The sequence below is a fragment of the Roseibium sp. R5 genome (genome assembly GCF_055755305.1).
In genome coordinates this window covers 3,073,713-3,130,332 of sequence record NZ_CM146910.1, presented here as the reverse complement: position 1 = coordinate 3,130,332, position 56,620 = coordinate 3,073,713, and the positions used below count along the sequence as shown (strand labels likewise).

59 protein-coding genes, 4 tRNA genes and 2 pseudogenes (2 of these 65 only partly in view) are annotated in these 56,620 nt (G+C 56.7%); 8 read left to right on the top strand and 57 right to left on the bottom strand.

The window, feature by feature from the left end; translation table 11 throughout:
- A protein-coding gene (gene crcB / locus AC0J4F_RS14690; RefSeq protein ID WP_133946875.1) for a fluoride efflux transporter CrcB crosses the window boundary here: on the bottom strand, positions 1-314 show its 5' portion. 70 nt of this gene lie to the left of the window's left edge; the window shows 314 of its 384 coding nt (coding positions 1-314); it begins with the start codon at positions 312-314; its stop codon lies off the left edge, out of view.
- Positions 315-438: 124 nt separating this feature from the next.
- A complete protein-coding gene (locus AC0J4F_RS14685; protein WP_473023844.1) occupies positions 439-2,829 on the bottom strand; it encodes a patatin-like protein in 2,391 nt (796 codons plus the stop codon).
- 440 nt (positions 2,830-3,269) lie between these two features.
- Between AC0J4F_RS14685 and AC0J4F_RS14680 the strand changes: the two are divergent.
- A pseudogene (locus AC0J4F_RS14680) lies at positions 3,270-4,124 on the top strand (adenylate/guanylate cyclase domain-containing protein); the annotation flags it as partial.
- 43 nt (positions 4,125-4,167) lie between these two features.
- Here the strand turns inward: AC0J4F_RS14680 and AC0J4F_RS14675 are convergent.
- The 35 genes from AC0J4F_RS14675 to AC0J4F_RS14505 all read right to left on the bottom strand — a co-directional run bounded on the left by AC0J4F_RS14675 (position 4,168) and on the right by AC0J4F_RS14505 (position 28,859).
- On the bottom strand, positions 4,168-5,472 hold the full coding sequence (locus AC0J4F_RS14675) for a replication-associated recombination protein A (protein WP_473023843.1): 1,305 nt from the start codon (positions 5,470-5,472) through the stop codon (positions 4,168-4,170).
- Positions 5,473-5,485: 13 nt separating this feature from the next.
- Positions 5,486-6,943 carry a DegQ family serine endoprotease gene (locus tag AC0J4F_RS14670; protein WP_473023842.1) on the bottom strand — a complete coding sequence of 486 codons (1,458 nt, stop codon included), beginning with the start codon at positions 6,941-6,943 and terminating at the stop codon, positions 5,486-5,488.
- 132 nt (positions 6,944-7,075) lie between these two features.
- Positions 7,076-9,256, bottom strand: a complete 2,181-nt coding sequence (locus tag AC0J4F_RS14665; protein WP_473023841.1) for a methyl-accepting chemotaxis protein — start codon at positions 9,254-9,256, stop codon at positions 7,076-7,078.
- A 168-nt stretch (positions 9,257-9,424) separates the two neighbouring features.
- Complete coding sequence (gene rplQ, locus AC0J4F_RS14660) at positions 9,425-9,850, bottom strand: 50S ribosomal protein L17 (RefSeq protein WP_133946870.1); 426 nt, start codon at positions 9,848-9,850, stop codon at positions 9,425-9,427.
- Between the two features lie 82 nt (positions 9,851-9,932).
- Positions 9,933-10,955 carry a DNA-directed RNA polymerase subunit alpha gene (locus AC0J4F_RS14655; RefSeq protein WP_008190287.1) on the bottom strand — a complete coding sequence of 341 codons (1,023 nt, stop codon included), beginning with the start codon at positions 10,953-10,955 and terminating at the stop codon, positions 9,933-9,935.
- A 92-nt stretch (positions 10,956-11,047) separates the two neighbouring features.
- Entirely contained in the window at positions 11,048-11,437 is a 390-nt protein-coding gene (gene rpsK, locus AC0J4F_RS14650; protein WP_006936427.1) for a 30S ribosomal protein S11, read from the bottom strand.
- Between the two features lie 70 nt (positions 11,438-11,507).
- Positions 11,508-11,876, bottom strand: a complete 369-nt coding sequence (gene rpsM, locus AC0J4F_RS14645) for a 30S ribosomal protein S13 (protein ID WP_133946869.1) — start codon at positions 11,874-11,876, stop codon at positions 11,508-11,510.
- Positions 11,877-12,056: 180 nt separating this feature from the next.
- Positions 12,057-12,653 (bottom strand): adenylate kinase, encoded by a 597-nt coding sequence (locus tag AC0J4F_RS14640; protein ID WP_473023840.1) that lies wholly within the window; start codon positions 12,651-12,653, stop codon positions 12,057-12,059.
- Positions 12,650-13,981 carry a preprotein translocase subunit SecY gene (gene secY, locus AC0J4F_RS14635; protein WP_008193531.1) on the bottom strand — a complete coding sequence of 444 codons (1,332 nt, stop codon included), beginning with the start codon at positions 13,979-13,981 and terminating at the stop codon, positions 12,650-12,652. The genes AC0J4F_RS14640 and secY overlap by 4 nt, the downstream gene beginning before the upstream one ends.
- Positions 13,982-14,030: 49 nt before the next feature.
- Positions 14,031-14,498 (bottom strand): 50S ribosomal protein L15, encoded by a 468-nt coding sequence (gene rplO, locus AC0J4F_RS14630; RefSeq protein WP_008192103.1) that lies wholly within the window; start codon positions 14,496-14,498, stop codon positions 14,031-14,033.
- A gap of 22 nt (positions 14,499-14,520) precedes the next feature.
- A complete protein-coding gene (gene rpmD / locus AC0J4F_RS14625; RefSeq protein ID WP_133946866.1) occupies positions 14,521-14,715 on the bottom strand; it encodes a 50S ribosomal protein L30 in 195 nt (64 codons plus the stop codon).
- Between the two features lie 41 nt (positions 14,716-14,756).
- Positions 14,757-15,323, bottom strand: coding sequence for a 30S ribosomal protein S5 (rpsE, locus tag AC0J4F_RS14620; protein ID WP_008195825.1), 567 nt, complete (start codon positions 15,321-15,323; stop codon positions 14,757-14,759).
- A 41-nt stretch (positions 15,324-15,364) separates the two neighbouring features.
- Entirely contained in the window at positions 15,365-15,727 is a 363-nt protein-coding gene (gene rplR, locus AC0J4F_RS14615) for a 50S ribosomal protein L18 (protein WP_133946865.1), read from the bottom strand.
- Positions 15,728-15,739: 12 nt separating this feature from the next.
- Entirely contained in the window at positions 15,740-16,273 is a 534-nt protein-coding gene (gene rplF, locus AC0J4F_RS14610) for a 50S ribosomal protein L6 (RefSeq protein ID WP_055671481.1), read from the bottom strand.
- Between the two features lie 41 nt (positions 16,274-16,314).
- Positions 16,315-16,713, bottom strand: a complete 399-nt coding sequence (gene rpsH / locus AC0J4F_RS14605) for a 30S ribosomal protein S8 (protein ID WP_133946864.1) — start codon at positions 16,711-16,713, stop codon at positions 16,315-16,317.
- Between the two features lie 12 nt (positions 16,714-16,725).
- Positions 16,726-17,031 carry a 30S ribosomal protein S14 gene (rpsN, locus tag AC0J4F_RS14600; RefSeq protein ID WP_008189926.1) on the bottom strand — a complete coding sequence of 102 codons (306 nt, stop codon included), beginning with the start codon at positions 17,029-17,031 and terminating at the stop codon, positions 16,726-16,728.
- Positions 17,032-17,052: 21 nt separating this feature from the next.
- Positions 17,053-17,610, bottom strand: coding sequence for a 50S ribosomal protein L5 (gene rplE / locus AC0J4F_RS14595; RefSeq protein WP_133946863.1), 558 nt, complete (start codon positions 17,608-17,610; stop codon positions 17,053-17,055).
- The gene (rplX, locus tag AC0J4F_RS14590; protein WP_473023839.1) at positions 17,603-17,920 is read right to left on the bottom strand and encodes a 50S ribosomal protein L24; all 318 of its coding nucleotides are present in this window, start codon (positions 17,918-17,920) and stop codon (positions 17,603-17,605) included. Before rplX ends, rplE begins: the two co-directional genes overlap by 8 nt.
- Positions 17,920-18,288, bottom strand: a complete 369-nt coding sequence (rplN, locus tag AC0J4F_RS14585) for a 50S ribosomal protein L14 (protein ID WP_008191626.1) — start codon at positions 18,286-18,288, stop codon at positions 17,920-17,922. Before rplN ends, rplX begins: the two co-directional genes overlap by 1 nt.
- Positions 18,289-18,358: 70 nt before the next feature.
- Complete coding sequence (rpsQ, locus tag AC0J4F_RS14580; RefSeq protein WP_008195414.1) at positions 18,359-18,592, bottom strand: 30S ribosomal protein S17; 234 nt, start codon at positions 18,590-18,592, stop codon at positions 18,359-18,361.
- Between the two features lie 12 nt (positions 18,593-18,604).
- Positions 18,605-18,805, bottom strand: a complete 201-nt coding sequence (gene rpmC, locus AC0J4F_RS14575) for a 50S ribosomal protein L29 (RefSeq protein WP_133946861.1) — start codon at positions 18,803-18,805, stop codon at positions 18,605-18,607.
- A 21-nt stretch (positions 18,806-18,826) separates the two neighbouring features.
- Positions 18,827-19,240, bottom strand: a complete 414-nt coding sequence (rplP, locus tag AC0J4F_RS14570; protein WP_133946860.1) for a 50S ribosomal protein L16 — start codon at positions 19,238-19,240, stop codon at positions 18,827-18,829.
- A gap of 47 nt (positions 19,241-19,287) precedes the next feature.
- Positions 19,288-20,016: a 30S ribosomal protein S3 gene (gene rpsC, locus AC0J4F_RS14565; RefSeq protein ID WP_040450745.1), complete on the bottom strand. Its 729-nt coding sequence runs from the start codon at positions 20,014-20,016 to the stop codon at positions 19,288-19,290.
- On the bottom strand, positions 20,016-20,396 hold the full coding sequence (gene rplV / locus AC0J4F_RS14560; RefSeq protein WP_008197234.1) for a 50S ribosomal protein L22: 381 nt from the start codon (positions 20,394-20,396) through the stop codon (positions 20,016-20,018). Before rplV ends, rpsC begins: the two co-directional genes overlap by 1 nt.
- Before the next feature lie 2 nt (positions 20,397-20,398).
- Complete coding sequence (rpsS, locus tag AC0J4F_RS14555) at positions 20,399-20,677, bottom strand: 30S ribosomal protein S19 (protein ID WP_133946859.1); 279 nt, start codon at positions 20,675-20,677, stop codon at positions 20,399-20,401.
- A gap of 11 nt (positions 20,678-20,688) precedes the next feature.
- Positions 20,689-21,522: a 50S ribosomal protein L2 gene (gene rplB, locus AC0J4F_RS14550; protein ID WP_133946858.1), complete on the bottom strand. Its 834-nt coding sequence runs from the start codon at positions 21,520-21,522 to the stop codon at positions 20,689-20,691.
- Positions 21,523-21,540: 18 nt separating this feature from the next.
- Complete coding sequence (locus AC0J4F_RS14545; protein ID WP_008196252.1) at positions 21,541-21,834, bottom strand: 50S ribosomal protein L23; 294 nt, start codon at positions 21,832-21,834, stop codon at positions 21,541-21,543.
- Entirely contained in the window at positions 21,831-22,451 is a 621-nt protein-coding gene (gene rplD / locus AC0J4F_RS14540; protein ID WP_133946857.1) for a 50S ribosomal protein L4, read from the bottom strand. Before rplD ends, AC0J4F_RS14545 begins: the two co-directional genes overlap by 4 nt.
- Positions 22,451-23,161, bottom strand: coding sequence for a 50S ribosomal protein L3 (gene rplC / locus AC0J4F_RS14535; RefSeq protein ID WP_133946856.1), 711 nt, complete (start codon positions 23,159-23,161; stop codon positions 22,451-22,453). The genes rplD and rplC overlap by 1 nt, the downstream gene beginning before the upstream one ends.
- A gap of 23 nt (positions 23,162-23,184) precedes the next feature.
- Positions 23,185-23,493 (bottom strand): 30S ribosomal protein S10, encoded by a 309-nt coding sequence (rpsJ, locus tag AC0J4F_RS14530; protein WP_006936455.1) that lies wholly within the window; start codon positions 23,491-23,493, stop codon positions 23,185-23,187.
- 76 nt (positions 23,494-23,569) lie between these two features.
- Positions 23,570-24,760: an elongation factor Tu gene (gene tuf, locus AC0J4F_RS14525; protein WP_133946844.1), complete on the bottom strand. Its 1,191-nt coding sequence runs from the start codon at positions 24,758-24,760 to the stop codon at positions 23,570-23,572.
- A 47-nt stretch (positions 24,761-24,807) separates the two neighbouring features.
- On the bottom strand, positions 24,808-26,883 hold the full coding sequence (fusA, locus tag AC0J4F_RS14520; protein ID WP_133946855.1) for an elongation factor G: 2,076 nt from the start codon (positions 26,881-26,883) through the stop codon (positions 24,808-24,810).
- 24 nt (positions 26,884-26,907) lie between these two features.
- Positions 26,908-27,378 (bottom strand): 30S ribosomal protein S7, encoded by a 471-nt coding sequence (gene rpsG / locus AC0J4F_RS14515; protein WP_133946854.1) that lies wholly within the window; start codon positions 27,376-27,378, stop codon positions 26,908-26,910.
- A gap of 12 nt (positions 27,379-27,390) precedes the next feature.
- A complete protein-coding gene (gene rpsL, locus AC0J4F_RS14510) occupies positions 27,391-27,762 on the bottom strand; it encodes a 30S ribosomal protein S12 (RefSeq protein ID WP_006936459.1) in 372 nt (123 codons plus the stop codon).
- A 587-nt stretch (positions 27,763-28,349) separates the two neighbouring features.
- Positions 28,350-28,859: a lactoylglutathione lyase family protein gene (locus AC0J4F_RS14505; protein WP_473023838.1), complete on the bottom strand. Its 510-nt coding sequence runs from the start codon at positions 28,857-28,859 to the stop codon at positions 28,350-28,352.
- A gap of 46 nt (positions 28,860-28,905) precedes the next feature.
- On the opposite strand from AC0J4F_RS14505, the gene AC0J4F_RS14500 reads away from it, so the two are divergent.
- Positions 28,906-29,862 (top strand): LysR family transcriptional regulator, encoded by a 957-nt coding sequence (locus tag AC0J4F_RS14500; protein WP_473023837.1) that lies wholly within the window; start codon positions 28,906-28,908, stop codon positions 29,860-29,862.
- Positions 29,863-29,944: 82 nt separating this feature from the next.
- On the opposite strand, the gene AC0J4F_RS14495 is transcribed toward AC0J4F_RS14500, so the two are convergent.
- The 14 genes from AC0J4F_RS14495 to AC0J4F_RS14430 form a co-directional block, all read right to left on the bottom strand.
- Positions 29,945-31,627: a methyl-accepting chemotaxis protein gene (locus AC0J4F_RS14495; RefSeq protein WP_473023836.1), complete on the bottom strand. Its 1,683-nt coding sequence runs from the start codon at positions 31,625-31,627 to the stop codon at positions 29,945-29,947.
- A gap of 186 nt (positions 31,628-31,813) precedes the next feature.
- Entirely contained in the window at positions 31,814-32,107 is a 294-nt protein-coding gene (locus tag AC0J4F_RS14490) for a transcriptional regulator (RefSeq protein ID WP_209173845.1), read from the bottom strand.
- Between the two features lie 80 nt (positions 32,108-32,187).
- Entirely contained in the window at positions 32,188-36,387 is a 4,200-nt protein-coding gene (rpoC, locus tag AC0J4F_RS14485; protein ID WP_473023835.1) for a DNA-directed RNA polymerase subunit beta', read from the bottom strand.
- Between the two features lie 90 nt (positions 36,388-36,477).
- Entirely contained in the window at positions 36,478-40,617 is a 4,140-nt protein-coding gene (gene rpoB / locus AC0J4F_RS14480) for a DNA-directed RNA polymerase subunit beta (RefSeq protein ID WP_473023834.1), read from the bottom strand.
- A gap of 278 nt (positions 40,618-40,895) precedes the next feature.
- Positions 40,896-41,273: a 50S ribosomal protein L7/L12 gene (rplL, locus tag AC0J4F_RS14475; protein ID WP_133946849.1), complete on the bottom strand. Its 378-nt coding sequence runs from the start codon at positions 41,271-41,273 to the stop codon at positions 40,896-40,898.
- A 60-nt stretch (positions 41,274-41,333) separates the two neighbouring features.
- Entirely contained in the window at positions 41,334-41,852 is a 519-nt protein-coding gene (gene rplJ, locus AC0J4F_RS14470) for a 50S ribosomal protein L10 (RefSeq protein WP_133946848.1), read from the bottom strand.
- Between the two features lie 320 nt (positions 41,853-42,172).
- Positions 42,173-42,871, bottom strand: coding sequence for a 50S ribosomal protein L1 (rplA, locus tag AC0J4F_RS14465; protein WP_133946847.1), 699 nt, complete (start codon positions 42,869-42,871; stop codon positions 42,173-42,175).
- Positions 42,872-42,875: 4 nt separating this feature from the next.
- A complete protein-coding gene (gene rplK, locus AC0J4F_RS14460) occupies positions 42,876-43,304 on the bottom strand; it encodes a 50S ribosomal protein L11 (protein ID WP_473023833.1) in 429 nt (142 codons plus the stop codon).
- A gap of 161 nt (positions 43,305-43,465) precedes the next feature.
- On the bottom strand, positions 43,466-43,996 hold the full coding sequence (gene nusG, locus AC0J4F_RS14455) for a transcription termination/antitermination protein NusG (protein ID WP_133946845.1): 531 nt from the start codon (positions 43,994-43,996) through the stop codon (positions 43,466-43,468).
- 50 nt (positions 43,997-44,046) lie between these two features.
- Positions 44,047-44,244 carry a preprotein translocase subunit SecE gene (secE, locus tag AC0J4F_RS14450; RefSeq protein WP_040450750.1) on the bottom strand — a complete coding sequence of 66 codons (198 nt, stop codon included), beginning with the start codon at positions 44,242-44,244 and terminating at the stop codon, positions 44,047-44,049.
- Between the two features lie 104 nt (positions 44,245-44,348).
- A tRNA-Trp gene (locus AC0J4F_RS14445) sits at positions 44,349-44,424 on the bottom strand.
- Positions 44,425-44,533: 109 nt separating this feature from the next.
- Positions 44,534-45,724, bottom strand: coding sequence for an elongation factor Tu (tuf, locus tag AC0J4F_RS14440; protein WP_133946844.1), 1,191 nt, complete (start codon positions 45,722-45,724; stop codon positions 44,534-44,536).
- A gap of 165 nt (positions 45,725-45,889) precedes the next feature.
- A tRNA-Gly gene (locus AC0J4F_RS14435) sits at positions 45,890-45,963 on the bottom strand.
- Positions 45,964-45,983: 20 nt separating this feature from the next.
- A tRNA-Tyr gene (locus AC0J4F_RS14430) sits at positions 45,984-46,068 on the bottom strand.
- 495 nt (positions 46,069-46,563) lie between these two features.
- Between AC0J4F_RS14430 and AC0J4F_RS14425 the strand changes: the two are divergent.
- The 5 genes and pseudogenes from AC0J4F_RS14425 to AC0J4F_RS14405 all read left to right on the top strand — a co-directional run.
- Positions 46,564-46,653 (top strand): annotated as a pseudogene (locus AC0J4F_RS14425) (thioredoxin domain-containing protein); the annotation flags it as partial.
- A gap of 27 nt (positions 46,654-46,680) precedes the next feature.
- Positions 46,681-47,112 (top strand): glutathione binding-like protein, encoded by a 432-nt coding sequence (locus AC0J4F_RS14420; protein ID WP_473023832.1) that lies wholly within the window; start codon positions 46,681-46,683, stop codon positions 47,110-47,112.
- A gap of 89 nt (positions 47,113-47,201) precedes the next feature.
- Complete coding sequence (locus AC0J4F_RS14415; RefSeq protein ID WP_473023831.1) at positions 47,202-47,705, top strand: MarR family winged helix-turn-helix transcriptional regulator; 504 nt, start codon at positions 47,202-47,204, stop codon at positions 47,703-47,705.
- Positions 47,706-47,746: 41 nt separating this feature from the next.
- The gene (locus AC0J4F_RS14410; RefSeq protein ID WP_473023830.1) at positions 47,747-48,271 is read left to right on the top strand and encodes a PaaI family thioesterase; all 525 of its coding nucleotides are present in this window, start codon (positions 47,747-47,749) and stop codon (positions 48,269-48,271) included.
- 20 nt (positions 48,272-48,291) lie between these two features.
- Positions 48,292-49,119: a TrmH family RNA methyltransferase gene (locus tag AC0J4F_RS14405; protein WP_473023829.1), complete on the top strand. Its 828-nt coding sequence runs from the start codon at positions 48,292-48,294 to the stop codon at positions 49,117-49,119.
- On the opposite strand, the gene hmuQ is transcribed toward AC0J4F_RS14405, so the two are convergent.
- Positions 49,116-49,430 carry a heme-degrading protein HmuQ gene (gene hmuQ / locus AC0J4F_RS14400; protein WP_473023828.1) on the bottom strand — a complete coding sequence of 105 codons (315 nt, stop codon included), beginning with the start codon at positions 49,428-49,430 and terminating at the stop codon, positions 49,116-49,118. The two genes, AC0J4F_RS14405 and hmuQ, sit on opposite strands and share 4 nt — an antisense overlap.
- 436 nt (positions 49,431-49,866) lie before the next feature.
- Here hmuQ and AC0J4F_RS14395 point away from each other — a divergent pair.
- A tRNA-Thr gene (locus AC0J4F_RS14395) sits at positions 49,867-49,942 on the top strand.
- 397 nt (positions 49,943-50,339) lie between these two features.
- Here AC0J4F_RS14395 and AC0J4F_RS14390 read toward each other — a convergent pair.
- The 5 genes in view from AC0J4F_RS14390 to AC0J4F_RS14370 are tightly spaced (at most 39 nt apart) and all read right to left on the bottom strand, a layout consistent with a single transcriptional unit that may run on beyond the window.
- On the bottom strand, positions 50,340-50,912 hold the full coding sequence (locus AC0J4F_RS14390) for a sarcosine oxidase subunit gamma (RefSeq protein WP_473023827.1): 573 nt from the start codon (positions 50,910-50,912) through the stop codon (positions 50,340-50,342).
- Entirely contained in the window at positions 50,905-53,856 is a 2,952-nt protein-coding gene (locus AC0J4F_RS14385; RefSeq protein WP_473023826.1) for a sarcosine oxidase subunit alpha family protein, read from the bottom strand. Before AC0J4F_RS14385 ends, AC0J4F_RS14390 begins: the two co-directional genes overlap by 8 nt.
- Entirely contained in the window at positions 53,853-54,149 is a 297-nt protein-coding gene (locus AC0J4F_RS14380) for a sarcosine oxidase subunit delta (RefSeq protein ID WP_473023825.1), read from the bottom strand. Before AC0J4F_RS14380 ends, AC0J4F_RS14385 begins: the two co-directional genes overlap by 4 nt.
- Positions 54,150-54,159: 10 nt before the next feature.
- Positions 54,160-55,431, bottom strand: a complete 1,272-nt coding sequence (locus tag AC0J4F_RS14375) for a sarcosine oxidase subunit beta family protein (RefSeq protein ID WP_473023824.1) — start codon at positions 55,429-55,431, stop codon at positions 54,160-54,162.
- Positions 55,432-55,470: 39 nt separating this feature from the next.
- Positions 55,471-56,620: the 3' portion of an amidase gene (locus AC0J4F_RS14370; protein ID WP_473023823.1), read on the bottom strand. The gene runs 257 nt beyond the window's last position; 1,150 of the gene's 1,407 nt are visible here — the last part of the coding sequence; the start codon falls outside the window, past its right edge; it ends in the stop codon at positions 55,471-55,473.

Here is a 56,620-nt window from a genome sequence, read left to right as displayed (position 1 = left end):
ACCACATAGATCAAGGCCAGCATTGTGTCGCCCCGCTCCCACAGGACCGACGTATCGAGAGAAAAAGCGGAAAAGGTCGTAAAGCCGCCGAGAAGACCTGTTGCAAGGAAATATCGCAGTGGTTGCAGGTGTGCGGCCTCATGCTTGACCAACCAGCCAACAAAGAGCCCCATGGCCAGCGAACCGATCACATTCACCGCTAACGTGCCAACCGGAAATCCGGGGCCAAACAACCGGAGGGTTGCCATCGACACGAGGTGCCTTCCGCCAGCGCCAATACCGCCACCGATCATAACCAGTAGGAGATGATACAAACCAATCCGTCCTATTCCGTTATCTGCTTTCAGTCTTTGCCGGACCGGCCCCTTAAATCAACCATGACGTCTGGTTTCTTGCACACCAAAAGGCCGTTGTAGTTCACAGGCGGCGGGAGTTGCGTCACACATTCTCCGCGACATGGGCAAAGTCAGGGTAGATAGACCGGACCAATGCATCCACGCGATCGAGTTCTTCGGGAATGTTCGCCAATTTTTCCCGTTCCTCGTCCAATATGGCCAGAAAGACCCGCGCGCGCGCCTGGTTCAACTGGTGCTGAAGCAACGTGGTTTCGCCGACAGCTGAGAGAATGACGCTGACCAGCCGGTCGGCAGCGTTGAGCCGGCCCCATAGATAGTCATGCTCGCGCCAGGACCTGTTGAAGAACGCACCAAACATGTTGAGCTGTTTTCCCTTGAGCTCAAACCCGTCGGTGTAGAGGCTTTCGGCATCCTTCGGACTGATCCGGTCAACAAGGATCTCCGTGACTTCCGAAAAGTCGTTCCGCTGCAGGACCGGGAATGTGATCAGGTCATAAAAGCCGAAGCCGATATAGGCTTGGAGAAGTGCCCGATGCCGGTCCTTGTCCAGCGCCCCTCCTGCTGCCTCGGCAAAGAGTTCGTCCTGCAACCGATCCAGATCAGCCAGCCCCATCATGCCGCTCAGCTGGTCTATCAATTGTTCTAGCGATTGAGCACAAGACGTGGAAGCGGGATCTTGCGCACAGAGCTCGTGGGCCGATTGCACAAATTGCCCTCCGTAGAACCGCTCCTGCCAACGCCACGACAAATGATCAACCTGCTCGTATAGAAGGCCCTTCAGCCGGTCCAGGGCGGCGGTATCTGGCGCCGGTAGTTTGGAAGAACGATCGTAGTTGTAGAACTCGTTTAGCTTGCGAATAACAAACCGCAGGCGGCGGATCCGATAGTCGACGTCCAGCCCTTTCAGAAGTGCAATCACCGCCGGGTCGCTTCTGCCAAGCTCATCCGGACGATCAGATGGCAAGCTCAGAAAGTGATTGTAGAATTGGTTGAGCAGCCGTTCTTCCTGGCGAGTCCCATTCTGGTTTTTATCGAAGGCTGTTACCAAGGTGGCAAGCCGTTCCGCCAGTGCATGCAGTTTCAAGGACTGATAGTTCAGAAAGGCAAATCCGGCCTGTTCAAAAGCCTTGACCGTCGCCTGTTTCCGGCAACGCGACACGACATCGGGCGTGATGGCCCGCCAGCTTGGCAAGATCCCGGACACGGCCTGCTCCACGATCGGGTTGGCGGTGTCGATCAATTTCGCCAGCCACCGGCTGCGACGGTTGTTTTGCTCCAGTTCCTTCAGATCATCCCCGATCGGCTCATTGCGAGGGATGTGGGCTAGCGATGCCAAAATAACCCGGAAAAAGCCGGGCAGTTCAGTGACACCCCTCTCCTCGGCCGCGTATTCAAGCGGGGTTGGATCGACATACAATAACCGCCGCGACACCTCTCTTGCCGCAGGGCGGTCCTTGATGACATCGATCACTGGCGCGAAAGGCTTGTTCATCACCACACTGCCGTCCACAAAACAGTGACGCGAGGTCGTGTCATCATCGAGATGAAGTGCCCGGGACAAGAACCGGTCGCGATTGGCCCAGCGTTCCTTGCGGCGGGTGAGAACACGATCCATCTCAGCAATCGTTGCCGGGGGAAAGGCACCGGGAAACGACGACGTGGCACGAGCCGCGAACACCAATTCCGGAATACTTTTTTCGTCGAATTGGCTGTCAATGAAATGGTTCGACCGGTGCGAGGCATGGAAATGCAGAATGCGCCGGTGATCCCACTCCTCCACATAGTCCGGATCATCCAGCAAAATGCGCCGTTTGATACCGTTGTAATCGGTGATCGTCACAAAGAGATCGAGGGTTTGCCCCCTCGGAATCAAGGTTCGTTCCGCTGGCCGTTTGATCTCCATCTTCTGGCTTGCATCGAGCATCCATCCGATGAACCGTTCCCCGGAAAACGGCGGTGAAAACCATCGTGACTGCATGAACTGGCGCAGCTTTTCACGTGTTTCAGGATCTTCAACCCGCCGGGAAAGCCGCGCAGAGACCAACCGGTCCAGCATCGGTGACACCGACATCTTGAAGTATCGGGACAGGCCGTTCTGGGGCCGAGCAAGGCGTGTCACATCCGCATTTTTCAGCCACATCTCACTGTGACTGTCCAGCGGCAGGTCGTGGGCGATTGCGCGCGCCAGCATGATCCCGTTGACACCACCCGCAGACGCCCCGGCAATCGCGTCGACGACAACGCGAATGTCCGCCTTGGGCGACAAGAGATTGAGTAGGTCTTCATAGGCAGCCTGGGACGGCGCCATATGCTGCGCACTGTCCGGCTTGTCGCCGTTTTTGGTTTTCCGGTCTGCGCGATAAGACGACGCCCGCACCAAATTCAGAATTTCACGGCTCACACCATGCATGTAGATGGCAAGGGACACCCCGCCATACAAAACAAGCGCAAGTCTGAGCTCGACTTCCTTCATGGGATTGATTCGGTCCTTCTATCCAAATGCTACCGCAGATCGGCGCCCGTATCATTCATGTTGGCATTCGCCCCGCCCCTCGAAAGAATCTATCAGGCGTTTCTTATTCAAACCTGTTCACAGATGGTTTTTCGGAGCTGGCGTACCGCTTTCCCCTTAGAATCTCGTGCAAATTGATCTGCAGCGTTTTAGATTGCTGACAGGCAAGGCCAATGGCGCCACCAGCCATTCAACCGCGGCGAACCGCCGGTGTGGATCAAGCGTTTATGGAAGATACGAAAAGCATCAAATCGGAGGACCGCGCCAAAGCGCCCAAGAGGACGCGGGCGAAATCCGGTTCGGAATTGCAAAAGCTCCGCAAGGACAATGCTGCCCTTCGGGCAGAGCTGGACGATCTGACCCTGCTTTATGAAGCAACGATTGAGCACAGTGAGGCGATCGAGGACCAGCTTGCTGGCCAGACCGCCAAGCTCGAAGTGCTCTCCGGCAAGCTTTCTAAATACCTCTCTCCGCAGGTCTACAAGTCGATTTTCGAAGGGCGGCAAGAAGTCAAAATCGCCTCGACACGCAAGAAGCTGACTGTTTTCTTTTCTGATATCGCTGAATTCACAGAGACCGCCGACCGGCTGGAATCGGAAGAACTAACAGCTCTTCTCAATCACTATCTGACAGAGATGTCGAACATCGCACTCAAACACGGCGCGACTATCGACAAATATGTTGGCGATGCGATCCTGATCTTCTTCGGGGACCCGGAGACAAAAGGCGTGCGCGAAGATGCCCTCGCCTGTGTTCGGATGGCGATTGAGATGCAAATCCGCATGAGCGAATTGCAGGCGGATTGGCGCAAGGCTGGCATTTCCAAACCGCTGAAATGCCGGATGGGCATCCACACGGACTACTGTACCGTTGGCAACTTCGGCAGTGAGGACCGTCTCGACTACACAATCATCGGCCGGGGTGTGAACATTGCTTCCCGCCTCGAGAGCTTGGCGGCACCCGGGGCGATCACGATTTCCTTTGAAACCTACTCACAGGTCAAAGACCACATCGTCTGCCGGGAAACCGGCGATGCCACCGTCAAGGGGATCGCCTATCCGATCACAACCTTTGAAGTGCTGCGCGAAGAAATGCAGGAAGATTTTCAGTCGGCGGACAAGCTCATGGACATGTCAAAACAGCTTGAGGATCTTGCTTTCGAACTGCCGTCGGAAATTGGCAGCAAAGAGCGTGAAAGCCTTGTGTCTTCGTTGAAAAATGCCTTGGCGCGCCTCAACGAGGCGGATGACAAATAGATCCGCTAGATCAACAGGCGTTTTCATCAAAACGACCGATGCTCTAGCTGGGTTCCTTGCGCAGCTTGTCCCAGTACTCCAGGCGCTTCCGCAGATCCCGTTCAAAACCGCGTTGCGGCGGATCGTAATAAGTCTTGCGGCCCATATCCTCCGGGAAATAATCCTGACCGGAAAAGCCGTCTGGCGCGTCGTGGTCGTATTGATAGCCGTCGCCATAACCTTCCTGCTTCATCAGCTTGGTCGGCGCATTCAAGATATGCTTGGGCGGCAGCAGTGACCCGCTGGTCTTGGCATCCCGCATCGCAGCCTTGTAAGCGGTGTATGCTCCGTTGGATTTTGGCGCAGTCGCCAGATAGATCACGCACTGCGCAAGCGCGAGCTCACCTTCCGGCGAGCCAAGCATCTGGTAGGCATCCCGGGCGGCATTGGCCTGAACCAGCGCATTGGGATCCGCAAGGCCGATATCTTCAACCGCCATCCGGATCAGCCGCCGGGCGAGATACATCGGATCTTCGCCGCCATCCAGCATCCGGCAAAACCAATAAAGCGACGCGTCCGGATCGGATCCGCGCACCGATTTGTGCAGCGCTGAGATGAGATTGTAATGGCCATCTGCGCTCTTGTCGTAAATCGGGGCCCGGCGCTGCACGATTTCCTGGAGGCGTTCGGCGTCAAACACCTCATCTTCGGCAGACGCCCGCCAGACATCTTCTGCCAGCGTGAGCGCCGAGCGTCCATCACCATCCGCCATGCGGATGAGGACCCCACGCGCTTCGTCATCGAGCGGCAGCTTGCGCTCTTCCACCTCCTCAGCCCGTGCCAGAAGCTGTTCGATCGCTTCCTTGTTGAGCGATTGAAACGTCATCACATGAGAGCGCGACAGGAGCGCTGCATTGAGCTCAAAAGACGGGTTTTCCGTGGTCGCTCCAACAAGCGTGATCGTTCCGTCTTCCATCACGGGCAGAAAACTGTCCTGCTGAGCTCTGTTGAAGCGGTGGATCTCATCGACGAACAAGAGAGTTGCCCGCCCGCCCATGCGTCGGGCACGGGCGGCTTCAAACACTTTCTTGAGATCGGCAACACCTGAAAAAATGGCCGAGATCTGCTCGAATGCGAGATCAGTCTCGTTGGCAAGCAGGCGTGCAATCGTTGTTTTTCCGGTGCCCGGAGGTCCCCAGAATATCAGGGAACCGAGCGTCCGGGTTTTCAGCATCCGGGACAGCGTCCCCTCAGGTCCCAGCAAGTGGTCCTGCCCGACAACGTCTTCCAACCGTGCAGGACGCATGCGATCTGCCAGCGGACGCGGTGAAGACGCAGCCAAACCAGAAGCTTCGAACAGATCACTCACGTACTTTGCCTGACTATCTCAGAACAATTTGGGACACTTTGCCGTCCCGTTCGATATCAAGACGCCAGATACGCGGAGGTGTCTTCGTGATCGTCTCCAGCATGCGTGTGCTGTCGATCGACTGGTTGTTGATCGCGCGGACGATATCGCCCGGGCGCAGGCCAACACGATCTGCCTGACCACCTCTGCGCACCTCTGCAATGATCACGCCTTCCGGCAGCCCGTCGAGCCCAAGTTCCTGAGCAACGGCGGGTGATAGGTTCATCACAGTCGCCCCTTCAAATGGTGAAAACTCCAGCAGTTCGCGAGTGTCTCGAGGAACGGTCTCCGGGGCCGGTTGCAAGCTGATGGATACGGTCTCCTCCCGGCCGGAACGCAGCACCGTGAACTCGGCACGTTCTCCGATCATCTTGGTCGCAAAGCGATAGCCGAATGCATTCGGGTCAATCACTTCCTTGCCGTCGATCGCGACAACCAGATCACTTACACGCAGATCTGCTTCATGGGCCGGGGAGCCGTCAAAGACAGCGGTCACCAATACCCCTTTTGGCCGGTCGAGAGACAAGGCTTCTGCAATCTCGGCACTGACCAGCTGGACAGTTGCTCCGAGCCAGGGTCGCTGAACCTTGCCACCCTGGTCTGCTGCGCGGGCAACATAGCGCGCCATATGCGCTGGAATCGCAAAACCGATGCCGTTCGACCCGCCAGAGCGCGAGAAAATCGCGGTATTGATCCCGACCAGCTTGCCCGTCATGTCAATCAGTGCGCCGCCGGAATTGCCCGGGTTGATCGCTGCATCGGTTTGAATGAAAAACTGGTAGTCCGTCACACCGACCTGCGTTCGCGCAAGCGCGGAGACGATCCCTTGCGTCACAGTCTGGCCAACTCCGAACGGATTGCCGATCGCTAGAACGATGTCCCCGACTTCCAGCAAGTCCGCATCCGCGAATTCGACATGCTCAAAAGGGCCGCCTTCACGGATTTTCAACACCGCCAAATCCGTCTGCTCGTCCATCAGAACAATGTCCGCATCAAATTCACGCCGGTCATTCAGCGCAACCCGGACTTCATCGGCGCCTTTGATCACGTGATGGTTGGTGATCACCGTTCCATCCGCTGAAATAATCACACCGGAGCCGAGGGAGGATTCAACCCGTTCACGCGGTTGGCCAAACCCGCCGTTCGGTTGGCCGAAAAAGCGCCGGAAAAACGGATCGTCAAAGAACGGTGACAGCTGCTGGCGCTGAACCACCTTGCGGCTTGCATAAACGTTCACAACGGCGGGAGCGACTTTCTTCACCAGGGGCGCAAAGGACAGCTTGATTTGCGCCGCACTGTCCGGAACCAGACGCAGGTCTGAAGGCGTCGGCTGTTGCGCCTGTGCCGCTGCTGATCCAATCCAGAACAATGCCAACAGACCTGCGGTAATGGCTTTCGTGCCGGACCTAGCCCGCGTTCCCAACAGACCCATGAACACTTCCCTTTTGCCGATTCTTAAATCTTCAAGATGCTTACACGGCAGATAGGGAAAAATGGAGGCAAATACAAAAAGAAAAGCCGCGGACCCTGCCCGCGGCTTTTCAACTTGTCATGAGTTCTGAGATCAGGCGGAGCGCACTTGATGCAGGAACTTGCGCACTTCTTCATCGAGATGCTCGGCCTGGCTGGCCATGGCAACAGCTTCTTCGGAGAAGGATGTTGCCGCGCCGTTGGTCTGTTCGGACAGGGACGACACGTTCTGGACATCCTGAGAAACCTGAGATGTGCCGCCGGCAGCACGCTGGGTGTTTTCGGCAATGCCTTGGGTCGCGTAGCTCTGCTCGGTGACAGCTGCAGCAACTTCGCTGACGGATTGCGTGATTTCATCGATGGTCTTCTGGATGTCACCGATCGCACCGACCGCGTCATCCGTCGCACCGCGGATCGCATCAATCTGCTGCTGGATCTCGCCGGTTGCCTTACCGGTTTGAGCTGCAAGGTCCTTTACCTCGGAAGCAACAACCGCAAAGCCCTTACCGGCTTCCCCTGCCCGCGCCGCTTCGATCGTGGCGTTGAGGGCAAGAAGGTTGGTCTGGTCTGCAATGTCGCTGATGAGCGTGACAACTTCACCGATCCGGTTGGCCGCTTCTGCGAGCGACTTCACGGTGTGGTTGGTTGTCTGTGCCCGGCGGGTCGCATCTGCTGCAACGCTGGAAGACCGCTCGATCAGGGTCGAGATTTCCTGAATGGAGCTGGACAGCTGATCGGACGCTGCTGCAATGGATTCCACTTCAGACAGGGTCTCTTTCGACATCTCGGCTGCTTTGGACGACGTCTCGCCAGCGCTTTCTGTCATTTGGCGCATGTTGTTGGCAGATTCGCGCAAGGACGCTGCGGACTGGGCCACCTTGTCGACCACCGTACCGACGGTCGATTCAAAGTCGCCAGCAAGGCTTGCCAGCATTTCCTGCCGTTGCGCGGCCTGACGTTCTGCTGTTTCGGCCTGGTCTGCAGCGCGCTGCTCGTTTTCTTCGGCTGCATTCTGACGGATCTGAAGAACCGCCCGGCCGATATCGCCGATCTCGTCCTTGCGGCGAGCCGCAGTGATTTCAGCGTTGAGATCACCTTCCGCGATTGCATTCAGCGCGCCGACCAGTGTCGTCAGCGGCTTGGTGATGTTGCGGGAGAAGAAGATCGCAACAACAGCTGCAATGGCGATTGCGATCAACGACCAGGTGACCATGGAGTTCCGCATGGCTGTGACGCTGGCAAAGGTCTCTTCAACGGTCTTTTCAGCAACAACCGCCCACTGGCGTCCCTGGAAGGTCAAAGGCTTTGCGACCATCAAACGATCAACACCATCGGGTCCGGCTTCGATACCGGCTTTTTCAACACCGTTGAGCGCAGACGCAACAACATCCCCGCTGTTCATCTCATTGAGAGCTGTCGCACTATCTGAAAGTGGCTTGTTGGAAAGTGTGTAGCCTTCGGCGTTGACGACAAAAGCTTGGCCCGTCATGCCGAGATCGGCGCGTGAGGAAACCACGTTATCGAGCACCCCGGCATCGATCCGGATGGCAACCACGCCACCGAAGGAGATATCGCCGAAGGTATTTACGAAGACCGGAGCCGCCACAAACATGGACGCGGAGTTGCCACCCGGCGCGTAGACTTCGAAGTTGCTGACCGCGACCTGGCCAGCTTCAACTTCCTTGGCCATTTCGAAAGCGGTTTGCAGACCTGTGTTGCCGCCACCGACTTCAGTCACCGGAAAAAGAAACTCATCGCCCTTGGCAACCGAATACATGACCAAGCCGTTCGGATCCATGAGGTAGACGTCGCCATAACCACCCTTTTTCCAGATAGAGGCGAAGGAGCCGTGAATTTCGGAGTGGCGCCAGGAGTACATGGACTTGTGGTCATCGCCCATCTTTTGAGCACGCTCATCAGCGGTGGCACCCGCCTTGTAGTAGTCGAAGATTTCCTGGCGCTGCTTCTCCAGGTTCATGGTGGCGTTGGTCATGTTGACCAAGGCTTCCCCGATACCGGCACCCGTCGCCACATTGACAATTTCATTCTCGATGGAAGCAAGACGCGCTTCCAGCAATGCCGACTTGGCATTGACGACCATACCGAGTTCGCCTTCTGCGGCTTCGCGCAGACCGTCTCGTGCATTGAAGAAACCGATCACGCCGACTGCGGTACATGCACCGATCGTCAGGAAAACCATGAGCGCCGGTATCAAAAATGACAAACGAATAGACGGCCAATTGCTGGCCTTGGATGAGGAAGCTGAGTGGGTCAAAGTAATTCTCCTGGTCCCCCCGCGAGACATATTGGAAAAACTACCGAACGACCGTTAAAGTATTGATAATTCGCGAGTTACAATTCCGCTCGCGACCTTCATTAAGCCCTCTGAAACAAAAAAGGCAGACCCGAAGGCCTGCCTTTTTCTGAACGTTGTACGCTCGACTTACGCTGCGTTTTCAGCCGCTTCTTCAGCTTCAACACGTGCCCGGTCGTCCGCGCCGCGTGCTTCCGGATCCCGGTCGACCAGCTCGATGACAGCCATCGGAGCGTTGTCGCCATAGCGGAAACCAGCTTTCAGAACGCGAGAGTAACCGCCTTCGCGGTCCTTGTAGCGATCACCAAGCGTGTCAAACAGCTTCTTGACCATGGCAACGTCGCGAATCTGCGAGATTGCCTGGCGGCGTGCGTGAAGATCACCGCGCTTGCCCAAAGTGATGAGCTTGTCGATGATCGGCTTCATTTCTTTAGCCTTCGGCAGGGTCGTGACGATCTGTTCGTGCTTGATCAGCGACGCTGCCATGTTTGCGAACATAGCCTTGCGGTGGCTAGCGGTCCGGTTGAGCTTGCGGCCGGATTTACCGTGGCGCATGGCCCTCTCCTTTGTCTTTCAGGCAGTCCGCTCTTTGTGTGTTGAGCGCTTGCCCGGTTGCTCCGTTAGGACGCGTACGCCCTTAATACTGATGATCTTCGTAGCGCTTGGCGAGATCGTCGATGTTTTCAGGCGGCCAGTTGGCCACTTCCATGCCAAGATGGAGACCCATCTGGGCGAGAACTTCCTTGATCTCGTTGAGCGACTTGCGGCCGAAATTCGGGGTCCGCAGCATTTCCGCTTCGGTCTTTTGAATGAGATCGCCAATATACACGATATTGTCGTTCTTCAGACAGTTTGCAGACCGGACAGACAATTCCAGCTCGTCGACTTTCTTCAAAAGCGCCGGGTTGAAAGCCAGTTCCGGGACAGTGTCCTCGGCGACTTCGCGCTGCGGCTCTTCGAAATTGACGAAGATGGAAAGCTGATCCTGCAGAATGCGTGCGGCAAATGCCACGGCATCATCCGGCTTGACGGAACCGTCGGTTTCAACAGTCAGGGTCAGCTTGTCATAGTCAAGAACCTGGCCCTCACGGGTGTTTTCCACCTTGTAAGAAACCTTCTTGACCGGAGAGTAGAGGCTGTCGACAGGGATCAGGCCAATCGGTGCGTCTTCCGGACGGTTCCGGTCTGACGAATGATAGCCCTTGCCTGTGTTGACAGTGAACTCCATGCGGATTTCAGCGCCTTCATCCAGGGTGCAAAGCACCAGATCCGGATTGAGAACTTCCACATCGCCGACGGTCTGAATGTCGCCTGCGGTCACAACACCAGGTCCCTGCTTGCGCACAACCATGCGCTTGGGGCCTTCACCTTCCATACGGATGGCGATTTCCTTGATGTTGAGAACGATGTCGGTGACATCTTCACGAACGCCGGGGATCGAGGAGAACTCATGAAGAACGCCGTCAATCTGTACCGCGGTCACAGCAGCACCCTGCAGAGAAGACAGCAGAATGCGGCGCAGTGCGTTGCCCAAGGTCAGGCCATAGCCACGCTCGAGCGGCTCGGCAACAACGGTTGCCAAGAAGCGCGGGTCATCACCCGGCTTGATCTCGAGTTTGGTCGGCTTGATAAGTTCTTGCCAGTTTTTTTGAATGGTCACGTTTTCGTCCCTTCGGCTATCCCGCCCGGGTCAATTCAATGCCGGGCTATTCTTTGCCATTTGGAGAAACAAGTACCTAAAGCTGGAAAGCCTTAGACGCGGCGGCGCTTGCGCGGACGGCAGCCATTGTGCGGAATCGGCGTCACGTCACGGATGGACGTGATGAGGAAACCGGCAGCCTGCAGAGCACGCAGAGCAGATTCACGACCAGAACCAGGACCACGGACTTCTACTTCAAGGGTACGCATGCCGTGTTCAGCTGCTTTCTTAGCAGCATCTTCAGCAGCAACCTGAGCGGCATACGGCGTGGACTTACGGGAGCCCTTGAAGCCGAGTGCACCAGCGGAAGACCAGGAAATCGCGTTGCCTTGAGCATCCGTGATCGTGATCATCGTGTTGTTGAATGTGGAATTCACATGCGCAACGCCAGAAGAGATGTTCTTGCGCTCGCGGCGACGCACGCGCGTCGTGTCTTTAGCCATTCTGTTGTCCTTGTATTGATCTCGTCACTGCCGTAATCCCGGCAGCTCCACCACCAATCGCAAAGCGATCTTATTTCTTCTTACCTGCGATCGGTTTCGCCGGACCCTTACGGGTACGTGCGTTCGTGTGCGTCCGCTGACCACGAACCGGGAGGCCGCGGCGGTGACGCAGGCCGCGGTAGCAGCCAAGGTCCATCAGACGCTTGATGTTCATAGCAGTCTCACGGCGAAGATCACCTTCCACGAGGTAATCGCGGTCGATGGTTTCACGGATCTGCAGAACTTCTGCGTCGGAAAGCTCGTTTACACGGCGGGCCGCATCGATGTTGTTCTTTTCGATGATTTCCTGGGCGAATTTCGCACCAATGCCGTGAATGTACTGAAGCGCGATAACCACGCGCTTATTCGTCGGGATGTTAACGCCAGCAATACGTGCCACGTTCGTCTCCATGTTTTGCGGGCAAAGCTTACGCCTGACCGCGTTTCAAAAAGCCCCGCGTCCGGTGGAGTCCGGCCCTTGCAGGGTACGAAAATGCCGGGGCAGCCCCGGCACAGAGAATGCCGGTCCCATGGGCATGGAACCGGCTTAACTGTAAGATGAGCGCGTCGTGTAACCGCTCTATACCTTCTCGTCAAGTCCTTGAAGCACGGATTCGATAGAAGCCGTTACGTCATCGATTGCCTGCATGCCATCAATGACGGACAGGAGATCTGTTTTCTCATAGTAGGGAACAACAACCGCTGTATCCCGGTTGTAAGCTTCGAGCCGATCCTTGAAGACCTCAGGGTCGTCATCCTTGCGAACCGGCTGGCCTGCAGCCTTGGCTTCTTCCGCCCGGTTGATAATCCGGTCGACCAGTTTGGTCTGATCAACGCGAAGCTCAATCACGGCGTTCAGCTTCAGGCTGTTTTCACTCAGCATGTCGTCGAGTGCTTCTGCTTGGGCCAATGTGCGTGGGAAGCCATCCAGGATAAATCCCTTCTTGGCGTCGTCCTCAGCAATCCGGTCCCGAATGATGCCGACAACGATTTCGTCTGACACAAGACCACCGGCGTCCATGACAGCCTTGGCCTGAAGTCCGACCGGGGTCTCCGCGGCGACAGCTGCACGCAGCATGTCTCCAGTGGAAAGTTGAGGAATACCATATTTCTCAACCAGCCTTGCGGCCTGTGTCCCCTTCCCCGCTCCTGGCGGTCCAACCAGAATGAGCCTCATCGACGTTTCCCCCTAAGTTTCGATTTCTTTACCAGCCCCTCATATTGATGCGCCAGCAAATGACCCTGGATCTGCGATACGGTATCCATTGTCACGCTCACGACAATCAACAAGGATGTTCCACCGAAATAGAACGGAACGCCAGTCGCCGAAATGAGGAATTCGGGTAATAGACAAACGATGGTGATGTAAATCGCACCAACGACCGTAATCCGGGTCAACACGAAGTCGATGTATTGGGCAGTGCGCTCACCTGGACGGATGCCTGGAATGAAGCCACCGTGTTTCTTCAGGTTGTCAGCGGTGTCGCTCGGATTGAAGACAATCGCTGTGTAGAAGAAACAGAAGAAAATGATCATGGCTGCGTAGAAGACCATGAACAATGGCTGTCCATGTCCGAGCAAAGCCGTGATCGTTGTCAGCCATTCATTGCCGCCACCTGCATTGAAGCCGGAAATCGTTGCCGGAACCAAAAGCAGCGAAGATGCAAAGATCGGCGGGATAACACCAGCTGTGTTCAGCTTGAGCGGCAGGAACGAGGTGTTGCCCTCGAACATGCGGTTGCCCATCTGGCGCTTCGGATACTGGATCAGAAGACGGCGCTGTGCGCGCTCCATGAACACGATGAACGCGATCACGACGATGGCCAGGAGGATGACTGCCAGGATGATGCCGGTTGCCAGCGACCCCTGACGGCCCAGCTCGAGCGTCTGCACGATCGCGGACGGCAGTCCTGCGACAATGCCAGCAAAGATGATCAGCGAAATACCGTTACCAATGCCGCGCGAGGTGATCTGTTCACCCAGCCACATCAGGAACATGGTGCCGCCAACAAGCGTGATCACGGTCGATGCACGGAAGAACCAGCCCGGATCGGTCACAACATTGGTGGCGCCCTCAAGACCAACGGCGATGCCGTAGGCCTGGAATGCAGCCAATACAACGGTTCCGTAACGGGTGTACTGGTTGATAACCTTGCGGCCCTGCTCGCCTTCCTTCTTCAGCTGCTCAAGAGACGGCACGACCGTCGTCATGAGCTGCATGATAATGGAAGCGGAGATGTACGGCATGATGCCGAGGGCGAAGATCGCCATGCGCTCGACGGCACCGCCGGCGAACATGTTGAACATGCCAATGATACCGGACTGAGCCTGGTTAAAGGCCTGCGCGAAGGCTTCCGGGTTGATGCCGGGCATCGGAATGTAAGTGCCCAGTCGATAAACCAAAAGCGCCCCCAGCGTGAACCAGATGCGCTTTTTGAGTTCTTCAGCCTTGGCGAAAGCTGAGAAATTTAGATTTGACGCCAGTTGCTCGGCGGCCGATGCCATGCCCTACTCCGGTCAGATGCTTGCTGACAAATGGGAAAAGCCCAGGCTGTTAAGCCTGAGCTCCCAGAACGGCGACCTTGCCGCCCGCTTTTTCGATCGCTGCAACAGCGCCCTTGGAGGCACCGGCAACTTCAAAGGTCACTGCCGCGGTGAGTTCACCGGAAGCAACGAGGCGCACGCCATCGCGGACCCGCTTGACAACACCAGCTGCCTTGAGCGCTTCGACGGTAACCGCCTCAGACGCGTTCAGCTTGCCGGCATCAATCGCTTGTTGAACACGGCCAATGGACACTGTGTTGAAGTCCTTGGCAAAGATGTTCGTGAAGCCGCGCTTCGGCAGGCGGCGGTGAAGCGGCATCTGACCGCCTTCAAAACCCTTGATCGCCACGCCAGAACGGGACTTCTGACCTTTTACACCACGGCCACCGGTCTTGCCCTTGCCAGACCCGATACCGCGGCCAACGCGTGTGCGCTCGGAAGAGGCACCATCGTTGTCACGAAGTTCGTTGAGCTTCATGTCTTTTCTCCTCACCCCGTCCTTACGCGTCTTCGACGACGCGAACGAGATGCTGGACCTTATTGATCATGCCGCGCACTTCAGGTGTGTCCTTCAGTGTGGAACGGCGGTGCATCTTGTTCAGGCCAAGACCGACGAGCGTCGCGCGCTGGTCCTTCGGACGGCGCAGCGGGCTGCCAATCTGTTCGACCGTAACAGTCTTTTCGGTGTTCGCCATGGAACTAACCCTCATTCAGCTGGTGGCTGGCGCCGCTAAGGTCAAGCCTCAGCGGCAGCCGGAGCCGCCTCATCGTTGTTGTCACGGCGCCGGGACTGCAACACAGAGACCTTGAGGCCACGGCGGGCAGCGACGGAGCGCGGGCTGTCTTCTTTGGTCAGCGCGTTAAAGGTCGCACGAACCATGTTGTAAGGGTTGGATGTCCCCAAAGACTTTGCCACAACGTCCTGAACGCCAAGCGTTTCAAAGACCGCACGCATCGGACCACCTGCGATGATACCGGTACCGGCCGGTGCTGCGCGCAGCAGAACCTTACCAGCGCCGTGACGGCCCTCAACATCGTGGTGGAGAGTCCGGCCTTCACGCAGCGGCACACGGATCATCGTGCGCTTTGCAGCTTCAGTTGCTTTCCGGATGGCTTCCGGCACTTCGCGTGCCTTACCATGACCGAAGCCGACACGGCCCTTTTGATCACCAACCACGACGAGGGCTGCGAAACCGAAACGGCGGCCACCCTTGACCACTTTGGCAACGCGGTTGATGTGTACGAGCTTGTCGACGAATTCGCTGTCGCGCTCTTCGCGCTCGCGATTTTCTTGTCTCGCCATATTATACGTCTTCCGTACTTAGGAGCGCCAACGGGCGCTGGTCAGAATTCAAGTCCACCTTCGCGGGCAGCATCGGCGAGCGCTTTCACACGCCCATGATACTGGTAACCGCCCCGGTCGAACACGACCTGCTTGACACCTGCGGCAGCTGCACGCTCGGCGACAAGCTTGCCAACGGCTGCGGCTGCAGACACGTCGGCGCCCGTTTTCAGGCCGCCCTTCAGATCTTTTTCGATCGTAGAAGCGGAGACAATTGTATGTCCCTGCGCATCGTCGATGATCTGGGCATAGATCTGCTTCGACGAGCGGAAGATAGAAAGGCGCGGACGACCGTTCGCGGCTTTCTTGACTGAACGGCGCACGCGATCGCGGCGGCGTTCGAAAGCTTGTTTGCTGTTCGCCATGATCTCGGTCCGTTACTTCTTCTTGCCTTCTTTGCGGACGATGAACTCGTCTGCATAACGAACGCCTTTGCCTTTGTACGGCTCCGGCGGGCGGAATTCGCGGATTTCAGCTGCGACCTGGCCGACACGTTGTTTGTCGGTGCCAGAAACGCTGATTTCCGTCGGTTTCGCACATTTGATCTCGATGCCTTCCGGGATCGCATAGATCACATCATGTGAGAAGCCGAGTGCCAGCTGAAGGTTTTGACCCTGGACCTGTGCACGGTAACCAACACCAGTGATCGCGAGGTCTTTCTTGAAGCCATCGGTCACGCCGGTGATCAGGTTCTGAACCATGGTGCGGCTCATACCCCACATGGAGCGAGCCGGCTTGGAGTCGTTACGCGGATCGATTTTGATCCCGTCATCAGTCATTTCGGCCAGAACGAGCTCATTGAGCATGAAAGACTTTTCGCCTTTCGGGCCCTTGATCGTAACTGTCTGACCGTCGATCGATGCCGTTACCCCGCTTGGCACGGGGACTGGCTTTTTGCCAATACGAGACATTTGACCAACCTTGTCGTTGTTTTAACAGCGAGAATGCCGCGTCAGAAGACGCGACACAGAACCTCGCCACCTACATTTTCGTCCCGCGCCTGATGGTCGCTCATGACGCCGCGCGGAGTCGAAATGATCGACACGCCCAGGCCATTAGAGACATGCGGGATGTTTTTCACCGACGAGTAAACGCGGCGGCCCGGCTTGGATACGCGCTCAATAGTGCGGATCACCGGCTCACCGTCGAAATACTTCAGTTCGATTTCCAACTCGGACTTACCGCCCTCGTATTCAACCGTGGTGTAGCCACGGATGTACCCTTCTTTTGCAAGCACATCAAGTACGTGTGCGCGCAATTTAGAATTTGGTGAGCTGACCTTGTTTTTGCGACGCAGCTGCGCGTTGCGAATCCGGGTCAGCATATCCCCCAACGGATCAGAAATTGCCATCGGAGTTTCTCCTTACCAGCTCGACTTGACCAGGCCCGGGATCTTACCCAGGGAGCCCAGTTCACGAAGCGCGATACGCGACATCTTCAGCTTGCGGTAATAACCGCGCGGACGGCCGGACACTTCGCAACGGTTGCGAACGCGGTTCGGCGCGGAGTTCCGCGGCAGTTTGGCCAGCTTCAGGCGGGCATTGAACTGCTCTTCAGGGCTCAAGGTATCGTCCTTGGCCATAGCTTTCAGAGCAGCACGCTTCTCGGCATACTTTTTGACAAGCTTCTCGCGACGCTTGTTCTTCTCGACTGCGCTTTTCTTCGCCATCGTGTTTCCCTTCCTTGCCCGTTACTTCGTGAACGGGAAGTTGAAAGCACGCAGAAGCTCGCGCGCCTCGTCATCGTTTGGCGCCGTGGTACAGACGATCACGTCCATGCCCCAGATCTGGTCGACTTTGTCGTACTCGATTTCCGGGAACACGATGTGTTCTTTGATGCCCATAGCGTAGTTGCCGCGACCGTCGAAGCTCTTCGGGTTCAGACCGCGGAAGTCACGAACGCGCGGCAGCGCGATTGTGATCATGCGATCCAGGAACTCGAACATCTGCTGGCGGCGCAGGGTCACCTTGACACCAAGCGGCATGCCTTCACGAACCTTAAAGGTTGCGATGGACTTCTTCGCTTTGGTGATGACCGGCTTCTGACCGGCAATCGCTGCCAGATCTTCAGCTGCTGTACGCGCCTTTTTGGAGTCGCCTACGGCTTCGCCAACGCCTATGTTCAGGACAATCTTTTCCAGCTGCGGAACTTGCATAACGTTCTTGTACTGGAATTTTTCCTGAAGCTGCTTCCGCACGACTTCGTCATAATGCGTCTTGAGACGCGGTACGTTAGTGGTCTCAGCCATCGATCAGGTCTCCCGAACGCTTGGCCACACGAACCTTGGCACCATCGTCCTGCACCTTGAAGCCGACGCGGGTCGCCTTGCCGTCTTTCGGATCGGCCAGAGCGAGGTTCGACAGGTGGATCGGTGCCTCTTTGGACACGATGCCAGCTTCCTGCGATTGGGTCTGCTTCTGGTGACGGCGGACCATGTTGATGCCGCGTACCAGCGCCTTGTTGTCGGCCGGCAGCATCTGGATAACTTCACCAGATTTGCCCTTGTCACGGCCGGTCAGTACGACCACCGTGTCGCCTTTTTTAATTTTCGCAGCCATCAGAGCACCTCCGGCGCGAGCGAAATGATTTTCATATGGTTCTTGGCGCGGAGTTCACGCGGCACCGGACCAAAGATACGGGTGCCGACTGGCTCCTTGTTGTTATTCACCAGCACGGCCGCATTGCGGTCGAACCGGATCACGCTGCCATCGGGACGGCGGATATCCTTAGCCGTGCGCACGACGACAGCCTTCATCACGTCGCCCTTTTTAACGCGGCCCCGCGGAATAGCCTCTTTGACGGAGACGACGATGATGTCGCCTACCTGGGCATATTTGCGCTTGGAGCCGCCGAGCACTTTGATGCACATGACACGACGGGCGCCGGAATTGTCGGCGACGTCGAGGTTTGTTTGCATCTGAATCATGACTGGCTGCCTTGTTCTTCTATCGGCGCACCGTTACGCGGGCGCCTGATGCTCACCTGACGGAGCGTGATCACTGAGTAGTGACCACAGTCCAACGTTTGTTTTTCGAGATCGGCGCACACTCTTCAATCTGAACTGTGTCGCCAACCTTGTATTGGTTGCTTTCATCATGTGCGCGGTACTTCTTAGTCCGGCGCACAGTCTTTTTCAGCAGCGGGTGTGTGAAGCGGCGCTCCACATTTACCGTCACCGTCTTGTCATTGGCGTCGCTGACAACGGTGCCCTGCAGGATACGCTTTGGCATTGATCCGTCTCCTTATGCGGTCGCCGACACGCGCTTTTCGCGCATGATGGTCTGGATACGCGCGATATCACGGCGGATTTGCCGGACACGTGCAGTGTTTTCAAGCTGACCCGTAGCCTTCTGGAAGCGCAGGTTGAACTGCTCTTTCTTCAGGCCCTCAAGCTCTGTGCGGAGCTCGTCGAGGGTCTTAGCCCGTACATCGGTCGCCTTCATGGCTGTCTCTCCTGGCCTGCCTTATTCGCCGATACGCTGAACGAAACGGCACTTGATCGGCAGCTTGGCAGCGGCAAGACGCATTGCTTCACGAGCAACGTCTTCCGGCACACCGTCAATTTCGAACATGATCCGGCCCGGCTTGACACGGCAAGCCCAGTAATCCGGAGAACCCTTACCTTTACCCATGCGGACTTCAGCCGGTTTCGAGGAAACTGGCAGATCCGGGAAGATGCGGATCCAAACACGACCCGCACGCTTCATGTGACGGGTCATAGCACGACGGGCCGCTTCGATCTGACGAGCGGTAACCCGCTCCGGCTCCAGAGCCTTCAGACCGAATGCGCCGAAGTTGAGGTCAGTCCCCCCCTTCGACAAGCCGTGGATGCGGCCTTTGTGCTGCTTGCGGAACTTAGTGCGCTTCGGTTGCAGCATCGTTCTTCTCTCGTCTTTCTTATCTTACGAGCGGCAGGCAGCTTATATTAAGCTGCGCGCTCGCGGCCCCGATCCCGGCGTCCGCCGCGATCACCCTGGTTGCCTTCGGAAGCAGCCGTCGCACGGCGTTCGGACGCCATCGGGTCATGTTCCAGAATTTCACCCTTGAAGATCCAGACCTTCACACCGCACACGCCGTAAGCTGTGTGCGCGCTCGCAACACCGTAGTCGATGTCCGCACGCAGTGTGTGAAGCGGCACACGGCCTTCGCGGTACCATTCGATACGCGCGATTTCCGCACCGCCGAGACGGCCGCCGCAGTTGATCCGAATGCCCTGTGCGCCCAGACGCATGGCGGACTGAACAGCCCGTTTCATGGCGCGGCGGAAAGCAACACGGCGTTCCAGCTGCTGAGCGATCGAAGCGGCAACCAATGTCGCGTCGATTTCCGGCTTGCGCACTTCAACGATGTTGAGATGCACTTCGGAGTTGGTGATTTCAGCAATCTTCTTGCGAAGACGCTCGATGTCCGCACCTTTTTTACCAATGACCACACCCGGACGACCGGAGTGAATGGACACGCGGCACTTCTTGTGCGGGCGTTCGATAACTACCTTGGACACCGCCGCCTGCTTGAGTTCCTTCATCAGGTACTCACGAATGCGGAAGTCTTCGTGCAGAAGATCGCCGTACTCGTTTTTGTTGGCGTACCAGCGGGAGTCCCAGGTGCGGTTGATCCCGAGGCGCATGCCGATCGGGTTAACTTTGTGTCCCATCAGGCACTCTCCTCAACTTCGCGCACAACGATGGTCAGGTTCGAGAACGGCTTCTCGATCCGGCCAACCCGTCCGCGTGCACGGGCCTGGAAGCGCTTGATGACAAAAGCTTTGCCAACGTGAGCCTCGGCAACCACCAGGTTGTCGATGTCCAGGTCGTGATTGTTTTCCGCGTTTGCAATCGCAGACATCAAGGTTTTCTTGACGTCCTGCGCAATGCGCTTGCGGGAGAATGTCAGGTCCGCGATTGCGGAACCGACTTTTTTACCGCGGATAGCAGCAGCAACGAGATTCAGCTTGCGGGGAGAGACACGGATCATCCGTGTCATTGCCCGAGCTTCGTTGTCAGCGAGCACCCGCTCACGCTTCGGCTTGCCCATCGTTACTTCCTCTTCGCCTTCTTGTCGGCGCCGTGTCCGTAATAGGTCCGGGACGGTGAGAACTCACCGAACTTGTGACCAATCATCTCTTCAGACACCAGCACCGGAACGTGCTTCTGACCGTTGTAGACGCCGAAGGTAAGACCAACGAACTGCGGGAGGATCGTCGAGCGGCGGCTCCAGGTCTTGATGACCTCGTTCCGGCCGGCCTCGCGGACCTTCTCCGCTTTCTTCAGCAGATACCCGTCGACAAACGGACCTTTCCAGATCGAACGTGCCACGATCCTGTCCCTTACTTCTTACGCGCGTGGCGGGAGCGGACGATAAACTTATCAGTCTGCTTGTTCTTCCGCGTGCGCTTACCTTTGGTCGGTTTACCCCAAGGAGTAACCGGATGACGACCGCCGGAGGTCCGACCTTCACCACCACCATGCGGGTGATCGATCGGGTTCATGGCAACCCCGCGAACGTGCGGTTTGATGCCCAGCCAGCGGGAACGGCCTGCCTTGCCGAGGTTCACATTGGAGTGGTCCGGGTTGGACACAGCGCCAATGGTTGCCATGCAAGTGCCGAGAACACGGCGCTGTTCACCAGACATCAGGCGCAGCGTTGTGTAACCCTGGTCACGGCCGACGATCTGAACGAATGCACCGGCAGAGCGAGCGATCTGGGCGCCTTTGCCCGGCTTCAGCTCGATGTTGTGCACAATCGTACCAACCGGAATGCGCGACAGAGGAGCCGCATTGCCCGGTTTCACGTCAACGTTTTCACCGGCGACAACTGTGTCGCCTTCGGACAAGCGCTGCGGAGCCAGGATGTAGCTCAGCTCGCCGTCTTCGTAACGGATCAGAGCGATGAATGCGGTCCGGTTCGGATCGTATTCCAGGCGCTCTACCGTTGCCGGCACGTCCCACTTACGGCGCTTGAAGTCAACAAGACGGTAAGTCCGCTTGTGACCGCCACTGCGGTTCGGAGACGTGATGCGTCCAGTGTTGTTCCGGCCGCCCTTTTTAGAAAGGCCTTCCGTCAAAGTCTTGACCGGCTTGCCCTTCCAAAGACCGGAGCGGTCAACCTGTACCAGCTGACGGCGGCCCGGGGACGTCGGATTGAATGTCTTAAGTGCCATTTTTCTTAAGTCCCCGTCTTAGAGCCCGGTGGCCACGTCGATTGCGTGACCTTCCTGCAGCGTTACGACGGCCTTCTTGAAGTCAGACTGGCGGCCAAGACGTCCGCGGAAGCGCTTCACTTTGCCCTTGCGGACAAGAGTGTTGACTGCCGTGACCTTGACGCCGAACAGTGCTTCGACAGCGGCCTTGATTTCCGGCTTGGTTGCATCGTTGGCAACCTTGAAGACAACCTTGTTCTCTTCAGAAGCCATCGTCGACTTTTCGGTGATTACCGGGCCAACGATCTTGTCGTAGTGAGGAAGATTGCTCATTTAAAGCGCTCCTCAAGTGCGGACACCGCAGCTTTCGTCAACACCAGGGTGTTGGCGCGCAGGATGTCGTAAACGTTGATGCCCTGAACCGGCAACACATCCAGGTGCGGAATGTTGCGGGACGCCAGTGCGAAGTTGTTATCAACTTCGGCGCCGTCGATCACCAGAGCGCTGGTCAGGCCAAGCTTGTTCAGCTGGGACTTGAGAGCCTTGGTTTTCGCTTCAGCAGCCTTTGCATCCTCAACAACAACGATGCTGTCTGCCTTTGCCTTCGCGGACAGAGCATGCTTCAGGCCGAGGACGCGGACTTTTTTCGGCAGGTCATGGCCGTGATCGCGAACGACCGGACCGAATGCCTTACCACCGCCGCGGAACTGCGGAGCCTTCTTGTTGCCGTGACGCGCGCCGCCGGAACCTTTCTGGCGCACGAATTTCTTCGTGGAACCAGTAACTTCCGAACGACCAAGCGTCTTGTGGGTACCCGCCTGGCGCTTGGCAAGCTGCCAGCGCACAACGCGGTGGATCAAATCGGTGCGCGGCTCGAGACCAAAGATCTCGTCAGACACCGTGATCGAACCGGCCGCCCCACCTTCGAGGGTCTTGACCTGGAGTTCCATCACTCACTCTCCTTCCCGGCAGCCTCAGCCGCTTCGGACGCCTTGAAAGCACCCGGGACCGGAACGTTGTCCGGCAGCGCCTTTTTGATCGCGTCGCGGACCTGGATCCAGCCGCCCTTGGCGCCCGGTACAGAGCCTTCGACCATGATCAGGCCACGCTCAACATCAGTGCGCACAACCTTGAGGTTCTGCGTGGTCACGCGGGCATCACCCATGTGACCGGCCATTTTCTTGCCCTTGAACACGCGGCCCGGATCCTGACATTGACCGGTAGAACCGTGTGAGCGGTGCGAGATCGAGTTACCGTGCGATGCACGGCCACCACCGAAGTTGTGACGCTTCATAACACCGGCAAAGCCTTTACCGATGGAAGTTCCGGTCACGTCGACATACTGGCCTTCGACGTAGTGGTCAGCGGTAATTTCCGCGCCAACGTCGATCATGTTGTCCGCAGAAACGCGGAACTCGACCACGGTCCGCTTCGGCTCAACCTTTGCAACAGCAAAGTGACCGCGCAGTGCCTTCGGCGTATTTTTTACTTTACGGGTACCGGCACCGAGCTGCAGTGCGTTGTAACCGTTCTTTTCGTCAGTCCGGTGGGCAACCACCTGGCAGTTTTCCAGCCGCAATACTGTGACCGGAACATGTTCGCCTGCATCATTATAGATGCGGGTCATGCCCACTTTCTGAGCGATCACTCCAGAACGCATGGATGTGTCCCCTTCGCCTCGCCTCAGAGCTTGATCTCGACGTCGACGCCAGCGGCCAGGTCGAGCTTCATCAGCGCGTCCACGGTCTGCGGTGTCGGGTCAACGATGTCGAGAAGGCGCTTATGTGTGCGCATCTCGAACTGATCGCGGCTTTTCTTATCGATATGCGGGCCACGAAGCACTGTGTACTTCTCGATCCGCGTCGGCAGCGGCACGGGACCCCGTACCTGTGCACCGGTCCGCTTGGCCGTATTGACGATTTCCTTGGTGGAAGCGTCGAGAATACGGTGGTCAAAAGCCTTCAGGCGGATCCGGATATTCTGACCGTTCATTGTTGTTGTTCCCAATAAGACTGGCGGGCCTGCCCGCATTCACTTTTACTAAGGTGCCAGCAGGCCCGGCTGTCGATTATTCGATGATAGAGGCGACGACGCCGGCGCCGACGGTGCGGCCACCTTCGCGGATCGCGAAGCGCAGACCGTCTTCCATGGCGATCGGCACGATCAGCTCAACGTCAACAGAGACGTTGTCGCCAGGCATCACCATTTCCGTGCCTTCCGGCAGAGAAACCACACCGGTCACATCCGTCGTACGGAAGTAGAACTGCGGACGGTAGTTGGTGAAGAACGGCGTGTGACGGCCACCCTCTTCCTTCGTCAGGATGTAGGCTTCTGCCTTGAACTTCGTGTGCGGGGTCACAGAACCCGGCTTACAAAGAACCTGGCCACGCTCAACATCTTCACGGCCAACGCCGCGGATCAGAGCACCGATGTTGTCGCCTGCTTCACCGCTGTCCAGCAGCTTGCGGAACATTTCAACGCCGGTAACCGTTGTCTTGGTGGTGTCCTTGATGCCGACGATCTCGACCTCTTCACCCACCTTGACGATGCCACGCTCAACACGGCCGGTCACAACAGTACCGCGGCCAGAGATCGAGAACACGTCTTCGATCGGCATCAGGAACGGCTGATCCTTCGGACGCTCAGGCGTCGGGATGTAGTCGTCAACAGCAGCCATCAGCTCACGGATTGCGTCACGGCCAATGGCTGCATCGCGGTCTTCAACAGCTGCCAGAGCAGAACCCTTGACGATCGGAATGTCGTCGCCCGGGAACTCATAGGAAGACAGCAGTTCACGGATTTCCATTTCGACGAGCTCGAGAAGCTCTTCGTCGTCGACCTGGTCAACCTTGTTCATGAACACGACAAGTGCCGGAACGCCAACCTGACGCGCAAGCAGGATGTGCTCACGGGTCTGCGGCATCGGGCCGTCAGCTGCAGAACAAACAAGGATCGCGCCGTCCATCTGGGCAGCACCGGTGATCATGTTCTTCACGTAGTCGGCGTGGCCAGGGCAATCAACGTGAGCGTAGTGACGGTTTTCCGTCTCATACTCAACGTGCGCCGTGGAGATGGTGATGCCGCGTGCCTTTTCTTCAGGCGCGCCGTCAATCTCGTCATATGCTTTTGCAGTCGCACCGCCAGCTTCAGCCAGCGTCATCGTGATTGCAGCGGTCAGCGTCGTCTTGCCGTGGTCAACGTGGCCAATCGTGCCAATGTTGACGTGCGGCTTGTTGCGCTCAAACTTTTCCTTCGCCATCGGAGTACTCCGTTTCTCTAATTCTTTATTAATTCAAGAGGTTGGGGTCAGGCGTATTTCGCCTGAACCTCTTCGGCGACAGCCTGCGGCACTTGCTCGTAGTGATCGAACACCATCGAGTATTGAGCGCGGCCTTGAGACATGGAACGCAGGTTGTTCACATAACCAAACATGTTGGCCAGCGGCACCATTGCGGTGATGACAGTCACGATGCCCCGGTTCTCCGTACCCGCGATTTGGCCGCGGCGGGAGTTCAGGTCACCAATCACGTCACCCATGTAATCTTCAGGGGTAACAACCTCGACCTTCATGACCGGCTCAAGGAGCTTAGGTCCGGCCTTGGCAATACCTTCGCGGAAACCGGCACGGCCCGCGATCTCGAAGGCAAGGACCGAGGAGTCAACATCGTGGTAGGCACCATCGGTAAGAGTTGCCTTGATGTCGAGCATCGGGAAGCCGGCCAGCGGACCAGACGACATGACGCTTTCAATACCCTTGCTAACGCCCGGAATGTACTCTTTCGGAACGTTACCGCCGACAATCTTGCTCTCGAAGACGAAGCCTTCGTTCGGCTCTGCCGGTTCGATCGTGATCTTGATGCGAGCGAACTGACCGGAACCACCAGACTGCTTCTTGTGGGTGTAGTCCACGTCTGCAGATTTCGTAATGGTTTCGCGGTAAGCAACCTGCGGCGCACCGATGTTCGCCTCAACCTTGAACTCGCGCTTCATGCGGTCGACAAGGATGTCGAGGTGCAATTCGCCCATACCAGCAATGATGGTCTGACCAGACTCTTCGTCGGTCTTAACCCGGAAGGACGGATCCTCAGCAGCCAGACGGTTCAGGGCGAGGCCCATCTTCTCCTGGTCGCCTTTGGTCTTCGGCTCAACCGCGATCTCGATAACCGGCTCAGGGAATTCCATCCGCTCCAGGATGACCGGCTTCAGCGGATCGCAGAGCGTGTCACCTGTTGTGGTGTCCTTGAGACCTGCGATCGCAACAATGTCGCCAGCATATGCGACGTCGATGTCTTCACGCGAGTTGGAGTGCATCTGCATCATGCGACCGACGCGCTCTTTCTTATCCTTCACGGTGTTGAGCAGGGACACCCCCTTGTTCAGAACACCGGAATAGATACGGCAGAACGTCAGGGAACCAACGAATGGATCGTTTGCGATCTTGAATGCCAGAATGCTGAGCGGCTCTTCATCAGAGGATTTACGTTCCGCTTCGCTTTCGGTCTTCGGATCGATACCCTTAATCGCAGGAACTTCAACTGGGCTCGGCAGGTAGTCAACCACTGCATCAAGAAGCGGCTGTACGCCCTTGTTTTTGAATGCAGAACCGCAGAACACCGGAACGAAGTCACCGTTGATGGTGCCCTTGCGGATCAGCTGCTGGATCTTTTCGAAGGACGGCTCTTCGCCTTCAAGATAAGCTTCCATAGCCTCTTCATCGATCTCGACAGCAGTCTCGATCAGGGCATCGCGCATTTCCTGCGCACGGTCGGCAAGTTCAGCCGGGATGTCGACAACATCCCAAGCAGCACCGAGGTTCTCGGACTGCCAGATCAGCGCCTTCATCTTCAGCAGATCAACAACACCGGCAAATTCGCTTTCCGCACCGATGTTCAGCTGCATGACCAGCGGAGTTGCGCCAAGACGGGACTTGATCATCTCGCAGCAGCGATCGAAATCGGCGCCGAGCTTGTCCATCTTGTTGACGAAGATCATCCGCGGGACGTTGTACTTGTCGGCCTGGCGCCAAACAGTTTCAGTCTGCGGCTCAACACCGGCGTTTGCGTCCAGAAGAGCAACCGCACCGTCAAGAACACGCAGGGAGCGCTCGACTTCAATAGTGAAGTCAACGTGTCCCGGGGTGTCGATGATGTTCAGGCGCTTTTCATTCCAGAACGCGGTTGTTGCAGCAGAAGTGATCGTGATGCCACGCTCCTGCTCCTGCTCCATCCAGTCCATGGTGGCAGCGCCGTCATGAACTTCGCCGATCTTGTGGCTCTTACCAGTGTAGTAGAGGATCCGCTCGGTGGTGGTCGTCTTACCAGCATCGATGTGAGCCATGATGCCGAAGTTACGGTAGTCCTCGATTTTATGCGTGCGCGACATAGCGTCAGCCCTTCAAAGTCGAAATTACCAGCGATAGTGCGAGAATGCGCGGTTGGCGTCTGCCATCCGGTGGGTGTCTTCGCGCTTCTTAACTGCGGTACCACGGTTGTTTGCCGCATCGAGCAATTCGCCGGACAGACGATCAACCATTGTGGTTTCGTTGCGGTTGCGCGCAGCTGCGATCAACCAGCGGATTGCAAGCGCCTGACGGCGTTCGCTACGAACCTCAACCGGAACCTGGTAGGTCGCACCGCCAACGCGGCGGGAACGAACTTCCACTTGCGGCATAACGTTCTCAAGAGCAGCGTGGAACACTTCAATCGGGTTCTCGCGGGTCTTGTTCTCGACCACGTCGAAAGCACCGTAAACGATGCGCTCTGCAGTGGACTTCTTGCCGTCGTACATGATGGAATTCATGAACTTTGTGACGACCATATCCCCGAACTTCGGATCCGGGTTGATTTCGCGTTTTTCGGCGCGGTGACGACGGGACATCTAATGTGCTCCTTACTTCGGCCGCTTCGCGCCGTATTTCGAACGACGCTGCTTACGATCTTTGACGCCTTGGGTATCCAGAACACCACGGATGATGTGGTAGCGGACACCCGGCAAGTCTTTCACACGGCCGCCACGGATCATCACAACCGAGTGCTCTTGAAGGTTGTGACCTTCACCCGGGATGTAACCGATGACTTCGAAGCCGTTGGTCAGACGGATTTTCGCCACTTTACGCAGAGCCGAGTTCGGCTTCTTCGGAGTGGTTGTGTATACGCGGGTGCAAACACCACGCTTCTGCGGGCAGGCCTCCATGGCCGGCACTTTGTTCCGCTTCGGCGGATCTTTCCGCGGCTTGCGGATCAACTGGTTGATGGTCGGCATTCTGTGCCCTTTACCTTGTCCATCCAAAAACTTTTGTGCAACTGCAGTCCCCCGCTGACGCCGCATGTGTTCAAACATGCAGAATCGCGCCCGCGCGCTCCATTTAGAGCGGCCGGCGCTGCGAAAAACCAGAGGACCACGAGTTGCCTCGCGGTCATGCAATCGACGCGTATTCGCCTATGTGACCCGGCAGCGTTTAAGAGGACTGTGTCCTGCGCTTTTCAGAAGCGCTGGAGGGTTCGCTCTTACCGCCTGCCCTTGGGATGCGCGGAAACTACTCAGATGCACCCTTTGCGTCAAGTGATTTGTTGGAAATTCCGCATTTCCGCAAAACCGCAGAAATCCGCGTCATTTTTCTCCACCAGACACCGCCCGATTGTAAGATTGTTTCGTCAACCAAGCTTCTGTTGTTCGTTTGTGATTTTGCAGTTAGATCGGCCGATTCCAAACAGTGAATCAATGGTTAAGCCAGTGATTCAAATCATGCCAATCCTGCAGGTTTCATCAAGCAAACAGGGCCGGCACTGAATTCCGGCTACTGATTCCAACATTAGCATGGCAGCTATGCAGCAAACATGGCCCCAAAATCACTCTGTCGGTGCTGCGTAGGCGCCGGAAGAGTATGTGAGCTCATAGCTGTGGCTGTAGATTTCGAAAACACTGCCGAACGGATCTTCCACATAGACCATCCGATACGGTTTCTCACCAGGATAGTATTCCCGGATCGGCATACGTTGTTTGCCGCCCGCAGCAACAATCTTCTCCACCAAACCCTCAACGTCGGGATCCTGAATACAGAAGTGAAATGTTCCATGCCTGCGGAAGTCAAGATTGTCCTCCGGCGGATGGTTCCCTTCAAACTCGAACAGCTCGATGCCAATTCTATCTGAAGTGGCCAAATGGGCAATCCTGAGTTTGGTCCAGCCTGCTCCGAAGACATCGGTACACATGCGTCCGATTTCACTGTCGTCCTCGACCACCTCAGTGCCGGGCATGATGATGTAAAATCCCAGAACCTCGGAATAGAATTTGACTGCGGCATCGACATCCGGGACCGACAAACCGATGTGGGAAAATGAACGCGGGGTGATTTTCATGGTGTCTCTCCTTGTTGGATTACAAAGATAGGCTCCATCTGACATTTTGAATAATTATCATATAGGATATTTGAAATTACTTTTTGTTATCCTCGAGGATATCGTGCTGAACTCGAACTGGCTGACGACATTCACTGTTCTTTGCGAAACTCAGAGCTTTACGAAAACAGCTCAACGTTTGAACATGACCCAGCCCGGTGTCTCACAGCATTTGAAAAAGCTGGAGGAGCAAATCGGACAGGATCTTGTTGTTCGTTCGGGCAGAATTTTCACGCTTACCCCCGCGGGAACAGCCGTTTTGGAGTTCGGCAAAAGATGGCGGACACAAGAACAGGATCTGCTCCATAACTTGAACCACGATGATCCCGGCACCGGGACGAGCACACTGGCATGTTCGGGTAGTTTCGCCCTCCTCCTTTACCCGCGTCTTTTAGCCTTGATGGGCGATCACTCCTCCCTTGCGCTTCACCTCCATTCAATGCCGCAGAACAAAATAATTGAAGGGCTCCTCGACAACACCATTGATCTCGGCATCGTGAGCGAAAAGCCTACACACACCCGTTTGGACTTTGAGCATCTTGGGCGCGAAGAATTGTGCCTTCTCCTTCCCGCTGATTTCGGAGGTATGCGTCCGGAATTTGATGCTTTGCAGGAGCTGGGCTTTATTGGGCATCCGGATGGTTATGGCTATGCGGACCGCTTACTCAGCCTGAACTATCCCAACGACTATGCGGGGATCGAGAATCTGAGATTGCGCGGAAGCGTCAATCAAATCGGCCAGATCCCAATGCCGATGACATCAGGTGTCGGATATACCGTTTTGCCGCGCAGCGGGATCGATGCATTTTCCGGCCTCAATAAAGTCGCCGTCGCTGAACTTGAAAAACCACTGTTTCAAGACCTTTGGATGTGCACCCTTCGGAACAGGCCATGGCCAGCACGTCAACATCCGATCGCCGCAGCTGTTAGAGACACCGCCCTCCAGCTGGAAAAAGCGGACTAGCAGACAACATGACTCCTGGAAACACACAGACCCGGGCATCGGTTTCTTGTGCCCGGGTCTTTTGCCACTCCCAATGCACTGCTTATGCAGCAGCGATAGAATCGAGGAAGGTGTCGACCTCACCGCGGAGTTTCTCGGCATATTCGGCGACTTCATCAGCGCCGCGCAAAACGACGAGCGATCCGTCGTCGGTTTCCCGGGCAGAGGTCACAACCATCTCCATTTCGGATTTGGCCGATTTTGTCTGCTCAACGGCCTGCACGACACTTTGAGCAATCGACTCTGTTGCAGACTCTTGCTGAGAGATAGAGGCAGCAATCGCGGTAGTGAAATTGCGGACTTCCTCGACACGAGATGTGATCTCGTCAATCGCGGACACCGCTTCATTGGTGGAGCCCTGGATGTCGGCAATCTGGTTGCTGATTTCTTCCGTGGCTTTTGCGGTCTGTGTTGCGAGCTCTTTCACTTCAGCTGCAACAACGGCAAACCCCTTGCCCGCCTCCCCGGCCCGCGCAGCCTCAATGGTTGCGTTCAAGGCCAAAAGATTGGTTTGCTCGGCGATCGCCTGAATAAGCGTCACCACCTCACCGATCTTGATCGCGGCATTAGACAGGCTGGTGACCCGCTGGCTGGATTTGTTCGCAGCTTCCGTCGCCCCTTGGACGCCCTCCGTGGTTTTGGACACCTGCGAGTTGATTTCCCGGATGGCAAATGTGAGCTCCTGGGCCGCGGCGGCTGTTGTCTCAATGCTGCCGTTGGCCGAGTCCGCTGATCCGCTCGCTCCAGCTGCCCGCTCTGAAGATGCGCTTGCAAGACCGGACAATTCGGTCGCCGTTGTCTTCACAGTTCCGATCCGGTCACCAACCGCGGTAAGCAAATGGGAGACATTTTCGCGAAACCGCGACACAAGACCTTCCACCAGATGCTGGCGGCGGGTTTGAGCATCTGCCGTTTCAGCAGCTTCCCGGGCAAGGCGCTGCTGTTCAAAAATCCGATCCCGGAAAGCAGCGATCGACCGGGCCACTGTCCCGATCTCGTCCTTGCGGCCTGCATCAGTGAACTGGATCTCGGTGTCACCGGCAGCAAGCGCTTCAGCTTCCTGGACGGTCCGCGCCAGTGGCTTTGTAATAGACTGGATCAGGAAGTGAGAAGCGATAGCCAGAAGCAGAACCAACCCAAGGGCGATCCCGGCAAGCCAAACAAGGTTCTTTTGAAATGCAGCTTCAATGTCATCCACGTAGGCGCCGGTCCCGATCACCCACTCCCAAGGCTGGTACATCGTCACATAGGCCGTCTTGCCTGCCGGATCGTCGGAATTCGGCCTGCGCCAAACGTAATCATGAAAACCACTGCCCCGGCTCTGCACGATGTCATAGAAAGTCGGCAAACTGGACGACCCGAAGTCACGAATGAGGTCCTGGGAGGTCATGCCCTCCAGATCCGGCCGTGCGGGGTGCATGATCAGCGCGTCGCCGCGGAGGTTGATAAAGAGATAATTGCCATTGTCATAGCGCATGCCTCGGATCGCCTCCTTGGCGAACTCTTGCGCCTGCTCTTCAGTGAACTCTCCGGCTATGCTTCGCTTATGGTAACTCTCAATCGTGCTCGTGGCCGCATTGACAAGATGGGTCAGGCCAATCCGCCGCTCCGCATATGACCGGTCGCGATCCTGGTAAGCCGCCGCGCCAAGGATCCCAATCAAGCAAAGAACCACCAGCCCCATGAGCATGCCCAATCGCATGCCAACTGAAATTCTAGAAAACATGTATAACCTCCGATTTGCAATTCAGGGTTTAGTTTTTTCCCGTTACGTAAACGAAAAGTGGATTTTTGTCGTAAGACAACTCAGACTATAAATAAAATAAGCCTCCGCTTTTGACGGCGGAGGCAAAACATAAGGACTGATGACAATACTATTTAATTGTCCTAACGGAACTACCTACAACATGTCTTAGTCGGCAAGCGTGACAATTGCCACGTTGCCCGACAAAGCATCATGATAGGCGCCTTCATAGATAGGCTCATCCGGTTCACCGTCGATGACACCGATTTGATCCAGTTCCGCTTCCGTGAAGCCTTGCGACGACAGAGCTTCCAAGGTCTTGCGCACAGCATCGTCATCATCTGGTGCTGTCAAAAGAGCATGGATCGTGATCGCTGCATCCGGAGATGTATTTTCATCCTGCCAGACGCGGCCGATGACGATGTAGACCACGGGGTCCAGTTCCAGGTCATTGTCATTCATGAGGGCAACCCTCCTTAACTCGTTCGATACGAGAAAGGCCGCCCGGAGGCGGCCTTTCATGATTTGACTGTTGCCGAAGCTTACTCCGCAGCGCCGGTCATGTCTTCCAGAAGGCCTTCTGCGGCACTTTCCGAAGACTGAGCCCGTTGCGCTTCCTGGATCAGGTCGTCGCGATGGGATGCAATCTTGCGGATCCGCTTCATGACTCCGCCGGTACCGGCCGGGATCAGACGGCCAACAATGACGTTCTCCTTGAGGCCGACCAGCGGGTCGGTCTTGCCGTTGACCGCCGCGTCGGTAAGAACGCGGGTCGTCTCCTGGAAGGAGGCGGCGGAGAAGAACGAGCGTGTCTGCAGCGACGCCTTGGTGATCCCGAGAAGGACGGGAACGCCCTTTGCGGGGTCACGGGCATTATCGACAGCTTTGCGGTTTGCCTCTTCAAAGTCGAGCTTGTCGATCTGCTCGCCGGAGAAGAACTCCGTTTCGCCTGGATCGGTGATCTCGATTTTTTGAAGCATCTGACGAACAATCACTTCAATGTGCTTGTCGTTGATGGTCACGCCCTGCAGACGATAGACTTCCTGAATTTCGTTGACGAGATAGGCGGCGAGTGCCTCAACGCCCTTAACAGCCAGAATGTCGTGCGGTGCCGGGTTACCGTCGAGGATGTACTCACCCTTTTCAATGGCATCGCCTTCCTGGAGGTGGAAGTGCTTGCCTTTCGGGATGAGGTATTCGACGGGCTCGGCGCCCTCCTCTGCCGGATCGATGATGACACGACGCTTGTTCTTGTAGTCGCGACCGAAGCGGATCGTACCATCGATTTCTGCGATGATAGCATGATCCTTTGGACGGCGAGCCTCGAACAGTTCCGCAACGCGCGGCAGACCACCAGTGATGTCCTTGGTCTTGGCGCTTTCCAGCGGAATACGTGCGAGCACGTCACCGGCCTTTACCGAGGCCCCCGGCTGAACCGAGAGAACTGCGTCCACGGACAGCATCAAGCGGGCATCGGATCCACGCTGGTTTTTGGCAACGGAACCTTTGGCGTCCTTGATGACAACCGCCGGCTTGAGATCCGCGCCACGCTGCGAAGAGCGCCAGTCAATGACGACACGTTTGGTGATACCGGTTGCCTCGTCGGCGGTTTCCTGAACAGAAGCCCCGTCAACCAGGTCCTCAAAGTCCACGACACCATCAACTTCGGCAAGCATCGGACGAGTGTACGGATCCCATTCAGCGATCCGCTGACCGCGTTTGACCGCGTCACCTTCATCAACATGCAGCTTGGAACCGTAAGCAACCCGGTGAACGGCACGCTCATTGTCGTCGCTGTCGATGACAACGATGGACATGTTGCGAACCATGGCAATCAGATTACCTTCCGAGTCGCGCTGTACAGAGCGGTTCCGGATCTTGATCGTTCCATCGACGTTGGACTCGATGAACGATGAGTCGACAACCTGCGCCGTACCACCAATGTGGAACGTCCGCATGGTCAGCTGAGTGCCCGGCTCACCGATCGACTGTGCAGCGATAACGCCAACAGCCTCGCCCATGTTAACCGGAGTGCCACGTGCAAGGTCACGGCCATAACAGGTCGCACATACACCGGTCTCGGTTTCACAGGTCAGGACTGAACGGATCTTGATCTGCTGAACTTTTGCAGCTTCAATCGCATCAACATCCTTCTCGTCGATCAAATGTCCCTTCGGAACAATTATTTCGCCGGTGGCATTGTTGTGCACGTCTTCCGCAGTTGTCCGGCCGAGAACGCGCATGCCCAGAGAGGCAATGACGTTACCCGCGTCGACGATCGGCGCCACGGTGATGCCACGCTCGGAGCCACAATCCGGTTCAAGGATGATGCTGTCCTGCGCAACGTCCACGAGACGGCGGGTCAGGTACCCGGAGTTCGCAGTCTTCAACGCCGTATCGGCAAGACCCTTACGGGCACCGTGGGTGGAGTTGAAGTACTCGAGAACCGAGAGACCTTCTTTAAAGTTCGAGATGATCGGGTTCTCGATGATGGACCCGTCCGGCTTGGCCATAAGACCACGCATACCGGCCAGCTGCTTCATCTGCTGAGGCGAACCACGCGCACCGGAGTGGGACATCATGTAGACCGAGTTCATCGGCTTCTGGCGTCCGGTCTCCTCATCGATCTGAACCGCCTTAATGCGGGCCATCATCTCGTCAGCGATCTTGTCGGTACATTTCGCCCAGGCGTCGACAACCTTGTTGTACTTCTCGCCCTGGGTGATCAGACCGTCATTGTACTGCTGCTCGTATTCGGTTGCGAGCGCCGCGGTTTCCCCGACAAGCTTCTGCTTGGTGTCCGGGATGACCATGTCGTCCATACCGAAGGAGATGCCAGCATTACATGCGTTCTTGAAGCCGAGCTGCATGATCCGGTCACAGAAGATAACCGTCTCCTTCTGACCGCAAGCACGGTAAACCGTGTCGATCATCTTGGAGATGTCCTTCTTGGTCATCAGCTTGTTGGCAACGTCGAACGGCACTTCGTGATGCTTCGGCAGAAGTTCTGCAATCAGCATCCGGCCCGGTGTTGTCTCGAAGATGTCGGAGATCGGGTTGCCTTCGGCATCCATCGAACGGAACCGGCCCTTGATCTTCGTGTGTAGCGTGATGACCTTGTTGGCCAGCGCATGGTGGATCTCGCCGATATCGGAGAAAGCCATGCCCTCGCCCGGCTCTTTCTCTGCCATGATCGACAGATAGTAGAGACCGAGAACGATATCCTGCGACGGCACGATGATCGGGCCACCGTTTGCCGGGTGCAGAATGTTGTTCGTGGACATCATCAGCGTCCGCGCTTCCAGCTGTGCTTCGAGCGACAGCGGAACGTGAACAGCCATCTGGTCACCGTCGAAGTCAGCGTTAAACGCGGAACAAACGAGCGGGTGCAGCTGGATCGCCTTACCTTCGATCAGGGTTGGTTCGAACGCCTGAATGCCAAGACGGTGAAGCGTCGGCGCACGGTTCAGGAGAACCGGGTGCTCGCGGATCACCTCATCCAGGATATCCCAGACTTCCGGACGCTCTTTTTCAACGAGCTTCTTCGCCTGTTTGACAGTTGAAGAGAAACCCTTGGCGTCGAGGCGCGAATAGATGAACGGCTTGAACAGCTCAAGCGCCATTTTCTTCGGCAAACCACACTGGTGCAGCTTGAGTTCCGGACCCACGGTGATGACCGAACGGCCGGAATAGTCAACGCGCTTCCCGAGAAGGTTCTGACGGAAGCGGCCCTGCTTGCCTTTCAGCATGTCGGACAAAGACTTCAGCGGACGCTTGTTGGCACCGGTGATGACCCGGCCGCGGCGGCCGTTGTCGAACAGGGCGTCAACAGACTCCTGAAGCATGCGCTTCTCGTTCCGGATGATGATGTCCGGAGCACGGAGTTCCATCAGGCGGCGCAGACGGTTGTTCCGGTTGATCACGCGGCGGTACAGATCATTGAGATCCGACGTTGCAAACCGGCCGCCATCGAGCGGAACCAGCGGGCGCAGATCCGGCGGGATGACCGGAACAACGGTCATGATCATCCACTCCGGACGGTTGCCCGATTCCATGAAGGCTTCAATGACCTTCAGGCGCTTGGCCAGTTTCTTCGGCTTCAGCTCGGTCGTTGCTTCAGCAATTTCCTGGCGGAGCTTTTCAGACTCGCGCTCTAGATCCATAGACATCAGGATCTCGCGGATCGCTTCTGCACCGATCATCGCGGTGAAGGCGTCTTCACCGTACTCGTCCTGAGCAGCAACGTAGTCTTCTTCAGACAGAAGCTGGTGCTGCTTGAGCGGGGTCAGACCCGGCTCCAGAACGACATAGTTTTCGAAGTACAGAACGCGTTCCAGATCCTTGAGCGTCATGTCGAGCAGCAAACCAATGCGGCTCGGCAGGGACTTCAGGAACCAGATGTGCGCCACCGGAGCTGCAAGCTCGATGTGACCCATACGTTCACGGCGTACACGGGAAAGCGTGACTTCAACACCACACTTTTCGCAGATAACGCCTTTGTATTTCATGCGCTTGTATTTGCCGCAAAGACATTCGTAGTCCTTGATCGGGCCAAAGATGCGCGCGCAGAAAAGACCATCACGCTCCGGCTTGAATGTCCGGTAGTTGATGGTTTCCGGCTTTTTGATCTCACCGAATGACCAGGACAAGATTTTCTCCGGGCTGGCCAGAGAGATCTTGATATTGTCGAAGGTCTGTGCGGGAGCCTGCTGGTTGAACAGGTTCATGACCTCATGATTCATGATCCATCTCCTTCGATGCTCGGCCGGGAGGTAAGTGCTGCTTACCTCCCCCAAACCGGCATTTCAGTCTAAAGGGGTCCGTTGGCGGGGTTATTCTGCAGCGTCTGCAGTTTCTTCCTCGCCAATCATGGGTGCGTCAGTCCGTTGAAGTTCAACGTTGAGACCCAGGGACCGCATTTCCTTCACAAGCACGTTGAAGCTTTCCGGAATACCCGCCTCGAAGGTGTCGTCACCGCGAACGATGGCCTCATAAACCTTCGTACGTCCGGCAACGTCATCCGACTTGACCGTGAGCATTTCCTGCAGCGTGTAAGCTGCACCGTAAGCTTCAAGCGCCCAGACCTCCATTTCCCCGAAGCGCTGGCCACCGAACTGCGCCTTACCACCAAGCGGCTGCTGGGTGACGAGCGAGTACGGACCAATCGAGCGGGCGTGGATCTTGTCGTCGACCAAGTGGTGAAGCTTGAGCATATAGATATAGCCCACCGTCACCTTGCGGTCGAACTCTTCACCGGTCCGGCCGTCAAACAGAGTCGACTGACCGCTGGTGTCGAAGTCCGCGATCTTCAGCGCATCAACAACGTCAGGCTCACGGGCACCGTCGAAGACCGGCGTCGCGATGGACACGCCCTTCTTCAGCTGCTCGGCCAGTTTCAGGACACCTTCGTCGTCAAACTCCTTGACCGCATCACCCTTCATGTTGTCGCCGTAGATCTCGATGACCTTGCCACGAAGCTTATCGATCTCACCGGTCTTGCGGTACTCATCGTACATTTCGCCGATGCGCAAGCCCATTCCGCGGCAGGCCCAACCCATATGGGTTTCAAGGATCTGGCCAACGTTCATGCGCGACGGAACGCCGAGCGGATTGAGAACGATGTCGACGTGCGTGCCATCTTCCAGGAACGGCATGTCTTCACACGGGTTGATCTTGGAGACCACGCCCTTGTTACCGTGACGGCCAGCCATCTTGTCGCCCGGCTGAAGCTTGCGCTTCACGGCAACGAAGACCTTGACCATCTTCATGACGCCTGGCGGCAGTTCATCGCCGCGCTGCAGTTTCTCGACCTTGTCGATGAACCGCTGCTCGAGACGCTTCCGGCTGTCGTCATACTGACCGCGCAGAGCTTCGATCTCGGACATGAACTTCTCGTCGTCGGTGGCAAACTGCCACCACTGCGAGCGCGGGAAGTCGTTGAGGACGTCCCCGGTCAGTAAAGTGTCCTTCTTGAAGCCCTTCGGACCAGCAACTGCAGTCTTGTCCATCAGCATCTCGGCCAGACGGCCATAGACGTTGCGGTCAAGGATTGCCTGCTCGTCGTCACGGTCTTTTGCAAGACGTTCGATTTCTTCACGCTCGATCGCCATCGCGCGTTCGTCTTTTTCAACGCCGTGGCGGTTGAAAACACGAACTTCAACGACGGTCCCGGAAACACCCGGCGGCAAGCGCAGGGACGTGTCACGGACGTCAGAGGCTTTTTCACCGAAGATGGCGCGCAGAAGTTTTTCTTCCGGCGTCATCGGGCTTTCGCCCTTCGGTGTGATCTTGCCGACAAGGATGTCGCCCGGATGAAGCTCGGCACCGATGTACACGATACCTGCCTCGTCGAGATTCTTCAGCGCTTCTTCAGAAACGTTCGGAATATCGCGGGTGATTTCTTCCGGGCCAAGCTTGGTATCACGGGCCATCACCTCAAACTCTTCGAGGTGGATGGAGGTGAAGACATCGTCAGACACGATGCGCTCGGACAGAAGGATGGAATCCTCGAAGTTGTAGCCGTTCCACGGCATGAACGCGACGAGCACGTTCCGGCCGAGTGCCAGATCACCGAGATCGGTGGACGGACCGTCGGCGATGATATCGCCTTTGTGGACGCGATCACCAACGCGGACCAGCGGACGCTGGTTGATGCAGGTGTTCTGGTTGGAACGCTGGTACTTCTGAAGGCGGTAGATGTCGACACCTGACCGGCCCGGATCCAGCTCTTCAGTTGCCCGGATAACGATACGAGTCGCATCGACCTGGTCAACAACACCTGCCCGGCGGGCACCGATCGCCGCACCGGAATCCCGGGCCACGACAGACTCCATACCGGTACCAACGAACGGTGCCTCGGCACGTACCAGCGGCACGGCCTGACGCATCATGTTCGAGCCCATGAGTGCGCGGTTCGCATCATCGTTTTCCAGGAACGGAATAAGCGATGCCGCAACCGACACGAGCTGCTTCGGCGACACGTCCATGAGGTCGACCTTGTCGGACGGAACCATCATGTTTTCACCAGCGTGACGGCAGGTGATCAGCTCGGTTGTGAACCGACCTTCGTCGTCATATTCGGCGTTGGACTGCGCAACATAGTGTTTCGCTTCTTCCATGGCAGATAGATAGACGACTTCGTTGGTTACAACGCCGTCTTTCACCTTGCGGTACGGGCTCTCGATGAAGCCGTACTTGTTCACACGGGCGAACGTTGCGAGAGAGTTGATCAGACCGATGTTCGGACCTTCCGGGGTCTCAATCGGGCAGATACGGCCGTAGTGCGTCGGGTGAACGTCGCGGACTTCGAAGCCTGCACGCTCACGGGTCAAGCCGCCCGGTCCAAGAGCCGACAGGCGGCGCTTGTGAGTGACTTCCGACAGAGGGTTGGTCTGATCCATGAACTGCGACAGCTGCGAGGAGCCGAAGAATTCACGAACGGCAGCTGCAGCCGGTTTCGCGTTGATCAGATCCTGCGGCATAACAGTGTCGATCTCGACAGAGCTCATCCGCTCCTTGATCGCACGTTCCATACGCAGAAGACCGACGCGGTACTGATTTTCCATCAACTCGCCAACAGAGCGAACACGGCGGTTGCCCAGGTTGTCGATGTCGTCGATGTCGCCCTTACCGTCGCGCAGCTCCAGAAGAACCCGGATGACTTCCAGGATGTCTTCCTTGCGCAGAACACGAACGGTGTCTTCCGCATCCACATCCAGACGCATGTTCATCTTCACGCGGCCAACAGCGGACAGATCATAGCGCTCATCGTCAAAGAAGAGCGACTGGAACATCGCTTCGGCCGTGTCAATGGTGGGCGGTTCACCCGGACGCATTACACGGTAGATGTCGAACAACGCGTCTTCGCGGGACTCGTTCTTGTCGACGTTCAGCGTATTGCGGATGTACGGGCCGGTGTTGACATGGTCGATGTCAAGAATGGTCAGGTCGTGGTAACCGCGGTCAACCAGTTCTTCCAGCAATTTGCCGGTGATCTCTTCACCTGCCTCTGCGTAGATTTCACCGGTCTTCATGTCCACGATGTCCTCTGCCAGATACTGGCCATGGAGGTCTTCGTCAGTCACTTTAAGTGCGGTGACACCCTTTTCAGCCAGCTGCTTGATCGTGCGGGCAGTGATCTTGCGGCCACCTTCCACAACGACATCGCCGCTGTCGGCATCGATCAGGTCATAAGAGGCTTTTGTGCCCTTCAGGCGCTCGCCGTCAAACGGCATGCGCCAGGAAGCGTCTTTCTGACGGGTGTACTCAACCTGTTTGTAGAACGTGTTGAGGATTTCCTCACCGTCCAGGCCAAGTGCCATTAACAGCGAAGTCACCGGGATTTTCCGGCGGCGGTCGATGCGCGCATGGACGATGTCCTTGGCATCGAACTCGATGTCGAGCCAGGAACCCCGGTACGGGATCACGCGTGCGGCAAACAACAGTTTACCGGAAGAATGGGTCTTGCCCTTGTCGTGATCAAAGAATACGCCCGGGGAACGGTGCATCTGGGACACGATCACGCGTTCGGTGCCGTTCACAATGAACGTACCGTTGTCTGTCATGAACGGCATGTCGCCCATGTAGACATCTTGTTCCTTGATGTCTTTGACGGACTTTGCGCCGGTATCTTCGTCGACGTCGAACACGATGAGGCGCAGGGTAACCTTCAGCGGAGCTGCATAGGTCATGTCGCGCTGGCGGCACTCATCTACGTCGTATTTTGGAGCTTCAAATTCGTAGGAAACAAATTCCAGAAGGGAAGTGCCCGCAAAATCGGAGATTGGAAATACGGACTGGAAGACCGCTTCAAGGCCTTCATCTTTGCGGCCGCCACCCGGCATCTCATCGACCTGAAGGAATTGGTCGTAAGAGGCTTTCTGAACCTCGATGAGATTGGGCATCGCCGCGACATCGCGGATAGATCCGAAATATTTGCGGACCTTTTTGCGACCGTTGAACGTTTGGGTCATTGTCGCTCCTCGTATCGGCCGGAAAACGGCTTCCCGAAACGCCCCTTGTCCAATCGGGCCTCTGCCCGGGCGCTTCGGAAAACCGTCCACCAAACAAGATCAATCTTCTGTGCACATGAGAAGAATTGATCGGACTTTGGATCCAGGGACCCTGCCTGCGTACTCATCAGGCAAAACAGGCCCCTAGTGGGACGTTTGCCCCGGAAACGGGTCAGACCCGCCGGGGCGAAAAGCGGTCCCGGGCAACCCCGGGACCGTATAAGGCGTTTCCGCCTTAATTACTTCAGCTCGACAGAAGCACCAGCTTCTTCCAGCTTCTTCTTCAGCTCTTCAGCTTCGTCCTTGGCAACGCCTTCCTTGACAGCTTTCGGAGCACCTTCGACGAGCTCTTTAGCTTCTTTCAGGCCAAGACCGGTGATTGCGCGGACTTCTTTGATGACGTTGATTTTCTTGTCACCAGCAGAAGCCAGGATGACGTCGAATTCTGTCTTCTCTTCAGCAGCAGCACCTGCATCGCCACCACCAGCAGCAGCAGCAACTGCAACCGGAGCAGCAGCAGAAACGCCCCACTTCTCTTCCAGAAGCTTGGACAGTTCAGCAGCTTCCATAACGGTCAGTGCGGACAGTTCTTCTACGAGCTTTTCAAGATCAGCCATTTTTCATTACCTTCAGTTCGAACCAGTATCTGGGTTCATTAGACAGTGTTTTGGGGCGCCTTATGCGGCCTCGTCCTTCTTGGCGTACGCGCCGAAGACGCGGGCGAGCTGCCCGGCCGGTGCGTTGACAACCTGTGCGATGCGCGATGCCGGGGTCTGGATCATGCCAACCAGCTTTGCACGCAGCTCGTCGAGCGACGGCATTGTTGCCAGAGACTTGACCCCTTCCGGGTTCAGGTTAGTCGTTCCAAGAGCACCACCAAGGATTTCCAACTGAGCGTTGGCCTTGGCGAATTCGACAGCTGCTTTCGGTGCTGCAACCGGGTCGTCGGAATAGACGAGTACGGTCGGGCCCTGGAGCAGGTCGGAGATGTGCTCAAGGTCAGTGCCTTTGAGGGCGAGTTTCACAAGGCGGTTTTTTGCGACTTTTACAGAACCGCCGGCTTCACGTACGGACGACCGCAGGGCCGTCATCTGTGCAACCGAAAGACCTGCATAGTGCGCGACGACAACGACGCCGGTGTCAGCCAGCTCGGCGTTGAAGGATGTCACGAACTCTTGCTTTTCCGCTCTTTCCACTTGCCTTCTCCATTTGATGGCGAAAATCGCCACCGGTTTACCTTGCCGCCTGTGCGGTGGTCCCGAACCCGGAACCGCCTGCAAAGACGACGCTCAGGGTCCTGTCCCCTCACCTGCACTCAAAAAGTGTCGGCAAGGTCTGGTTCGAACCGGTTGCCCGCTTGTCGCGGAGAATTCGGTTCTCACCCATCTATGCAGGCCTGTTACGGCTTAAGCCGGTCTCCCGGCACCTGCAGTCTCGGACAGGGCAATCCGGCGGCGAACCGCCGGATCTATTCAGCCCAAGGGCTGAAATTCTTGTTCAATCCGGTATGACCGGATTATTCGCCAGCAACGCTCGCGAGGTCGACCTTAACGCCCGGGCCCATGGTGGAGGACACGGCGACACGCTTCATGTAGGTGCCTTTTGCGCCAGTCGGCTTAGCTTTTTGAACAGCGTCGAGCAGGGCCTTGATGTTCTCCGAGATCTTGTCTTCAGAGAACGACACTTTGCCAACACCAGCGTGGACGATACCGGCCTTCTCAACGCGGAACTGAACAGCACCGCCTTTTGCATCGTTCACAGCCTTGGTGACGTCCGGGGTCACGGTGCCGACTTTTGGGTTCGGCATCATGCCGCGTGGGCCGAGAACCTTACCGAGACGACCGACCAGCGGCATCATGTCCGGGGTTGCAATGACGGTATCGAAATCGATCTTACCGCCCTGAACTTCCTGAACCAGCTCTTCTGCGCCAACAATGTCTGCACCAGCAGCTTTTGCTTCTTCAGCCTTGTCGCCGCGTGCAAACACAGCAACCTTGACGCTCTTACCGGTGCCGTTCGGCAGAACGCACACACCGCGGACCATCTGGTCAGCGTGGCGCGGGTCAACGCCAAGGTTGATCGCAACTTCGACAGTTTCGTCGAACTTGGTCTTGGAGCGACCCTTAACGAGGCTGATGGCTTCGTTCAGGGAGTACAGCTTGTTCCGGTCGATGCCTTCACGTGCTGCAGAAATACGTTTTCCAACCTTCGCCATGATCTTACTCCGTTACCTCAAGGCCCATGGAGCGGGCGGAGCCTTCAACCATCAGCATTGCTGCGTCGATGTCGTTGGCGTTCAGGTCCTTCATTTTCGCTTCCGCGATTTCCTTGACCTGCTCCTTGGATACGGAACCAACCGTACCGCGGCCCGGAGTCTGGGAACCCTTCTGCAGCTTCGCAGCCTTCTTCAGGAAGAAGGAAACCGGAGCCGTCTTCACTTCGAAGGTGAAGGATTTGTCGGTGTAGTATGTGATCACAGTCGGGCACGGAGCACCCTTTTCAACATCCTGGGTCTGCGCGTTGAACGCTTTACAGAATTCCATGATGTTTAGACCGCGCTGACCAAGTGCCGGCCCGATGGGCGGGGACGGGGTCGCAGAGCCTGCCGGCACCTGAAGCTTCAGGAAGCCTTCGATCTTCTTCGCCATAGTTTTCTCCAATCATGCATGGCCAAACGGCAATTTGACCACCTGGGAGTTGGTGGTGTGGCCCGTTAAAGCACCCGGCGAAGAGTGCATGAACCTGCCACCGACTTAATTCCGGACAATTCACGTCCGGCACTCACGCCGCCCCGCGGGGCGGCAAACAGTCAGAGCTTGTCGACCTGACCGAATTCCAATTCAACTGGTGTTGCCCGGCCGAAGATGGACACAGCAACCTTGAGGCGCGCCCGCTCATCGTCGACTTCTTCGACAAGACCAGAGAAAGAGGCAAACGGACCGTCAGAAACGCGAACCTGCTCACCAACTTCAAAGCTGACGGACGGCTTCGGCCGGTCAACGCCCTCTTGAACTTGATTGATAATCCGCAAAGCTTCTTTTTCCGGGATCGGCATCGGCTTTTGATCCGCACCCAAAAAGCCAGTCACTTTCGGCGTATCCTTGATCAAGTGGAACGCCTCATTGGTCATATCCATTTTCACAAGGACATAACCTGGGAAGAACTTGCGCTCAGCGTCGACTTTCCGGCCGCGGCGCACTTCCACTACCTTTTCCATAGGAACCAGAATTTCCTCGAACAGATCGGACAACCCTTTCTGCTCAGCCTTTTCGCGAATGGACTCGGCGACCTTCTTCTCGAAATTCGAATAGGCGTGCACAATGTACCAGCGCTTGGCCATAGATCTCAGTTCCGTTTGTTGTTCTTGTCTTTAGACAGACCAGCGGCTGATTAACCGCCAACCCCGAGAATGTAACCGATGCCAAGGCTCATCAGCTGATCCGCAACGAGAAAGAAAATCGATGCGATCATCACCATGATGAACACCATAACGGTGGTCACAGCTGTCTCCTTGCGCGTCGGCCACGTCACCTTGGACGTTTCGGAGCGCACTTCTTGGATGAATTTAAAGGGATTGGTCTTCGCCATTCCGATTCCGGTCCGTTAAATACGAGTGGGCGCGCAGAAAACTCTGCGCGCCTCACTCGAGGAAACTCTTTAAGCCCTCGAGGCCAATTAATCAAGAGCAAAAGTGGCAGGGGCAGCAGGGTTCGAACCCGCGACCTACGGTTTTGGAGACCGTCGCTCTACCAGCTGAGCTATACCCCTTCAGATGGCCCTTTTTAGGGACCAGCTCCTGATACGCTTCAAACACATGGTAATCAAGTGATTTGAAGACAAGACTGCCGGGCCGAAGCCCGGCAATCAAAAACTCATCTTATTCGATGATAGAGGCGACGACGCCGGCGCCGACGGTGCGGCCACCTTCGCGGATCGCGAAGCGCAGACCGTCTTCCATGGCGATCGGCACGATCAGCTCAACGTCAACAGAGACGTTGTCGCCAGGCATCACCATTTCCGTGCCTTCCGGCAGAGAAACCACACCGGTCACATCCGTCGTACGGAAGTAGAACTGCGGACGGTAGTTGGTGAAGAACGGCGTGTGACGGCCACCCTCTTCCTTCGTCAGGATGTAGGCTTCTGCCTTGAACTTCGTGTGCGGGGTCACAGAACCCGGCTTACAAAGAACCTGGCCACGCTCAACATCTTCACGGCCAACGCCGCGGATCAGAGCACCGATGTTGTCGCCTGCTTCACCGCTGTCCAGCAGCTTGCGGAACATTTCAACGCCGGTAACCGTTGTCTTGGTGGTGTCCTTGATGCCGACGATCTCGACCTCTTCACCCACCTTGACGATGCCACGCTCAACACGGCCGGTCACAACAGTACCGCGGCCAGAGATCGAGAACACGTCTTCGATCGGCATCAGGAACGGCTGATCCTTCGGACGCTCAGGCGTCGGGATGTAGTCGTCAACAGCAGCCATCAGCTCACGGATTGCGTCACGGCCAATGGCTGCATCGCGGTCTTCAACAGCTGCCAGAGCAGAACCCTTGACGATCGGAATGTCGTCGCCCGGGAACTCATAGGAAGACAGCAGTTCACGGATTTCCATTTCGACGAGCTCGAGAAGCTCTTCGTCGTCGACCTGGTCAACCTTGTTCATGAACACGACAAGTGCCGGAACGCCAACCTGACGCGCAAGCAGGATGTGCTCACGGGTCTGCGGCATCGGGCCGTCAGCTGCAGAACAAACAAGGATCGCGCCGTCCATCTGGGCAGCACCGGTGATCATGTTCTTCACGTAGTCGGCGTGGCCAGGGCAATCAACGTGAGCGTAGTGACGGTTTTCCGTCTCATACTCAACGTGCGCCGTGGAGATGGTGATGCCGCGTGCCTTTTCTTCAGGCGCGCCGTCAATCTCGTCATATGCTTTTGCAGTCGCACCGCCAGCTTCAGCCAGCGTCATCGTGATTGCAGCGGTCAGCGTCGTCTTGCCGTGGTCAACGTGGCCAATCGTGCCAATGTTGACGTGCGGCTTGTTGCGCTCAAACTTTTCCTTCGCCATCGGCGTCGCTCTCTGTCCAGTACTCGGTTCAGTCGATAAGGCTCGCGCGGGCCGCTGATTGACGCCTTGAACAGAGCCCAAGCGGCAAACAACTTCCCATAAGAACTTTTCAGGATTTCCGGGCGAAAGAGCCTTCCGTTCCGGACACTCCGATCAGGCCCATGATGGAGCGGGTGAAGGGAATCGAACCCTCGTCGTCAGCTTGGAAGGCTGCTGCTCTACCATTGAGCTACACCCGCACAACGAGGAAACGAGACGATGGTGGAGGAGGTTGGATTCGAACCAACGTAGGCATAGCCAACGGATTTACAGTCCGTCCCCTTTAGCCACTCGGGCACTCCTCCATCTCGTCCTGCTTCACGCCGAAGCGATCAGGATGGCTTAACCGAAGAGCCCGCCCGGAAGGGGCGAGCAATCCCGTGGCGCGTGTTATGCAGATGCGGACCTGACCTGTCAACGCCGATTTTGAAAAGAAACGAACAAAATCAACCCGGGACCGAAAACCTTGGACCCAAGCGCGCCATAACCGCTTGCCATTCTTGGATCATTATGACCTCAAACGGAGCGAAACCTCCAAGGATTTCGCCGCTTTCTCGTGATCTCAGTTACAACAAGCCCCTACCCTGTGGACAACTTTTTCCGGCCAATTCGGCTCTTCATTCTTCGCAGCGCCGTTCATTCCCTGACATATTCGACCGGCGGCATGAGAGCGCCGTTTCGGATTCTATGAAATTGGAGGCAAACGGATGCTGAAGGTGTGGGGCCGCAAAACATCGTCCAATGTTCAAGCACTCATGTGGTGCGTCGGAGAGCTCGGCGTGGAGTATTAGAGAGCCGATATCGGGCACAGGTTCGGGGGAACCAATACTGAAGACTTCAAGCGGCTAAATCCAAACCAGACGATCCCCGTTCTTCAAGACGCAGACGGCCCGCCAATCTGGGAGACCGGAGCCATCATGAGATATCTGGCCGACATATACGGACCCGATAGCTTTTGGCCGAAGCCACCGCAAGGCCGCGCCCGGGTCGACGTGTGGGCGGAGTGGTCCAAGATCAACATCGCAATGGCGTTTACGGCTCCGGTTTTCTGGCGGGTGGTCCGCACACCTCCGGAAGCCCAGGACTGGAACCAGATCCGAAAGGCAATAGCGGCTCTTGAATCCAAACTCGAAATCGCAGAGTTGCAGCTGACGAACCATGCCTATCTTGCTGGTCCTGACTTCACATTGGCGGACATCCAGTTCGGCCACATTCTCTATCGGTACTTCGATATCGATATCGACCGCGCGGATCTGCCCCGTTTGCACCGCTATTTTCACCAGCTCACCGAACGCAGCGTTTTCCGCGAGCACGTGATGGTGTCGTACGAGGACCTGCGCTGCAGCTAACCCAATTTGGGGAGTATCTCACAGAGAGTTACACGGCGAGGCACAACAGGATCATTGCAGCAAGCGCCATTATGTTGTAGCTACAACATATGAGCAACTCACTCGACGATATCGATTTTCATGAAATGGGCCGCCTGTGCCTTGGCCATTCGGTCCGCCGGACGGCCAATCTGCTGACCCGCCATTTCAACCGCTACCTCGCGCCTCTTGGTTTGGAGATCACGCAGGCGCAGCTCATGGCGGTTATTGCCAGCGGTGACGATCTCTCCTCCTCCGACATCGCCCGGTACCTTGGAATTGACCGCTCGACCCTTGCCCGCAACCTAAAGCCATTAGAGGCCGCCGGCTTGATTGAACGGCACAAGCTTGGCGGCCGAAAGGTAACACCACGCCTCACCCAAAGGGGCGTCACTCTGACCGCAGAAGTACATGCTGCCTGGGAACAGGCCCAGCGCGACCTGACACACGAGCTCGGCGCGGTAACGGCAGATGCCATTCGCGGTCATTTGTCGAGCCTGAGAAAGACCGTTCGTGCACTCGAAACAACCGTTGCCAAACAGCCTGCCGCGCCGCCGGACGGGGCGTCTTCGTAAATAACCGGATCCCCAAAAACCATTCTTTTAAGGACACTTCCATGAGCACCCCGCAAACCGTAACGGAAAACGGCAAAACCTATCAGTTCGACGCCCTGCCGAAGGAGCAGGTGGCGGGTATCTCCGGAATGGATGTTTTCAAGCTGATGCTCGATGGTCAGCTGCCAGCTCCCCCGATCATGCTTCAATCCAATATCCGTTTGAAGGAATTTGATCACGGGCGTGCGGTCTTCGTCGGCCAGCCGGAAAAGCAATTCCTCAATCCGCTTGGTACGATTCATGGCGGTTGGATTTCAACGATCCTGGACAGTGCTCTCAGTTGCGCAGTTCACACCTGCCTGGAACCTGGCGAGTTCTACACAACCACATCCTTGACCGTGAATATGGTCCGCCCCCTCATGCCAGGCAGCGGGGAAGTCACGTGCGAAGGACGCATTGTTCATCGCGGCTCCCGGCTGGCAACATCTGAAGGTGAGTTGAAAGATGCCCGCGGCAAGCTGATTGCCCATGCGACGGTTAGCTGCATGATCTTTCCCAATCCTGCAGCCTCTTCCCCTGCACGCTGATTGGGGCTAGAGCATGCGGGATGACCGACGATAAAAAACCTGCATGGAAAACTCAGCGCCACGGGTCCGGCAACGCCCACGGCCGCTTTTCTAAATCCAAGGGCAAACCGGGACCACGGCGTCCCGGATTGCCTCCGGAAGGCCCCGTCTTGCTTTATGGCCTCCACACGGTGGAAGCAGCCTTTGCCAATAAGGATCGCAAACGCCTCAAACTCTATGCAACGGAGAATGCAAAGAACCGTCTGCAGGAGCGGGGCGTTGTTATTGATGTTCCGGTTGAGGACAAGCGCCCCAAGGAACTGGACCGGATGGTCACCAAGGACGCCGTCCACCAGGGCATGATCCTTGAGGCTGATCCCCTACCCGCTTATGGCGCGGAACACTTAAAAGGCGCCCGGCTGATTCTGGCCCTCGATCAGGTCACCGATCCGCATAATGTCGGTGCGATCCTGCGCTCTGCCGTCGCTCTGGATGCCGACGCCGTTGTGACCACGGAACGCCACGCTCCGGAGGAAGGCCCGGTGCTGGCCAAATCCGCCTCAGGCGCACTCGACATGATCAAGCATGTGCGGGTGAAGAACATGGCCCGCTTCATAACAGAGATGAAGGAGCAAGGCTTTGGCTGCATCGCGCTCGACAGCGATGGCCCGGCGAGCCTTGAAGACACCGACTTCACCGAAAAGACCGTTCTGGTTCTCGGATCGGAAGGGAAAGGCGTGCGACAAGGCGTGCGGGAAGCTTGCGGTCTCCTGGCCAGGCTCGACATGCCGGGCGAAATCCGCTCGCTGAATGTGTCCAACGCTGCCGTACTCTCACTTTATGTGGCGCGCCAGAAGATGGGGCTTTAGGCCCCACTCACCGCCTCAAAGCCTTCAAATTTTGGCGGGCCGGCATACAGATCCTTGTTACTGCCAGCATTTTTATGCGCATCCCGAAATTGTTCAGATTTGGTCCAGGCGAGAAAGTCCTCTTTGCTGTTCCAGATCGTATGCGACGCATACAAAACGGTTTGACCGTCCTCGGCTTCCGAGCCTTTCAGCAAATGAAAGCTCTTAAAACCATCCAGCTCGTGAAGACGGGTCTCCCGGCCTTTCCATACAGCCTCAAAAGCCTCCTCCTGGCCCTTTTTCACTGCAAACCGATTCATCGCGAGATACATGGCGGCCTTCCTTTTTTGAAATTGTTCCGCCAATAATTATGAGTATTTTACTCATATTACCAGTGCTGATTTGCCCGCATATTCCAATCCTTGAAACGATAAGGCTTATGGCAAAAAGGGCAGACGCACCCGCCTGCCCCGGTCATCACCTGAGATCAAACAAACGCAAAATCATCCGCCCCCAAAGACGACAACGCAACGTTTTCAAGGGTAATCGTATTGTTCGCATCGTAAGTGATTACGGTATCCGCACCGACTTGTGCGTTAGCAAAAGTGGTCTAGTCAGCAACGACGAAAAGGCCAAAATGTTTTCCACAAGGGCATCGGCTTTTCGCATGCAATATCGGCGACTTAGAAACAAATTTGCTGTGAAAATCAAAAAATGTATCGCCCCCTCTAGACATCCAACCGGTTTCTGGTAGAAGCCCTCCCCAGCGCCGGTATAGCTCAGTTGGTAGAGCACGTGATTTGTAATCTCGGGGTCGCGGGTTCGAATCCTGCTGCCGGCACCATTTTTATAAACAACTTAGCGTATCCCTCCTCAGCTTCAGCTAGCTTGTATAAGCACTGTGTAAGCAGATTTTGAATGTGCTGAGCGGTTATTCTCCTTCCCATTTTTCATCTAAAAAATAGCCTATCAGAGCTGTCAAATGCTGTCTTCGGTTCGAAATTCCAACGAGTTCCGGATAGCCCCGATGTCGTAAGCGCTCGTCATCAACCGTCATAAGCAACGCTCTTCCCGGACAAACATAATGATGAACATGAAGATGACACGGTTTGAAAAACGCCACGTGTCTTTGAATCCCGCGGTCGGGAATGAGCCCGTGGGACAACCAATAATCTGAAAAGACCCGGAACCTAAACAAAGGCCCATGGGTCCTATGAGAAGATCTGGACACCGCTTACCTATCAGATAACCACATAACCATATTGGGCGGCACTGTCCGTCAACTGTACCCAGAGCGAAACTGCGAAGCTGCGCGGGAATAACAGGTTGAACCCAGTCTCATCTCGCCACAGCGTGATCCCGATATGGTGAAAGGCGCTGGATGCAACGGAGCCCGCCGGAAACGCCGTGTCAGACAAATTGAGCGGCAGGAAGTGATTTAACAAATGGGTTGCGTTGGGGCCGCTTAGTTTTATCCAAGTCCTCGACGATGACAGGTCGAGAACCACCCCATCTTTGATCGCCAGGGATGCGCGGTTTTGACGGTAATCCCTGCTGATCAGCCACCACTTTAGCGGTTCGATCTGCAAGAGCGTTCCCTCCGCCCCCTGTGCCATCATTCCCGGGCCAGGCGCGGTTTCGGTGCCCGCCAAACGCGCGGCCTCTGCCCCGACAGACTTCCAGGCTTCAGGCCAGGCAGCAATCTGGAGCAGCGAAACCCTTGTTACTTCTGAAAAGGTTACGCCACTCCAATCGCTTGTCCCGACCTTTCCAAGCGACGGTTGCCCCTTCAAAGCGGATCTCCACTCAGCCATGCATTCTTTCTCCCGTGGGATCGAACATGTGCGGCGACACGATTTCAACGTCAACATTTCCTGAGCGAACCGGATCGGCGGCAACGGCTGGCCTCTCTTTCCAGGCCTCTGCACCGCCAGAGATATAGCCGATACCAATCCAGTGCCCCAGTGCGGGTGAATGGGTCACGCCTGTAACCCAGCCCTCCCCGAACCCAGTGACGGTATCTGCATCGCATAGCAACGATCCGCCCTTAAACCGCTGTCTCCTGTCCTTTGGGAAGATGCCGACCAGTTGTGGGCGGTCCTCCCGCAGGAGTTCCGGCCTTTGACGCAAGGCGCTACCAATAAATGGCTTTTTTGTCGACGCCATCTTGCCGAGGCCGGTATCGTCAATGGTTACGCGGCCATCCAGTTCGGCGCCGGTGACGTGGCCCTTTTCTATGCGCAGCGTACCCAGCGCCTCCAGCCCATAGAGGCAGCCTCCACGAGTTTCCGCAGCGTGCCATAGGAGATCCATCATTGCGTCACCGTAACCGGCTTGCACATAAAGCTCGTAGGCCAGTTCCCCCGAAAAACTTATCCGTGCAATCAAGGCCTCAACGCCACCTGACAGCGCAACTCTTGAAACGCCCATGAACGGCAGCGCTTCATTGGAAATATCAGCGCCGTGTTCCAGGCAGGCGGCAATCGTCTCGCGGGATTTTGGTCCGGCAATGGATACACCCGCCCATTGGTCGGAAACGGAGCTGACATGGACCTTCAGATCGGACCAGCGCGTTTGCAGCAGCTCGTCAAACCAGACCATCACCTTGCCGGCGTTGGTTGTCGTGGTCGTCGTCAGAAATTCGGTGTCCGCGAGCCGCCAGGTTGTGCCGTCATCCATCACCATGCCGTCGTCGCGCAGCATGATGCCATAGCGCGCCTTGCCCACTGGCAGTTTGGCAAAACCGTTGCTGTACACCCGGTTCAAGAATTCGGCTGCATCCGGCCCCTGAACCGCGATCTTGCCGAGTGAGCTCACATCACAAATGCCGACAGACTTGCGGACAGTGGCGGCCTCGCGGACATACGCCTCATCAATGCCCTCGCCGTTACGTGCAAAGTACCAGGGCCGGTGCCAAAGCCCAGCCTCGGTCATGGTCGCTCCATGGCGCAAATTCCAGTCATGGAGCGGGGTCCGACGCAGCGGTTTGAAGTGCGCTGCCACATTACGACCCGCAAGCGCGCCAATTGCGACCGAGGTATAGGGCGGGCGGAAGCGTGTAGTCCCAACATCGGGGATGTCCTTGCCAAGCTCATCGGCCATCAGCGCAAGGCCAATCACATTGCCCATTTTGCCCTGGTCCGTTGCCATCCCGAGGGTTGTGTAACGCTTCAAATGTTCGACGGAGACAAACCCTTCCTGGTGTGCCAAGCGGACATCGTCGCCGGTGACGTCGTGCTGGAAATCGACAAAGGCCTTGGTCTGCTGGTTCGGGAGACGGACCTCGTACAGCGGCCGGATAGGTGTTTTCCAACCACCCAGCTGTGAGCTTTTTTTGTTTTCGCCGATAGCCTGACGCGCGGCGCGTTGGCCCGACACCTCGCAATCCTCACGGTCCCAGATACCTGCGGAAGACCCTGCATGGAAGATCGGTTCACTTGTTGTCCCAGGAAGAAAACAAGCCTGTTCAGCATTCCAAACTGGCTTGGCGCCGCGATGGGAAGAGAGATTCACAACCGGAGACCAGCCACCGGACACGAGGAGCAGATCGCAGGTCTCCTTACCCGCTTGAACCCAGGAACCATTCGTATGTTTGGCTAGATCAACGCCCTTAACACCGGAGCGCCCCAAGACTTTCAACGGAGCTACACCCTTGAGAATCGTGACCCCGTCTGGAAGACCGACACCGGCTTCTTCACGGATGTCGGCGACGATTACTTCAGCACCTGCAGCGGCCAGCTCCGCAGCAGCCGCGTAGACACTGTCATTTGTGGTGGAAATGACAATCTTTTGCCCAGGCAGGATGCCATAGCGGTTCAGGTAACTTCGTGCGGCGGCTGCCGTCATGACACCAGGGTGATCGTTGTTTTCAAAGGCGAAGGAGCGTTCCAGCGCGCCGGTCGCCAAGATGGTTGCGCCCGCCCGCACGGTCCAAAACCTTTGGCGCGGCTTTTGCGGATCGGGGTTGGCCAGATGGTCGGTCACCTTCTCCAGAAGACCTGCGACGCCGTGATCATACAAACCAAAAGCTGTCGTGCGGGTCATCACCCGAACACCAGCACCCTTGACCGCATTGATGAGCTCCAACCGTTGCATCTCGGCACCGGGGTCATTCAGGTAGTCGCCGCCAAGCTCGAAGTCCTGCTCCACCAACAATACGTCGCGCCCTGCCTGTGCAGCAGTTAATGCAGCCTGAAGGCCTGCCGGGCCCGATCCGACGACCAAAACATCACAAAATGCATGGACATGATCATAACAATCCGGATCCGGTTCGCGGGAGGCGGCGCCCATGCCAGCAGCTTTGCGGATCAGCTTTTCATACTGCATCCAGAGACCTGTTCCATGTCCCCATTCAAAGGGAGGCAAGCCCATGAAAGTTTTGTAGTAGAACCCGGCGGCGAAGAACCTGGAAAACAATCCGTTCACTGCCCCAAGATCAAAACGGACATTCGGCCAGGCATTTTGGCCGCTGGCGCACAATCCGTCGTACAGCTCCTGCACCGTTGCTCTGACGTTCGGCTCCCGGCGAGCGCCTTCTCCCACGGTGACGATAGCCCCGGATTCCTCAACGCCCGCCGACATGATCCCGCGCGGACGATGATACTTGAAGCTGCGACCGAGAACGCGTTCGCCATTTGCCATCAAGGCAGAAGCGAGCGTATCCCCGGCATAACCGGACAGTGTGTTGCCGTCCCAGGTGAAGTCCACTGGTGCAGACCGGTCTATCCGGCCGCCTTTATCCAGACGACACGCCGTCATTCCCCGGCCTCCTGATCGGTTTCAAACATTGCAGCAAGGCCCGGATGCGCCGGACGGACGCTGTGGATCTCATGAGTGAGCGTGTCGCGCTCGACAAGCAACCACATCCGGCAACCGTGAACATGCTGCCAGGTTTCCAATTGCACACCACAGATGTTGTCCCGCAGGAAAACAGCGTCGTGCCAGGCTTCCATGGGCGCATCAAGCGCCGGATACTCGATGGAACCGTCACCGCCATAGGTGAATTCGCTGTGGTCGCGTGTGCCGCAAAAGGGACAAGGGATTCTGATCATTGTGGCCTCGTTATCCGTGTAGCTTCGGATCGGGACCGGCGCCCCGTTCATCGATCTGCAGACCGCGTTCAAAGCGCTTCAAATCAAAGTTTCTGATCTGCTCGTGTGGCCGGTCGTTGGCGATCAGATCGGCAAAATACCACCCGGACGCCGGAGTGGCCTTGAAGCCGCCGTAGTTCCAGCCCGCGTTCAGGTAGAGATTGGCGAGCGGTGTTTTGCAGATGAAGTGCGTACCGTCCATGGACATGTCGACCAGTCCAGACCAGTGCCGCAACAGTTTTACACGGCCCAGACAGGGCAGAATAGACATGGCGGCTTCCGAGACGTCCTGAACAATTGGCAGATTGCCCCGCTGGGCGTAAGACTTGTACCAGTCCAGATCTCCACCGAAGACCATGCCGCCCTTGTCCGACTGCGAGATATAGAAGTGGGCGCCGCCAATTCCGAACACCACGACCTGGTCCAGCAGCGGTTTTATCGGTTCGGAGACAAAGGCCTGCAGCTTGTGGGATTCGATCGGCAACTTTCCCAAGCCCGCCATGTTCCACAATCGTGAAGTGCTTCCGGCCACCGCGAATGCCACCTTGCCTGCTCGGATCGGTCCGCGTGAGGTCTCGAGCGTGCTAACGCTGTCGCCGTCGCGTGTGATCCCTCGAACTTCGCACTGTTGAATTATATCCACGCCGCGCGCATCGGCCCCTCTGGCATACCCCCACGCAACCGCATCGTGGCGGGCAGTACCCGCGCGCTTTTGCACCGCAGCGCCCATGATCGGAAAACGCGCGGTCTTGGAGTAATTCAAATGCGGAACAGCGCGTTTCAGTGTTGGAAGGTCCCAGATTTCCGCATCCGGTGTCCCGGTCAGGCGCATGGTGTTGTAGTTTCGGGCAGCCGCATCGATGGCACCGGGGCTGTGCAGAAGCGCAATATGGGAACGCTGACTGAACATCACATTGTAGTTCAGCTCGTGAGAGAGGTTTTCCCACAGCTTCAGGGAATGCTCGTAGAACTCGCGATTACCTGGCCGCGCATAATTTGACCGCACGATGGTCGTGTTGCGTCCTGCGTTACCACCGCCCAGCCAGCCCTTTTCCAAGACAGCAATGTTTTTGAGGCCATGATTGGCAGCCAGGTAGTAGGCAGTTGCCAGCCCATGCAAGCCGCCGCCGACAATGGCGATGTCGTAATACGGCTTCGGTTCAGGGTCGCGCCATTGGCGCCCCCACCCTTTTTGACCAGTGACCCCATTCCAAAACACACTCCAGGCAGAAAATCGCGTCATGGTAGTTTCCAGATCCTCGGCATGAATTTTGTCGGCATGTCAGCTTTCCACCTTCGGCAAGGGGATCGAAAAGGCATCATGCCGTTCAATCACGTGCGCGACACGGAAAAGGCTCTTTTCGTCGAAATACCGGCCGACAAGCTGCAAGCCTATCGGCAATCCTTCAGAATGCAGGCCGCAAGGCATGGTCAGGGCCGGATGTCCGGTCATGTTAAAGAACGTTGTGAACCGTGTGATCGCATTGCCTATAGCCTCATCAACGCCGTCGCGGGTGACCATGACCGTGCCGATTTTCTGGGCGATTTCTGGTGTTGCCGGTGTCAGGATCAGATCGACGTCGTCAAACAGCGCCGTGGTCTGCTGGCGGTAGCGTTCGATAAACCGCTTGGCTTTTACATAGTGTTCAGCGAGCAAACACTGTCCGAGCGCCAATCCGGCTCTGAAGTCCTTGCCATAAAGTTCGCCTCGCTCCTGAAGGTGCGCGGAATGCGCGCTCAAAGCTTCCGGCAACTGTACCGTCAGCGACACTGTGCGGGTGTGCTCCATATCCGGAAAGGTGATAGGCATCAGTTCGGCTCCCTGGGCCACCAGGAACGCCTTGACCCGCTCCAAGGTCTCCAGAATTTCCGGATCGCTCCGTTCAAAGAAGAAATTGGCTGGAATGCCTATCCGAAGCCCCGAAATGTCCTGCCCCAGCGCTTCCGCATAATTCTCCATAGGGAGGTTGACCGACGCCGGGTCTCGCGGATCATGACCAGCGACAAGACCGAGGATGTCGGCGCAATCAGCAATCGTGCGGGTCATCAGGCCAACATGGTCCAACGTCCAGCAATAAGGGACAAGGCCACTTGTCGGGACACGGCCGATGGTCGGTTTCAGTCCCACCAGTCCGTTGAGAACCGCAGGCGCACGGACCGAACCGCCCGTATCGGTGCCAAGAGCCGCCGGGACGAGACCGAAGGCAATGGCTGCAGCCGATCCGCTGGAAGATCCACCTGCGAGCCGAGTGGTGTCATAAGCGTTGACGCAGGTTCCGTAGACCTCGTTTTCGCCGGTCGCACCATAAGCAAATTCGTGGAGATTGGTCTTTCCCAGGTTCAACGCTCCGGCATTGCGCAGGCACGCCACCGCAAAGGCATCCTCCGCCGCGATCCGATCGTGAAGAACCCGAGATCCTGCCGTTGTCAGC

Bases quoted from the DNA above. Each gene is read 5' to 3' on its own strand.
- rplD (WP_133946857.1), bottom strand. From the start codon at position 22,451: ATGGAACTCCAGGTCAAGACCCTCGAAGGTGGGGCGGCCGGTTCGATC.
- AC0J4F_RS14390 (WP_473023827.1), bottom strand. From the start codon at position 50,912: ATGGCTGAGTGGAGATCCGCTTTGAAGGGGCAACCGTCGCTTGGAAAG.
- AC0J4F_RS14495 (WP_473023836.1), bottom strand. From the start codon at position 31,627: ATGTTTTCTAGAATTTCAGTTGGCATGCGATTGGGCATGCTCATGGGG.
- hmuQ (WP_473023828.1), bottom strand. From the start codon at position 49,430: ATGTATCTCGCGATGAATCGGTTTGCAGTGAAAAAGGGCCAGGAGGAG.
- rplO (WP_008192103.1), bottom strand. From the start codon at position 14,498: ATGAAGCTCAACGAACTTCGTGACAACGATGGTGCCTCTTCCGAGCGC.
- secY (WP_008193531.1), bottom strand. From the start codon at position 13,981: ATGGCATCGGCCGCCGAGCAACTGGCGTCAAATCTAAATTTCTCAGCT.
- AC0J4F_RS14410 (WP_473023830.1), top strand. From the start codon at position 47,747: ATGAGCACCCCGCAAACCGTAACGGAAAACGGCAAAACCTATCAGTTC.
- rplA (WP_133946847.1), bottom strand. From the start codon at position 42,871: ATGGCGAAGGTTGGAAAACGTATTTCTGCAGCACGTGAAGGCATCGAC.
- rplB (WP_133946858.1), bottom strand. From the start codon at position 21,522: ATGGCACTTAAGACATTCAATCCGACGTCCCCGGGCCGCCGTCAGCTG.
- rplK (WP_473023833.1), bottom strand. From the start codon at position 43,304: ATGGCGAAGAAGATCGAAGGCTTCCTGAAGCTTCAGGTGCCGGCAGGC.
- AC0J4F_RS14380 (WP_473023825.1), bottom strand. From the start codon at position 54,149: ATGATCAGAATCCCTTGTCCCTTTTGCGGCACACGCGACCACAGCGAA.
- rplR (WP_133946865.1), bottom strand. From the start codon at position 15,727: ATGGCGAACAGCAAACAAGCTTTCGAACGCCGCCGCGATCGCGTGCGC.
- rpsK (WP_006936427.1), bottom strand. From the start codon at position 11,437: ATGGCTAAAGACACGACGCGCGTGCGTCGCCGCGAGCGCAAGAACATC.
- AC0J4F_RS14640 (WP_473023840.1), bottom strand. From the start codon at position 12,653: ATGAGGCTCATTCTGGTTGGACCGCCAGGAGCGGGGAAGGGGACACAG.
- rplF (WP_055671481.1), bottom strand. From the start codon at position 16,273: ATGTCTCGTATTGGCAAAAAGCCAGTCCCCGTGCCAAGCGGGGTAACG.
- tuf (WP_133946844.1), bottom strand. From the start codon at position 24,760: ATGGCGAAGGAAAAGTTTGAGCGCAACAAGCCGCACGTCAACATTGGC.
- rplP (WP_133946860.1), bottom strand. From the start codon at position 19,240: ATGCTGCAACCGAAGCGCACTAAGTTCCGCAAGCAGCACAAAGGCCGC.
- rpsE (WP_008195825.1), bottom strand. From the start codon at position 15,323: ATGGCGAGACAAGAAAATCGCGAGCGCGAAGAGCGCGACAGCGAATTC.
- rpsN (WP_008189926.1), bottom strand. From the start codon at position 17,031: ATGGCGAAGAAAAGCGCAGTCGAGAAGAACAAGCGTCGCGAGAAGCTT.
- AC0J4F_RS14385 (WP_473023826.1), bottom strand. From the start codon at position 53,856: ATGACGGCGTGTCGTCTGGATAAAGGCGGCCGGATAGACCGGTCTGCA.
- rpsL (WP_006936459.1), bottom strand. From the start codon at position 27,762: ATGCCGACCATCAACCAGTTGATCCGCAAGCCGCGGAAAGATCCGCCG.
- AC0J4F_RS14415 (WP_473023831.1), top strand. From the start codon at position 47,202: ATGAGCAACTCACTCGACGATATCGATTTTCATGAAATGGGCCGCCTG.
- rpsC (WP_040450745.1), bottom strand. From the start codon at position 20,016: ATGGGACACAAAGTTAACCCGATCGGCATGCGCCTCGGGATCAACCGC.
- secE (WP_040450750.1), bottom strand. From the start codon at position 44,244: ATGGCGAAGACCAATCCCTTTAAATTCATCCAAGAAGTGCGCTCCGAA.
- AC0J4F_RS14405 (WP_473023829.1), top strand. From the start codon at position 48,292: ATGACCGACGATAAAAAACCTGCATGGAAAACTCAGCGCCACGGGTCC.
- rplV (WP_008197234.1), bottom strand. From the start codon at position 20,396: ATGGGCAAGCCGAAGCGTGAGCGGGTGCTCGCTGACAACGAAGCTCGG.
- rplQ (WP_133946870.1), bottom strand. From the start codon at position 9,850: ATGCGCCACGGTAAATCCGGCCGCAAGCTCAACCGGACCGCTAGCCAC.
- AC0J4F_RS14685 (WP_473023844.1), bottom strand. From the start codon at position 2,829: ATGAAGGAAGTCGAGCTCAGACTTGCGCTTGTTTTGTATGGCGGGGTG.
- rplC (WP_133946856.1), bottom strand. From the start codon at position 23,161: ATGCGTTCTGGAGTGATCGCTCAGAAAGTGGGCATGACCCGCATCTAT.
- AC0J4F_RS14420 (WP_473023832.1), top strand. From the start codon at position 46,681: ATGAGATATCTGGCCGACATATACGGACCCGATAGCTTTTGGCCGAAG.
- AC0J4F_RS14490 (WP_209173845.1), bottom strand. From the start codon at position 32,107: ATGAATGACAATGACCTGGAACTGGACCCCGTGGTCTACATCGTCATC.
- rpsH (WP_133946864.1), bottom strand. From the start codon at position 16,713: ATGGCAATTTCTGATCCGTTGGGGGATATGCTGACCCGGATTCGCAAC.
- rpoB (WP_473023834.1), bottom strand. From the start codon at position 40,617: ATGACCCAAACGTTCAACGGTCGCAAAAAGGTCCGCAAATATTTCGGA.
- nusG (WP_133946845.1), bottom strand. From the start codon at position 43,996: ATGGCCAAGCGCTGGTACATTGTGCACGCCTATTCGAATTTCGAGAAG.
- rplE (WP_133946863.1), bottom strand. From the start codon at position 17,610: ATGGCTGAGACCACTAACGTACCGCGTCTCAAGACGCATTATGACGAA.
- rpmD (WP_133946866.1), bottom strand. From the start codon at position 14,715: ATGGCGAACACCGAAAAGACTGTTACGGTCGAACAGATTGGCAGCCCG.
- rpsQ (WP_008195414.1), bottom strand. From the start codon at position 18,592: ATGCCAAAGCGTATCCTGCAGGGCACCGTTGTCAGCGACGCCAATGAC.
- AC0J4F_RS14505 (WP_473023838.1), bottom strand. From the start codon at position 28,859: ATGAAAATCACCCCGCGTTCATTTTCCCACATCGGTTTGTCGGTCCCG.
- rplN (WP_008191626.1), bottom strand. From the start codon at position 18,288: ATGATTCAGATGCAAACAAACCTCGACGTCGCCGACAATTCCGGCGCC.
- AC0J4F_RS14375 (WP_473023824.1), bottom strand. From the start codon at position 55,431: ATGACGCGATTTTCTGCCTGGAGTGTGTTTTGGAATGGGGTCACTGGT.
- rpsJ (WP_006936455.1), bottom strand. From the start codon at position 23,493: ATGAACGGTCAGAATATCCGGATCCGCCTGAAGGCTTTTGACCACCGT.
- rpoC (WP_473023835.1), bottom strand. From the start codon at position 36,387: ATGAATCATGAGGTCATGAACCTGTTCAACCAGCAGGCTCCCGCACAG.
- rpsG (WP_133946854.1), bottom strand. From the start codon at position 27,378: ATGTCCCGTCGTCACCGCGCCGAAAAACGCGAAATCAACCCGGATCCG.
- fusA (WP_133946855.1), bottom strand. From the start codon at position 26,883: ATGTCGCGCACGCATAAAATCGAGGACTACCGTAACTTCGGCATCATG.
- AC0J4F_RS14670 (WP_473023842.1), bottom strand. From the start codon at position 6,943: ATGGGTCTGTTGGGAACGCGGGCTAGGTCCGGCACGAAAGCCATTACC.
- rplX (WP_473023839.1), bottom strand. From the start codon at position 17,920: ATGGCTGCGAAAATTAAAAAAGGCGACACGGTGGTCGTACTGACCGGC.
- rplL (WP_133946849.1), bottom strand. From the start codon at position 41,273: ATGGCTGATCTTGAAAAGCTCGTAGAAGAACTGTCCGCACTGACCGTT.
- rpmC (WP_133946861.1), bottom strand. From the start codon at position 18,805: ATGAAGGCGACCGATGTACGGGCTAAGACCCTCGACGAGCTCCGCACA.
- AC0J4F_RS14545 (WP_008196252.1), bottom strand. From the start codon at position 21,834: ATGAGCAATCTTCCTCACTACGACAAGATCGTTGGCCCGGTAATCACC.
- tuf (WP_133946844.1), bottom strand. From the start codon at position 45,724: ATGGCGAAGGAAAAGTTTGAGCGCAACAAGCCGCACGTCAACATTGGC.